At 55.6% G+C, this 57,519-nt stretch carries 53 protein-coding genes (2 of these 53 cut by a window edge); 26 read left to right on the forward strand and 27 right to left on the reverse strand.

The window, feature by feature from the left end; all coding sequences use genetic code 11:
* The 3 genes in view from ACOTX7_RS01060 to ACOTX7_RS01070 are tightly spaced (at most 24 nt apart) and all read left to right on the forward strand, a layout consistent with a single transcriptional unit that may run on beyond the window.
* Window positions 1–293, forward strand: the 3' portion of a protein-coding gene (locus ACOTX7_RS01060; RefSeq protein ID WP_006811475.1) for an ArsC family reductase. It extends 64 nt beyond the left edge of the window; the window shows 293 of its 357 coding nt (coding positions 65–357); its start codon lies beyond the left edge, outside the window; it ends in the stop codon at window positions 291–293.
* A 3-nt stretch (window positions 294–296) separates the two neighbouring features.
* Window positions 297–1,424, forward strand: coding sequence for a succinyl-diaminopimelate desuccinylase (gene dapE / locus ACOTX7_RS01065; RefSeq protein WP_421626039.1), 1,128 nt, complete (start codon window positions 297–299; stop codon window positions 1,422–1,424).
* A 24-nt stretch (window positions 1,425–1,448) separates the two neighbouring features.
* Entirely contained in the window at window positions 1,449–1,646 is a 198-nt protein-coding gene (locus tag ACOTX7_RS01070; RefSeq protein ID WP_000383991.1) for a YpfN family protein, read from the forward strand.
* A gap of 99 nt (window positions 1,647–1,745) precedes the next feature.
* Here ACOTX7_RS01070 and ypfH read toward each other — a convergent pair whose 3' ends face one another.
* From ypfH to dapA, 6 genes are all read right to left on the reverse strand, one after another.
* Complete coding sequence (ypfH, locus tag ACOTX7_RS01075; RefSeq protein WP_047353656.1) at window positions 1,746–2,441, reverse strand: esterase; 696 nt, start codon at window positions 2,439–2,441, stop codon at window positions 1,746–1,748.
* A 73-nt stretch (window positions 2,442–2,514) separates the two neighbouring features.
* Complete coding sequence (locus ACOTX7_RS01080) at window positions 2,515–4,461, reverse strand: tRNA(Met) cytidine acetyltransferase TmcA (protein ID WP_221256309.1); 1,947 nt, start codon at window positions 4,459–4,461, stop codon at window positions 2,515–2,517.
* A complete protein-coding gene (locus tag ACOTX7_RS01085) occupies window positions 4,461–5,330 on the reverse strand; it encodes a neutral zinc metallopeptidase (RefSeq protein WP_221813369.1) in 870 nt (289 codons plus the stop codon). Before ACOTX7_RS01085 ends, ACOTX7_RS01080 begins: the two co-directional genes overlap by 1 nt.
* 120 nt (window positions 5,331–5,450) lie before the next feature.
* Entirely contained in the window at window positions 5,451–6,164 is a 714-nt protein-coding gene (gene purC, locus ACOTX7_RS01090; protein WP_221256311.1) for a phosphoribosylaminoimidazolesuccinocarboxamide synthase, read from the reverse strand.
* Between the two features lie 109 nt (window positions 6,165–6,273).
* Window positions 6,274–7,308, reverse strand: a complete 1,035-nt coding sequence (gene bamC, locus ACOTX7_RS01095) for an outer membrane protein assembly factor BamC (protein WP_006811481.1) — start codon at window positions 7,306–7,308, stop codon at window positions 6,274–6,276.
* A gap of 16 nt (window positions 7,309–7,324) precedes the next feature.
* Window positions 7,325–8,203 carry a 4-hydroxy-tetrahydrodipicolinate synthase gene (gene dapA / locus ACOTX7_RS01100; RefSeq protein ID WP_003860542.1) on the reverse strand — a complete coding sequence of 293 codons (879 nt, stop codon included), beginning with the start codon at window positions 8,201–8,203 and terminating at the stop codon, window positions 7,325–7,327.
* A 145-nt stretch (window positions 8,204–8,348) separates the two neighbouring features.
* Between dapA and ACOTX7_RS01105 the strand changes: the two genes are divergently transcribed.
* Together ACOTX7_RS01105 and bcp are read left to right on the forward strand one after the other, a co-directional pair.
* The gene (locus ACOTX7_RS01105) at window positions 8,349–8,918 is read left to right on the forward strand and encodes a glycine cleavage system transcriptional repressor (RefSeq protein ID WP_000213743.1); all 570 of its coding nucleotides are present in this window, start codon (window positions 8,349–8,351) and stop codon (window positions 8,916–8,918) included.
* Entirely contained in the window at window positions 8,918–9,388 is a 471-nt protein-coding gene (gene bcp / locus ACOTX7_RS01110) for a thioredoxin-dependent thiol peroxidase (protein WP_221256312.1), read from the forward strand. The genes ACOTX7_RS01105 and bcp overlap by 1 nt, the downstream gene beginning before the upstream one ends.
* Window positions 9,389–9,468: 80 nt before the next feature.
* Here the strand turns inward: bcp and ACOTX7_RS01115 are convergent, their stop codons facing one another.
* The gene (locus ACOTX7_RS01115) at window positions 9,469–10,539 is read right to left on the reverse strand and encodes an AI-2E family transporter (protein ID WP_047353659.1); all 1,071 of its coding nucleotides are present in this window, start codon (window positions 10,537–10,539) and stop codon (window positions 9,469–9,471) included.
* A 220-nt stretch (window positions 10,540–10,759) separates the two neighbouring features.
* Here ACOTX7_RS01115 and bepA point away from each other — a divergent pair, with 220 nt between their 5' ends.
* On the forward strand, window positions 10,760–12,223 hold the full coding sequence (bepA, locus tag ACOTX7_RS01120) for a beta-barrel assembly-enhancing protease (RefSeq protein WP_003860547.1): 1,464 nt from the start codon (window positions 10,760–10,762) through the stop codon (window positions 12,221–12,223).
* Window positions 12,224–12,236: 13 nt separating this feature from the next.
* A complete protein-coding gene (gene arsC, locus ACOTX7_RS01125) occupies window positions 12,237–12,593 on the forward strand; it encodes an arsenate reductase (glutaredoxin) (RefSeq protein WP_047353661.1) in 357 nt (118 codons plus the stop codon).
* On the opposite strand, the gene ACOTX7_RS01130 is transcribed toward arsC, so the two are convergent.
* Window positions 12,590–13,414, reverse strand: a complete 825-nt coding sequence (locus ACOTX7_RS01130; protein ID WP_421626040.1) for an XRE family transcriptional regulator — start codon at window positions 13,412–13,414, stop codon at window positions 12,590–12,592. The two genes, arsC and ACOTX7_RS01130, sit on opposite strands and share 4 nt — an antisense overlap.
* A 147-nt stretch (window positions 13,415–13,561) precedes the next feature.
* Here ACOTX7_RS01130 and celB point away from each other — a divergent pair, with 147 nt between their 5' ends.
* From celB to ACOTX7_RS01145, 3 genes are read left to right on the forward strand one after another with little or no spacing between them, the layout of a single operon-like run.
* Window positions 13,562–14,881 (forward strand): PTS cellobiose transporter subunit IIC, encoded by a 1,320-nt coding sequence (gene celB, locus ACOTX7_RS01135; RefSeq protein WP_221256313.1) that lies wholly within the window; start codon window positions 13,562–13,564, stop codon window positions 14,879–14,881.
* Between the two features lie 3 nt (window positions 14,882–14,884).
* Window positions 14,885–15,841, forward strand: coding sequence for a N(4)-(beta-N-acetylglucosaminyl)-L-asparaginase (locus ACOTX7_RS01140; protein WP_221256314.1), 957 nt, complete (start codon window positions 14,885–14,887; stop codon window positions 15,839–15,841).
* Window positions 15,841–17,259: a leucyl aminopeptidase family protein gene (locus ACOTX7_RS01145; protein ID WP_221813379.1), complete on the forward strand. Its 1,419-nt coding sequence runs from the start codon at window positions 15,841–15,843 to the stop codon at window positions 17,257–17,259. The genes ACOTX7_RS01140 and ACOTX7_RS01145 overlap by 1 nt, the downstream gene beginning before the upstream one ends.
* A gap of 86 nt (window positions 17,260–17,345) precedes the next feature.
* On the opposite strand, the gene ACOTX7_RS01150 is transcribed toward ACOTX7_RS01145, so the two are convergent.
* The 4 genes from ACOTX7_RS01150 to ACOTX7_RS01165 form a co-directional block, all read right to left on the reverse strand.
* Window positions 17,346–18,047, reverse strand: coding sequence for a DnaA inactivator Hda (locus ACOTX7_RS01150; RefSeq protein ID WP_211482948.1), 702 nt, complete (start codon window positions 18,045–18,047; stop codon window positions 17,346–17,348).
* Window positions 18,048–18,144: 97 nt separating this feature from the next.
* Window positions 18,145–19,434 (reverse strand): uracil permease, encoded by a 1,290-nt coding sequence (gene uraA / locus ACOTX7_RS01155; RefSeq protein ID WP_017692944.1) that lies wholly within the window; start codon window positions 19,432–19,434, stop codon window positions 18,145–18,147.
* A gap of 82 nt (window positions 19,435–19,516) precedes the next feature.
* Complete coding sequence (upp, locus tag ACOTX7_RS01160; protein WP_022648979.1) at window positions 19,517–20,143, reverse strand: uracil phosphoribosyltransferase; 627 nt, start codon at window positions 20,141–20,143, stop codon at window positions 19,517–19,519.
* A gap of 216 nt (window positions 20,144–20,359) precedes the next feature.
* Complete coding sequence (locus tag ACOTX7_RS01165) at window positions 20,360–21,790, reverse strand: 6-phospho-beta-glucosidase (RefSeq protein WP_047353666.1); 1,431 nt, start codon at window positions 21,788–21,790, stop codon at window positions 20,360–20,362.
* Window positions 21,791–22,056: 266 nt separating this feature from the next.
* Between ACOTX7_RS01165 and purM the strand changes: the two genes are divergently transcribed.
* From purM to ppx, 4 genes are all read left to right on the forward strand, one after another.
* Entirely contained in the window at window positions 22,057–23,094 is a 1,038-nt protein-coding gene (gene purM, locus ACOTX7_RS01170; protein ID WP_006811492.1) for a phosphoribosylformylglycinamidine cyclo-ligase, read from the forward strand.
* Window positions 23,091–23,732 (forward strand): phosphoribosylglycinamide formyltransferase, encoded by a 642-nt coding sequence (purN, locus tag ACOTX7_RS01175; RefSeq protein WP_006811493.1) that lies wholly within the window; start codon window positions 23,091–23,093, stop codon window positions 23,730–23,732. The genes purM and purN overlap by 4 nt, the downstream gene beginning before the upstream one ends.
* A gap of 222 nt (window positions 23,733–23,954) precedes the next feature.
* Entirely contained in the window at window positions 23,955–26,015 is a 2,061-nt protein-coding gene (ppk1, locus tag ACOTX7_RS01180; protein ID WP_006811494.1) for a polyphosphate kinase 1, read from the forward strand.
* A 3-nt stretch (window positions 26,016–26,018) separates the two neighbouring features.
* Window positions 26,019–27,557 (forward strand): exopolyphosphatase, encoded by a 1,539-nt coding sequence (gene ppx, locus ACOTX7_RS01185; protein WP_221256315.1) that lies wholly within the window; start codon window positions 26,019–26,021, stop codon window positions 27,555–27,557.
* A gap of 4 nt (window positions 27,558–27,561) precedes the next feature.
* On the opposite strand, the gene ACOTX7_RS01190 is transcribed toward ppx, so the two are convergent.
* A complete protein-coding gene (locus tag ACOTX7_RS01190; RefSeq protein WP_221256316.1) occupies window positions 27,562–29,802 on the reverse strand; it encodes an EAL domain-containing protein in 2,241 nt (746 codons plus the stop codon).
* A 368-nt stretch (window positions 29,803–30,170) separates the two neighbouring features.
* On the opposite strand from ACOTX7_RS01190, the gene ACOTX7_RS01195 reads away from it, so the two are divergent.
* A complete protein-coding gene (locus tag ACOTX7_RS01195) occupies window positions 30,171–30,341 on the forward strand; it encodes a YfgG family protein (protein WP_032673992.1) in 171 nt (56 codons plus the stop codon).
* Between the two features lie 31 nt (window positions 30,342–30,372).
* On the opposite strand, the gene ACOTX7_RS01200 is transcribed toward ACOTX7_RS01195, so the two are convergent.
* Window positions 30,373–31,098, reverse strand: coding sequence for a 3-oxoacyl-ACP reductase family protein (locus ACOTX7_RS01200; protein ID WP_080010485.1), 726 nt, complete (start codon window positions 31,096–31,098; stop codon window positions 30,373–30,375).
* 212 nt (window positions 31,099–31,310) lie between these two features.
* On the opposite strand from ACOTX7_RS01200, the gene ACOTX7_RS01205 reads away from it, so the two are divergent.
* Window positions 31,311–31,772, forward strand: a complete 462-nt coding sequence (locus tag ACOTX7_RS01205; RefSeq protein WP_221813367.1) for a DUF6130 family protein — start codon at window positions 31,311–31,313, stop codon at window positions 31,770–31,772.
* A 9-nt stretch (window positions 31,773–31,781) separates the two neighbouring features.
* Window positions 31,782–32,528 (forward strand): alpha/beta fold hydrolase, encoded by a 747-nt coding sequence (locus ACOTX7_RS01210; protein WP_221256318.1) that lies wholly within the window; start codon window positions 31,782–31,784, stop codon window positions 32,526–32,528.
* Between the two features lie 129 nt (window positions 32,529–32,657).
* On the opposite strand, the gene ACOTX7_RS01215 is transcribed toward ACOTX7_RS01210, so the two are convergent.
* The gene (locus tag ACOTX7_RS01215) at window positions 32,658–33,494 is read right to left on the reverse strand and encodes a MipA/OmpV family protein (protein WP_221256319.1); all 837 of its coding nucleotides are present in this window, start codon (window positions 33,492–33,494) and stop codon (window positions 32,658–32,660) included.
* Between the two features lie 203 nt (window positions 33,495–33,697).
* Between ACOTX7_RS01215 and ACOTX7_RS01220 the strand changes: the two genes are divergently transcribed.
* From ACOTX7_RS01220 to ACOTX7_RS01230, 3 genes are all read left to right on the forward strand, one after another.
* Window positions 33,698–34,375 carry a response regulator gene (locus tag ACOTX7_RS01220; protein ID WP_221256320.1) on the forward strand — a complete coding sequence of 226 codons (678 nt, stop codon included), beginning with the start codon at window positions 33,698–33,700 and terminating at the stop codon, window positions 34,373–34,375.
* Entirely contained in the window at window positions 34,375–35,763 is a 1,389-nt protein-coding gene (locus ACOTX7_RS01225; RefSeq protein WP_221256321.1) for a sensor histidine kinase, read from the forward strand. Before ACOTX7_RS01220 ends, ACOTX7_RS01225 begins: the two co-directional genes overlap by 1 nt.
* A 167-nt stretch (window positions 35,764–35,930) precedes the next feature.
* Window positions 35,931–36,410: an RrF2 family transcriptional regulator gene (locus tag ACOTX7_RS01230; protein ID WP_006811506.1), complete on the forward strand. Its 480-nt coding sequence runs from the start codon at window positions 35,931–35,933 to the stop codon at window positions 36,408–36,410.
* Window positions 36,411–36,476: 66 nt separating this feature from the next.
* Here ACOTX7_RS01230 and oqxB read toward each other — a convergent pair whose 3' ends face one another.
* Window positions 36,477–39,629, reverse strand: a complete 3,153-nt coding sequence (gene oqxB, locus ACOTX7_RS01235) for a multidrug efflux RND transporter permease subunit OqxB (protein ID WP_047353672.1) — start codon at window positions 39,627–39,629, stop codon at window positions 36,477–36,479.
* 23 nt (window positions 39,630–39,652) lie between these two features.
* Window positions 39,653–40,828, reverse strand: a complete 1,176-nt coding sequence (locus tag ACOTX7_RS01240) for an efflux RND transporter periplasmic adaptor subunit (RefSeq protein ID WP_221256322.1) — start codon at window positions 40,826–40,828, stop codon at window positions 39,653–39,655.
* Window positions 40,829–41,165: 337 nt separating this feature from the next.
* Here ACOTX7_RS01240 and ACOTX7_RS01245 point away from each other — a divergent pair, with 337 nt between their 5' ends.
* Complete coding sequence (locus ACOTX7_RS01245; protein WP_006811509.1) at window positions 41,166–41,519, forward strand: helix-turn-helix domain-containing protein; 354 nt, start codon at window positions 41,166–41,168, stop codon at window positions 41,517–41,519.
* Between the two features lie 124 nt (window positions 41,520–41,643).
* Here ACOTX7_RS01245 and ACOTX7_RS01250 read toward each other — a convergent pair whose 3' ends face one another.
* The gene (locus tag ACOTX7_RS01250; RefSeq protein ID WP_260630834.1) at window positions 41,644–42,420 is read right to left on the reverse strand and encodes a hypothetical protein; all 777 of its coding nucleotides are present in this window, start codon (window positions 42,418–42,420) and stop codon (window positions 41,644–41,646) included.
* A 1-nt stretch (window position 42,421) separates the two neighbouring features.
* Complete coding sequence (locus ACOTX7_RS01255; RefSeq protein WP_241017393.1) at window positions 42,422–42,622, reverse strand: hypothetical protein; 201 nt, start codon at window positions 42,620–42,622, stop codon at window positions 42,422–42,424.
* A gap of 429 nt (window positions 42,623–43,051) precedes the next feature.
* Here ACOTX7_RS01255 and ACOTX7_RS01260 point away from each other — a divergent pair, with 429 nt between their 5' ends.
* Both ACOTX7_RS01260 and ACOTX7_RS01265 read left to right on the forward strand, forming a co-directional pair.
* Complete coding sequence (locus tag ACOTX7_RS01260; RefSeq protein ID WP_006811512.1) at window positions 43,052–43,567, forward strand: DUF2778 domain-containing protein; 516 nt, start codon at window positions 43,052–43,054, stop codon at window positions 43,565–43,567.
* A 251-nt stretch (window positions 43,568–43,818) separates the two neighbouring features.
* Window positions 43,819–44,310: an Hcp family type VI secretion system effector gene (locus ACOTX7_RS01265; protein ID WP_221813365.1), complete on the forward strand. Its 492-nt coding sequence runs from the start codon at window positions 43,819–43,821 to the stop codon at window positions 44,308–44,310.
* Window positions 44,311–44,460: 150 nt separating this feature from the next.
* Here the strand turns inward: ACOTX7_RS01265 and guaA are convergent, their stop codons facing one another.
* The gene (gene guaA / locus ACOTX7_RS01270) at window positions 44,461–46,038 is read right to left on the reverse strand and encodes a glutamine-hydrolyzing GMP synthase (RefSeq protein WP_006811514.1); all 1,578 of its coding nucleotides are present in this window, start codon (window positions 46,036–46,038) and stop codon (window positions 44,461–44,463) included.
* A 66-nt stretch (window positions 46,039–46,104) separates the two neighbouring features.
* Window positions 46,105–47,571 carry an IMP dehydrogenase gene (gene guaB, locus ACOTX7_RS01275; protein ID WP_003860601.1) on the reverse strand — a complete coding sequence of 489 codons (1,467 nt, stop codon included), beginning with the start codon at window positions 47,569–47,571 and terminating at the stop codon, window positions 46,105–46,107.
* A 158-nt stretch (window positions 47,572–47,729) separates the two neighbouring features.
* Here guaB and xseA point away from each other — a divergent pair, with 158 nt between their 5' ends.
* From xseA to ACOTX7_RS01290, 3 genes are read left to right on the forward strand one after another with little or no spacing between them, the layout of a single operon-like run.
* The gene (gene xseA / locus ACOTX7_RS01280) at window positions 47,730–49,103 is read left to right on the forward strand and encodes an exodeoxyribonuclease VII large subunit (RefSeq protein ID WP_047353674.1); all 1,374 of its coding nucleotides are present in this window, start codon (window positions 47,730–47,732) and stop codon (window positions 49,101–49,103) included.
* A 58-nt stretch (window positions 49,104–49,161) separates the two neighbouring features.
* A complete protein-coding gene (locus ACOTX7_RS01285) occupies window positions 49,162–50,181 on the forward strand; it encodes a M4 family metallopeptidase (RefSeq protein WP_421626041.1) in 1,020 nt (339 codons plus the stop codon).
* Window positions 50,181–50,531, forward strand: a complete 351-nt coding sequence (locus ACOTX7_RS01290; protein WP_006811517.1) for a protealysin inhibitor emfourin — start codon at window positions 50,181–50,183, stop codon at window positions 50,529–50,531. Before ACOTX7_RS01285 ends, ACOTX7_RS01290 begins: the two co-directional genes overlap by 1 nt.
* Here the strand turns inward: ACOTX7_RS01290 and ACOTX7_RS01295 are convergent.
* The 6 genes from ACOTX7_RS01295 to ACOTX7_RS01320 form a co-directional block, all read right to left on the reverse strand.
* Complete coding sequence (locus tag ACOTX7_RS01295; RefSeq protein ID WP_221256324.1) at window positions 50,528–50,749, reverse strand: zinc ribbon domain-containing protein; 222 nt, start codon at window positions 50,747–50,749, stop codon at window positions 50,528–50,530. The genes ACOTX7_RS01290 and ACOTX7_RS01295 overlap by 4 nt on opposite strands.
* A gap of 50 nt (window positions 50,750–50,799) precedes the next feature.
* Entirely contained in the window at window positions 50,800–51,834 is a 1,035-nt protein-coding gene (locus ACOTX7_RS01300; protein WP_221813361.1) for a Gfo/Idh/MocA family oxidoreductase, read from the reverse strand.
* 58 nt (window positions 51,835–51,892) lie between these two features.
* Window positions 51,893–53,437 carry a peptide MFS transporter gene (locus ACOTX7_RS01305; protein WP_221256325.1) on the reverse strand — a complete coding sequence of 515 codons (1,545 nt, stop codon included), beginning with the start codon at window positions 53,435–53,437 and terminating at the stop codon, window positions 51,893–51,895.
* Between the two features lie 338 nt (window positions 53,438–53,775).
* On the reverse strand, window positions 53,776–54,237 hold the full coding sequence (locus ACOTX7_RS01310; protein WP_221813359.1) for a hypothetical protein: 462 nt from the start codon (window positions 54,235–54,237) through the stop codon (window positions 53,776–53,778).
* Between the two features lie 56 nt (window positions 54,238–54,293).
* Complete coding sequence (locus ACOTX7_RS01315; RefSeq protein WP_214592497.1) at window positions 54,294–55,292, reverse strand: porin; 999 nt, start codon at window positions 55,290–55,292, stop codon at window positions 54,294–54,296.
* Window positions 55,293–55,519: 227 nt separating this feature from the next.
* Window positions 55,520–57,519: the 3' portion of a YadA-like family protein gene (locus ACOTX7_RS01320; protein WP_221813357.1), read on the reverse strand. 640 nt of this gene lie beyond the right edge of the window; the window shows 2,000 of its 2,640 coding nt (coding positions 641–2,640); its start codon lies beyond the right edge, outside the window; it ends in the stop codon at window positions 55,520–55,522.

Genomic DNA, 57,519 nt, shown 5'->3' on the forward strand with positions numbered 1-57,519 from the left:
CACACAATATCGACTATCGCTTCCACGATTACCGAGCCGACGGGCTTGACCCCGCGTTTCTCCATTCCGCCATCAACGAACTGGGCTGGGAAGCGCTGTTGAATACCCGCGGGACCACCTGGCGAAAACTGGATGAATCTCTCCGGGCCACGATCAACGACGCCGACAGCGCAGCCAGACTGATGCTTGAAATGCCGGCAATCATCAAACGCCCATTGCTCTGCAAGCCAGGTCAGCCTATGCTGCTGGGTTTCAGTGAAACCCTTTATTCAGATTTATTCGTTGAGGTGTAGTCTATGTCATGCCCGGTCATTGAGCTGACTCAGCAGCTTATTCGCCGTCCTTCCCTTAGCCCGGACGACGCAGGTTGTCAGGCATTAATGATTGAGCGCCTGCGTGCCATCGGTTTTACCGTAGAGCACATGGATTTTGGCGATACGCAGAACTTCTGGGCATGGCGCGGTCAGGGGGAGACGCTGGCGTTTGCCGGACATACCGACGTGGTTCCCGCAGGCGATGCAGACCGCTGGATCAACCCGCCTTTTGAGCCGACCATTCGCGACGGCATGCTTTTCGGACGCGGCGCTGCGGACATGAAAGGTTCCCTGGCTGCAATGGTCGTGGCGGCAGAGCGTTTCGTTGCACAGCATCCGAACCATAAAAATCGTCTTGCGTTCTTAATCACCTCCGATGAAGAAGCCAGCGCCCACAACGGCACCGTGAAGGTCGTTGAGGCGCTGATGGCGCGCAACGAACGTCTGGACTACTGTCTGGTGGGCGAACCGTCCAGCACTGAAGTGGTGGGCGATGTGGTGAAAAATGGCCGCCGCGGGTCCCTGACCTGCAATTTGACCATTCATGGCGTGCAGGGTCACGTAGCCTATCCGCACCTGGCGGATAACCCGGTACATCGCGCCGCACCAATGCTGAACGAACTGGTCGGCATTGAATGGGATAAAGGCAACGAATTTTTCCCACCAACCAGCATGCAGATTGCCAACATCAAGGCTGGCACCGGCAGCAACAACGTCATTCCCGGCGATCTCTTCGTCCAGTTTAACTTCCGCTTCAGCACCGAACTGACCGACGAGATGATCAAAGCGCGCGTGATTGCACTGCTGGAGAAATATCAGCTGCGGTATACCATCGACTGGTGGCTGTCTGGCCAGCCGTTCCTGACGCAGCGCGGTAAACTGGTGGATGCGGTGGTGAACGCCATTGCGCACTATAATGAGATTAAGCCACAGCTGCTGACAACGGGCGGCACGTCTGACGGACGCTTTATTGCCCGCATGGGCGCACAGGTTGTCGAACTGGGTCCGGTTAACGCGACGATTCACAAAATCAATGAGTGTGTGAACGCTGCCGATTTACAACTGCTGGCCCGCATGTATCAACGTATTATAGAGCAGCTCGTCGCCTGACGGGTGCTTACAGAGGATTAGCGAATGGACTGGCTTTCAAAGTACTGGTGGATTCTGGTGTTGGTGTTTCTGGTAGGCGTGCTGCTTAACGTGATTAAAGATCTCAAGCGCGTTGACCATAAAAAGTTCCTTGCCAACAAACCGGATCTTCCACCGCACCGTGATTTTAACGACAAGTGGGACGATGAAGACGACTGGCCGAAGAAGGACCAGAAGAAGTAGTTGTGCACACCCCTCATCCTGACCCTCTCCCCAGAGGGGAGAGGGAACAAATCCCCCCTCGCCCCTTTGGGGAGAGGGGCCGGGGGTGAGGGGAAATGTTCACATAAACTCTACAATATCATCATCATTCGGCTTACCGCCGCTGAGCGCTTCATCAAAGTAGTGCTTCGGTACGGTATAGCGCAGATGATCGAGCGCAAACTGCATGCTGCGATCGTCAATGGCATGCCCCAGATCGTCCACGATATCCAGCGTTACATCCCCGCCTTCACGCGTCAGCGCGTCCTGGGCAGCAACCGCATGCGAAAGCTCAATGACCCGATCCTCACCCCCATGAATGAGATGGATGGTGGTCTGGGTCGTCGCGCTTTGCGGTAACGTCGCGAAACGCCCGTTAAAAGCAATCACGCGGGACACCAGCCCGGGCTGCGCTTTTACGCTTTCCAGCGACATGATTGACCCCTGCGAGAAGCCAATCAGCGCCGTCGCGTCGGCCCCTACGCCGCTCTGCTGCTGCCAGTAACGCACGGTATCGATAAACGCAGGCATAACGGCATCAATACGCGCCTGACGGTTCTCCTCCGTCACGCCTTCGACGGAGAACCACTGGCGCCCGTTCGGACCGCACGGCTCCACGCCACCGATGCTGACGATAAGTGCTTGCGGGAAAACGGGTGCAAACCAGCTGCCAATCTGTCCCATATTGACGGCATTGTCGCCCACGCCATGAAACAGAAGCAGTAACTGTTTAGCCGGTGTATCCGGACTTTGCACAACAAAATGGTCATGTTTCATGGCGATCTCCTTAATTGATGAGCAGGATTTTACGCCTCTGCGGGGTAATGACCATGCCACTTTACTGAAGAAGTCATTGAAAAAATTGCCATTGCAAAATGTCGGCTTTCAACTGGCGGGAACGGGGATAATCAAGCCTTTCAAGCGCGTGTGCAGTGTCTTCCCGCAGCTTCGCCAGCAACGCTTTCCGCCCGAAATCGTGCGTATTCCCTTCCATTTTCCCGCGCAGCGCCGGGAGAGGCATATCCACGGCTGACAACAACCGCGTCAGCGCCGCAACCGAGGTTGAAAAGGCCCGGTGTGCGAAGGCAAACCCCGCCAGCTCCAGCCAGTCGTCACTATTAAGGGTAGCTTCCCACGCATCCGTCACCGGGATCTTTTCACCATTCCAGGCCGACAGGATGCGCATATCACGACATAAACGCTGATGCGCCTGTTCGCAAAGCTCATGCCCCGCCTCGCTCAGCGGCAGCAACGCCATCGCCGTATAGCACCCGCTGCTGGCTTCCCGGTGGCTGCCCATTCGCACCAGCACAAAACCGCACTGCTGCCAGAAACGCCACAGTTCGTCGGTGTAGCCAAAGCTGACCGAGAGGTAATCTTCACCGCTGGCGCTGCGGATCAGCCGCTGGCCGATGCCTTCCCGTTGACGATGGGGATGAACCGCAATGCGGCTGACGCGTCGGCCTTTCAGCGTCGCCGCGAGAGGCGATCCGCCGTGCGCCGCCAGCGACTGCGCCACCAGATTTCCACGTGGCCGACGAAAGCCCGCCCACACCGCGCGGCTAAGTTGAGGGGTAAGTCCCCCCTCCTCTACCAGCCAGAGCGCGCCCGCGATATCCACACCCGCGTGTGCAACTGCAAAATGCTGGCCGGGGGCGTCCATCATCCGGCGTAAATCGAGGGGTGAGGTGCGGTAGTGCGCGGCACACAGCAGCTCATACACCCTTGCCACGCGCGCCGGATCGCTCTCCCACATCTCAGGCGCCAGCGACGTTAACCGCACCTCTCCTTCCGGTTTGTGATCGAGCAGCGCATCGTCGAACAGCAGCGCGTTCGCCACTATCCGCTCAAGCGGACATCCGGCAGCCCAGCGAATGGGAGTGGATAAGGTATATCGCCGCAGCCCGCTGAAACGGGCGCAAAACTTCAGCAGAAATCCCCTGCCTGTGCCCTCATAACCCTGAACCGTGGTGGTCAGCAACACGCGGGGAAAGCGCGACGCCAGCTTCTCAAGCAGCGGGCCGGGGATGGCGGCCGCCTCATCGACAATCAGCCAGTCGGCTTCTGGTGTGGAGGCCAGCAGCGCATCAGGGGCCATATAGTGAAACTGTTCCCCGGCAAAACGCGCGATGACATCCGTCGCCCCTTTTGCCGGTGCCGTCACTACTGCACTCCCCTGAATGCCGTTGAGCAACATGCCCGCCAGGGCGGACTTTCCGCGTCCGCGCGGCGCCGTGACGGCGGCCACGCCCGCAGGCATGGTCAGAAGGGCGTCGAGGATCTCAGCCTGCTCGCGCTGCGGCTCGCCACTGGCAGGCTGCCAGGCAGGTAAATTCGGCGTAACGGGAAGGGTAAGAGGACGATGTTGATGCCAGACGATGGCATCCGCATCGGCGGCAAGCGTCCGGCAAAAATGGTGAACAAAGTGGGGGGTGGCGATCGGCTCGGCGCTGTCGCTCCAGCGCACCGAATCGCCGTCGGGCTTCGCGGCCCAGTCAGCGAGCGGCGGCACCAGCAGCACCAGAAGACTTCCGGCACGCAGGGTCCCGCTGAGGGCGGCGAAGGCCGAGACGTCAAACCCGCGACGCGCGTCAAAAACGGCGTGCAGGTATTCACGTCCCAGCAGGCCGCTGATGGCCTTGGAGGGGTTTTCCTCCAGCCACAGCCAGTCTCCGGGTAACGTATTTCGCAGGATAATCGCCTGGCTTAACGTCCACGGTTCATCGCCGCTGAGCACCACCAGCCGACGGTGCCCGGTACGCTGAAGCTGGTTAACCAGCTGTTCAAACCCCTGCATCACATAGCTTTGCCGAAGGTATTACACTGTGACGGATTGCCGCTGTCGAAGCCACGCTTAAACCAGCTATAGCGCTGCTCTGAGGTGCCATGCGTGAAACTGTCCGGCACAACGCGCCCCTGGCTCTGCTGTTGCAGGCGATCGTCACCAATCGCCTGCGCGGCATTCAGGGCCTCTTCCAGATCGCCTGTTTCCAGTACGCCCTGCTGCTGCATGCTGTGTCCCCAGACGCCAGCGAAGCAGTCGGCCTGAAGCTCCATGCGTACGGACAGACGATTCACCTCCGCCTGAGAAGCATTCTGCTGCATCTGGCGCACTTTTGGCTCAATGCCGAGCAGCTTCTGCACGTGGTGGCCGACTTCATGCGCGATCACGTAGCCCTGGGCAAAATCGCCGTCAGCGCCCAGCTTGCTTTTCATGTCGTCATAGAAGGAGAGATCGATATAGACGGTGCTGTCCGCCGGGCAGTAGAACGGCCCCATAACAGACTGCCCGGTGCCGCAGCCGGTGCGGGTTGCGCCACGGTACATCACCAGTTTTGGCGGCTGATAAGTCTGCCCCATTTTCTCGAACTGCTGACCCCAGGTATCTTCGGTCGTCGCGAGAATAACGGACGTAAATTTCGCCGCTTCATCTTCATTCGGGCTGATGGAGCGCTGAGAATACTGCTGCTGTTGCCCGGTTTCACCGCTCATCAAACCGGTCAGGTCGACGCCGTAGTAGCCCGCCACCAGTACGACGACCAGCAGAATAATACCGCCCTTGCCGCTGGGTAGACGAAAACCAGGCCCGCCCATAGACGGACCACCGCCACCACTGCTGCGTCTGTCTTCTACGTTGTCACTTTCACGACGCCCTTGCCAGCGCATAAACACCTCGAACTATTCCATTTATAATAGCTATGATCGTAGGCGGTTAATGAAAGGATTACCATAGTAAACAAGGATAAGACGCCAAAGGATGCCAACATCCTTTGGCAAATGCGCAGTTTAGTCGAGCTTAACGCCTAAACGGTGAGCAACCGCTTCGTACGCTTCGACCACCCCACCCAGGCTCTGGCGGAAACGGTCTTTATCCATTTTATCCAGCGTCTCTTTGTCCCACAGGCGGCTGCCGTCCGGCGAGAACTCGTCGCCCAGCACCACTTCGCCTTTGTACAGGCCGAACTCCAGCTTGAAATCGACCAGGATCAGGCCCGCGTCATCAAACAGCTTTTTCAGCACATCGTTGGCTTTGTAGGTCAGTTCCTGCATGCGCGCCAGGTTCTCTTTGCTTACCCAGCCGAAGGTTTCGCAGTAGGATTCGTTGACCATCGGGTCATGCATGGCGTCGTTTTTCAGGAACAGATCGAACAGCGGTGGATTCAGTTCGATACCCTCTTCAATGCCCAGACGCTTCACCAGGGAGCCTGCGGCACGGTTACGGATCACGCACTCAACCGGCACCATATCCAGTTTTTTTACCAGACATTCCGTATCGGACAACAACGCTTCCATCTGAGTCGGGATACCGGCGTCGGCCAGTTTGGTCATAATGAAGTGGTTGAACTTGTTGTTCACCATGCCCTTACGATCGAACTGCTCAATGCGTGCGCCGTCTCCTGCTGACGTATCATTGCGGAATTCGAGCACCAACAGGTCCGGGTTTTCCGTGCTGTATACGGTTTTCGCTTTGCCACGATACAACTCAGCTTGCTTCTGCATCTTCATTACTCCTGGTGTGATGATTTGTATTCAAAACTGGCCATATTATGCCACGCACACGTTTGCGTGGCACGAAAATAAAAAGGGCGGGATTAACCCGCCCTCGCATTTATTTGCTGAATGCGGCCTGGAAGGCAGCGACCAGCGCATCGTTCTGCGCCTGGGTCAGCGTGTGTCCTTTCGGATCGATAAATTGCAGGCTACTGCGGTTATCGAGGTCGCCAACCTGGATTTTGTAGTCACCGGAAGGCAGCTGTGGATCGCTTGCCCCCAGCTCCTGCCAGGCGCTATCAGACAGCGGCTTATAGGTCGCTGTGATGCTGCCCGTTGAACGGGTGCTGTCGGTCACCTTCATGCCCACTTTTTCAAGCGTAGCTGGCAGACGCTGCCAGGTCTGGTTAAACGGCGCACGCACCACCAGCATTGGCAGGCCGGTATCGTCTGCACCGCTCTGCACGTCAAACGTAGAACCGTTACGGTTCTGCGCGGCGTTTGCGGCATCGGTGGCGTTCTTATCCAGACCCGCTGCAATCACGTTCAGCATTTCGGTGCTGTAGCGCTGCATGGCGGCCGGATCGGCAACAGGTTTACCCGCCTGCTCAAGATTCAACAGCTTAACGGTAACCGCCTGCTGATAACCCTGCGGCTTAACGGAGACTTGATAACGACCACGATACTGCTGGTCTTCATCGAGACGGTTCCACTCAATCCAGTCGGTGGTTAAGGTCTGGCTGGCGTCGTCGCGTTTATCAATCGTATAGTTTTTCGACTGAATGACGCTCACAACCTGCGGCCACAGCGTGGTACCGCGTGCGCTTTCCACCAGCAGAGAGGCGGTATCACCGGTGAACTGGGTACGCGCACCGCTCACCAGCGCCAGAGGCTGAGCTGGCGGACGAATATCGAGCGCTTTACCCACCAGGCCGCTGCCGTTCGTAACCGGAATATTATAATCACCGTTCTGGATCGGCAGGATCATGCCGGCAGGCGCGTGAAGTTCAGCAAGCGGCGGCGCATCCAGATAGGATTCATCACCGCTCACCTGGCGCTTGTAGCGCGAGTCTGAACTACAGGCAGCGAGGAGCATAACAAGCGAAACACCCGCAACCTTCGCCAGGCGCGACTTCTGTACTGAATAAGCCATCAAATCTCCCTAAACTTTACAGCAAACCGGCATGCTTCAGCGCGCCAGCGACAATTTCACGACCGTGGTCGGTAATCGGTGTCATTGGCAGACGCAGCGTGTCGGTTGCTACAAGCCCCAACTCCTTACATGCCCATTTCACTGGGATCGGATTGGGTTCGACAAATAATTTATTGTGCAACGGCATCAGACGCTGATTAATCACGCGAGCTTCATCAAAGTGACCGGCTGCGGCCAGTTTGCACATGTCAGCCATATCGCGCGCCGCCACGTTCGCCGTCACGGAAATCACGCCGTTACCGCCGAGCTGCATAAAGTCCAGCGCGGTCGCATCATCACCGCTCAACAGGATAAAGTCGTCTGAAACCAGCTCTTTGATCTGATGAACGCGGCTTAAGTTCCCTGTCGCCTCTTTAATCCCGATAATATTTTTTACTTTCGAGAGACGGCCAACGGTTTCCGGCAGCATATCGCAACCGGTACGGGACGGCACATTATACAGAATTTGTGGCAAGTCAGTATGTTCAGCGATGGCTTTGAAATGCTGGAACAAACCTTCCTGGGTAGGACGGTTGTAGTAAGGGGTCACCGTCAGACAGCCAACGATGCCGCTGTCGTTAAAACGCTGAGTCAGGCTAATCGCCTCTGCCGTTGCGTTTGCGCCCGTACCCGCGATGACTGGAATACGCCCGTCAGCCAGCTCAAGGGTCAGCATCACAACGTCGCCGTGCTCTTCGTGGCTCAGCGTTGCGGATTCACCGGTAGTCCCTACCGAAACGATCGCCGAGGTTCCGTTGGCGACATGGTAATCAATGAGCTTCTTCATGCTTGACCGGCAGACATTACCTTTTTCATCCATCGGTGTAACAAGCGCGACAATACTTCCCGTGAACATGAGCCATCCTCTGTGCGAACAAGAGCCTCAATGTTACGTTTGGAACTGTAATAAAAGCAAGCGACCTGAGGCTCTCAGGCGGTTGTATGCATGTTTTTTTTATGCTTTCCTTAGGAAGACTTAACCACGCAAAGGAAGAACAGGTTTGACAACCTCATCACAACATTACCTGGTTATCACTGCGCTGGGTGCTGACAGGCCGGGTATCGTGAATACTATCACTCGCCACGTGAGCAGTTGCGGCTGCAACATCGAAGACAGCCGGCTGGCTATGCTTGGCGAAGAGTTCACGTTTATTATGCTGCTTTCCGGAACATGGAATGCCATTACCCTCATCGAATCTACCCTGCCGCTGAAAGGCGCAGAGCTGGATTTACTGATTGTGATGAAGCGCACCACCGCGCGTCCGCGTCCGGCTCTGCCTGCCACGGTCTGGGTACAGGTTGAAGTGCCTGATTCACCTCATCTGATTGAACGTTTTACGGCGCTGTTTGACAGCCATCAGATGAACATTGCCGAACTGGTTTCCCGCACGCAGCCGGGCGATGAGAACGCAATCCCGACGCTGTTTATACAAATTACCGCACACAGCCCTGCCTCGCAGGATGCGTCAAATATCGAGCAAGCGTTCAAAGCCCTCTGTACAGAATTACACGCGCAAGGCAGTATAAGCGTCGTCGATTATTCGCAGCACGAACAGGATGGAGTTGAGTAATGAACCCACTGAAAGCCGGTGATATCGCACCGAAATTTAGCTTACCGGATCAAGACGGCGAGCAAGTAAATTTGACCGACTTCCAGGGACAGCGTGTTCTGGTCTATTTCTACCCGAAAGCCATGACCCCGGGCTGTACCGTACAGGCCTGCGGTTTACGCGACAACATGGATGAGTTGAAAAAGGTCGGCGTGGAAGTGCTGGGCATCAGCACCGATAAGCCAGAGAAGCTGTCACGTTTTGCGGAAAAAGAGCTGCTGAACTTCACGCTGCTTTCCGATGAAGACCACCAGGTTTGCGAGCAGTTTGGCGTCTGGGGTGAGAAGTCCTTTATGGGCAAAACGTACGACGGTATTCACCGCATCAGCTTCCTGATTGGCGCTGACGGTAAAGTTGAGCACGTGTTTGATGAATTCAAAACCAGCAACCACCACGACGTGGTGTTGAACTGGCTGAAAGAGAACGCGTGATAATTTTAGTGCCGGGTGGCGCTGCGCTTACCCGGCCTACATTCCGCGTGTAGGTCGGGTAAGGCGAAGCCGCCACCCGACTACAACGACTTCTCTTCCACCGCCGGCACATCCGGCCACGCATGCACCACGGCTTTAATCAGCGTCGCCAGCGGAATGGCGAAGAACACGCCCCAGAATCCCCACAGCCCGCCGAAAATCACTACCGATAAGATAATCACCAGCGGATGCAGGTTAACTGCTTCGGAGAACAGCACCGGCACCAGCAGGTTTCCGTCCAGTCCCTGAATAATCAGGTATACGGCGAAACAGCTCCAGAATTCCGTACCCAGACCAAACTGGAACAGCGCCACCCCCACCACCGGAATGGTCACCACAAACGCGCCGATGTACGGGATCAGAACCGAGAATCCGACCAGTACCGCCAGCAGCAGCGAATAATTCAGCCCGAAGATCACGAAACCAACCCAGGTCGCCACGCCCACCACAATCATCTCCAGCACTTTACCGCGAATGTAGTTGGTGATCTGCTGGTTCATCTCCTGCCAGACCTGCCCGGCGAGACCGCGATTGCGCGGCAGCACGCGGCGCACCGCGTTCAGCATCTGCTCTTTATCTTTGACCAGGAAGAACACCATTAGCGGCACGAGCACCAGATACACCGCCAGGGTCAGCAACCCCACCAGCGAAGCCAGAGAGTATTTCACCACCGAGTCGCCCATCGTCATGATGCGGGCGCGCATGTTTTCGGCCATCGCATCAATGATCCCCGCGTCCATCAGCGCAGGATAGCGGCGCGGCAGCGTGGCGGCAAAATCAGACAGTTTATTCAGCATGCCGGGCATATCGCGGATCAGGTAGATCCCCTGTTGCCAGGCAACAGGCAGCACCACGAAGGACATCAGCAGCAGAATACCGACAAACAGCACCAGCACAATGCTGGTCGCCCAGCGGCGTGAACAGCCGATATGTTCCAGACGCGCGGTGGGCCACTCCAGCAGATACGCCAGCACAATCGCCACCAGCAGCGGTGCCAGGAGGCCACTAAAGAAGAACAGAATACCGAATCCGGCAACCAGAATGACCAGCAAAGCAATGGCTTCCGGGTCGCTAAACCGACGCCGATACCACTGCATTAACATTTCGAGCATACAACCCTTCCCTGAATCGAATGGCGGGAGTGAGACGGTGAATTGTATCTAACTGTCACAAAAAAGACTTTCCTTTTTGTATCACTGTCAGGTTTCGCAAAACCCTGATGAATGGGATTTTCTTCATCTCTTAACACGGCTACACTCGCAGAGCAGCGGAGATGAACGTTATGCGGGTTCATCGGTCAAATTAGCACATCCAAAATACAGGACAGTGGTTATGTTCAGGCAGTTGAGAAAAACACTGGTTGCGACACTGATTGCCGCCGTGACGGTGGGTCAGGTGTTGCCCGCTTTCGCTGACTCGTCCGATTCATTGCCGGACATGGGCACTACGGCAGGAAGCACGCTCTCCATCGGCCAGGAGATGCAGATGGGGGATTATTACGTACGCCAGCTCCGCGGCAGTGCTCCGCTGATCAACGACCCATTGCTGGTGCAGTACATCAACGGTCTCGGAATGCGACTGGTGGCGCACGCAGACTCGGTAAAAACGCCCTTCCACTTCTATTTAATCAATAACGACGAAATCAACGCCTTCGCCTTCTTTGGCGGGAACGTGGTGCTGCATTCGGCGTTGTTCCGTTATTCCGATAACGAAAGCCAGCTGGCGTCCGTCATGGCGCACGAAATTTCGCACGTCACCCAGCGCCATCTGGCGCGTGCGATGGAAGATCAGAAGCGTAACGCCCCCCTGACCTGGGTGGGCGCGCTCGGCTCTATTCTTTTAGCGATGGCCAGCCCGCAGGCCGGGATGGCGGCACTGACCGGGACGCTGGCAGGAACGCGTCAGGGGATGATCAGCTTCACCCAGCAGAACGAGCAGGAAGCAGACCGCATCGGCATTCAGGTTTTACAGCGCTCCGGCTTTGACCCGCAGGCCATGCCGAGCTTCCTGGAAAAACTGCTCGACCAGGCACGCTACTCGTCGCGCCCGCCTGAAATTCTGTTGACCCACCCGCTGCCGGAAAGCCGTCTCTCGGATGCGCGTAACCGTGCCAACCAGATGCGTCCGGTGGTCGTGCAGTCTTCGCAGGATTTCTACATGGCCAAAGTGAGAACGCTTGGCATGTACAACTCCGGACGTAATCAGCTCACCAGCGATCTACTGGACGCGCTGGCGAAAGGCAACGTGCGCGAGAAGAACGCGGCGCAGTATGGTCAGGCGCTCCAGGCGATGGAGGCCAGCAAGTACGATGAAGCGCGTAAAGCGCTGCAACCGCTGCTGGCGTCGGCGCCTGACAATCCATGGTATCTCGACCTCGCCACCGATATCGATCTGGGACAGAAAAAAGCGACCGATGCGATCAACCGCCTGAAAGGGGCGAAAGACATTCGCAATAATCCGGTATTGCAGCTTAACCTGGCGAACGCCTACTTACAGGGCGGCCAGCCCGGTGAGGCGGTGACCATTCTTAACCGCTACACCTTTAACAATAAAGACGATCAGAACGGCTGGGAGCTGCTCGCCCAGGCCCAGGGGCAACTGGGTAACCGCGATCAGGAGCTGGCCGCGCGTGCGGAAGGTCTGGCGCTGGCGGGTCGCCTCGATCAGGCCATTTCCCTGTTGAGCAGCGCCAGTTCGCAGGTGAAGCTCGGCAGCCTGCAACAGGCCCGCTACGATGCGCGAATTGACCAGTTGCGCGGCCTGCAACAACGCTTTAAGCCGTACGAGAAGATGTAATCAAGGAGAAGTCATGACAGACGCGGTAAAAATTTACCATAACCCTCGCTGCTCCAAGAGCCGCGAGACGCTGAATCTGCTGAAGTCTAACGGCATCGAGCCGGAAGTGGTGCTGTATCTGGAGACGCCGCCGGACGCGCAGACGATCCGCCAGCTGCTGAAGATGCTGAACATGGACAGCGCGCGCGAACTGATGCGTCAGAAAGAAGATCTGTATAAGTCGCTCAATCTGAACGATACCAGTCTTACAGAAGATCGGCTGATTCAGGCGATGGTCGACAATCCAAAGCTGATTGAGCGCCCGATTGTAGTGGCGAACGGCAAGGCGCGTATCGGTCGTCCGCCGGAAGACGTGCTCAAGATCGTCTAATCATTACGCCGCAGCGCTTCCAGAAACGCCTGCGGCGTACTCTCCCCCAGTTTTTTCTGTGCTTTTCCGCTGTTATAAAACTCGCACAGCTGGATCAACAGCTCTCCCGCCGGTTCACTATTGAGCCGGGGAATGATGTCGCGTAACGGCGGGGCAACCTGCACGGCCAGGTTTTGCTGCGGATGCACTTTTACGCTGACGTTGTGCCCCGGCAGCGTCACCGCCAGCCCAAAAGTCTCAACAGATTGAATATCAGCCGGACACGCTTCCAGCACCTCGTTTGTCCAGTGGGTCAATAGCTGCGGCGATACACCGGCATAAAGTCGGGCGTAGCACCAGCCGCTGACGGGTTCACGCGCCCAGAGCAGGTGTTGCTCCCCACCGTCGTCCATATGCAGCGACAGCGGCAGATGATGCAGGAACAGCTTCTGCGGCACGATACCACCCTTCAGCGCCTTTTTGCCCTGCAACGACGCGCCCTTTTGTTTTGCCGCAGCCGGTTTGAGGTAGCGGTTCAGGGTCGCGCGGGAAACGGCGATCCCGAGTCCGTCATTCACTAACAGCAGCAGTTCATCCAGCGGTGCCCCGGTGATATCCCGCAGGGCATTTATCAGTGCCGCCTGCTCCTGTCTCAATGCTTTGTGTATCACTTTTGGCGTAGTGTGGTTATCCGAAACCTGGTCGCGGTTGCGCCAGCGCCTGACGGTAGTCACCGAGATCCCCAGCTCAAGCGCAAGCTCTCTGTCGCTTTTATCTGACTGCTGTAGATAGCGGCGGATACGCGGCGTGGTGGTGGCGTTGGCATGCAGTTTGATTTCCATCGCATAACTCTCCGAAACCAATATTATGAGATTTATTGTGCAACAGCGAACGCTTTGTGACCGATTTCACCTTTCGCTCGCCACGCTTCACTGATAATCCACAGACATAACATAAACAACACCTCTCAATCTTGTACGGAGTTCACAATGAACAATGTTCTGGGATTTCTTGAAGCAAAACTGATGCCGCTGGCGGCGAAAACGGCCCAGCAGCGTCATCTTGGGGCCATTCGTGGGGCCTACGTTTCATTCATGCCGTTTATCATCGTCGGCTCTATACTGCTGGTGATCTCCTCCTTCCCTAACCAGGCCTATCAGCAGTTTATGTCTCATGCCTTTGGTGAGAGCTGGAGCGCGATTATTGAAATTCCGTTCAACGCGGTGTTCTCCACCATGTCGCTGTTTATCAGCTTCCTGGTGGCCTACCGCCTGGCCGAGCATTATGGTGAAGACCGCATCTCCTGCGGCATCCTGGCGCTGGTCGCGTTTCTGATCCTCACGCCCTTTATCAAAGTGGCGGAAAACGGCGGCATTACCGTCATTCCGGTGGAGTGGATTGGCAGCAAAGGACTGTTCGTGGCGATGATCGGCTCGCTGCTGTGGACGGAACTGTTCTGCTGGCTGAAGCGCAAAAAGCTGGTCATCAAAATGCCGGACGGCGTGCCTCCTGCGGTGCAGGAGTCCTTCGCGGCGCTGATCCCGGCCCTGCTGGTGATGATTCTGGTGCTGGGCATCCGCATCATCTTCGAAAACACCCACTACAACACCATCCATCAGTTTATCTATGAGGTGGTCGCCACGCCGGTGCGCCACTACGGCACCTCTTATTTCGGTGCGCTGATGACCGTATTCAGCATCACCATTCTGTGGTCAGTGGGCATTAACTCCGGTTCGATGATCAACGGCATTATTCGTCCGCTGTGGATGGAAAACCAGACCGACAACATTGCCGCGATTCAGGCGGGAACGACACCGCCGCACATCATTACCGAACAGTTTTTTGACATGATCTGGATGGGCGGCGCGGGCGCCACGCTGTCGCTGGTGATAGCGATGCTGATTTTCGCCCGCAGCAAAAACATGCGCGAAGTGGCGCGCCTCGGCGCCGGGGCCTCAGTATTTAACATCAACGAGCCGATTCTGTTTGGCCTGCCGGTGATCATGAACCCGATCATGCTCATCCCGTTCAACCTGGTGCCGCTGGTGCTGGTTACCGTGCAGTACGCGGCGATGAAAATTGGCACGGTTGCCGTCACCACCGGGGTGTTTATCCCCTGGACGCTGCCACCGGTTATCAGCGGCTTTATCGTCACCGGACACCTGAGCGGCAGCGTGATGCAGCTTATCAACCTGCTGATTGGCGCCATGCTGTACCTGCCTTTCATGCGTATCGTGGATAAACAGTACCGCGCCGCGGAACTGACTCCCGCTACGCAACCCGACACCACCCTTGCAAAACAGGAGTAAAGCATGTGGGGAATTATCGCTACCTGGCGAATGGCGCTTGAAGGCGTAACGGAGTCCGCGTCTGCCCTGGCGGCAGGGAAACCGGTCGCGACGGCGGTTGTCGATGCCGTCGCTGCCGTGGAGGACTTTCCGCTGTATAAATCCGTCGGTTACGGCGGCCTGCCGACCGAGAACGGCGAGGTGGAGCTGGACGCGGCCTTTATGGACGGCGACACGCTGGCGTTCGGCGCCGTGGGCAATCTGGTGGATATCGCCAACCCGGTGCGCGTGGCGCACGCGCTTAGCCGTCAGCGCTATAACAGCCTGCTGGTCGGCCAGGGCGCGCGCGAATGGGCGCTGAGCCAGGGCTTTGCCGACAAAACCATGCTCACTGACCGCGCCATGCAGCATTACCGCAAGCGCTGCCGCGAGACGCTGGATAAAGGGTTAAGCCCCTACGACGGACATGACACCGTCGGCATCATCGGCCTCGATAAACAGGGTTCGATGAGTGTCGCCACCTCCACCAGCGGTCTGTTTATGAAAAAACGCGGTCGCCTCGGTGACTCCCCCATCATCGGCTCCGGCTTTTACTGCGACAGCGAAACCGGCGCGGCCACCGCCACGGGCGTCGGCGAAGATTTGATGAAAGGCTGCACTAGCTACGAAATCGTTCGCCGGATGGCGCAGGGTATGTCGCCGCAGCAGGCGGCGGATTCGGTGGTGTTCGAGCTTGAAGACAAGCTGATGTCGCGCTTTGGTCGCGCGGGCGATCTCTCCGTGGTGTGCATGAACAACAAGGGCGAGTTCGGCGCCGCGACCAACATCAAAACCTTCTCGTTTGTGGTAGCGACGGATCGTCAGCCTCTCACGGTTTATCATACCGAACGTCTGCGGGAGAAAACGCACTATCACGCGGTAGATGATGAGTGGATGCAGGCCTATGCCGCGCGGATCCGTGCGCCGATTGAGGAGTCATGATGATCACGTATCAGTTTATCAACGCGCTTTCAGACGCGAAGCCGCAATGCCATTTTATCGCATCCGCCTCCTGTACGCTTTTGCCTGAAACAGCGCTCGTCGCCGAGATGCGCGCGTCTGACGGCATTGCAGACACGCGCTTTGGCTGCGCGCCATTTGGCCGCCTCACTCTGCTGCCGGATGCGCTCTGGCATGACGCCCTGACCGAAGGGTTGCTCACCGCCCTGCGACCGCTGCTTGCCACCCCCACCAGCGCCGAACTCGTGCTGGACGTGACGGATATCGACGATGTGGTGCTGGCGCAGGTACTGCGTTTTCTCTTTAATCAGGCGCACAGGCTCAGTGACCTTAAGCTGAAGAAAACGGACGAAGCGGTGCGTCTTACGGGCATCACCGCCCTCTGCCTGCCGGAACAGCAGGCGAAGCTGGAAACAATCTTCCGCCAGCAGCAGGCTGTCGCCCACGGCATGGTCGCGGCGCGACGTCTGGCGGATACGCCGTCTGACCGCTGCACGCCGCAGTTTGTCGTCGAAGAGGCGCAAAAACTGTGTGCCGCCTTCCCTGCCCTGCGGTGTGACGTACTGGATGAAACGCAAATCATTGAGCAAGGGCTTGGGTTGCTGCACGCCGTCGGCAAAGGGGCGACCTGCCCGCCGCGGCTGCTGGCTATTCATTATGAGGGTGCCCACGACGGCCCGGTACGCTGCTACGTGGGTAAAGGCATTACCTTTGATACCGGCGGCCTGTGGCTGAAAGATGGCGCAGGCATGTACACCATGAAATACGACATGTGCGGTGCGGCCAACGTGCTGGGGCTGATGCTGACCGTGGCAGAGCTGAAATTACCCGTGCGCATTATGGGCGTGCTGGCGCTGGCGGAAAACGCCATCGGCCCGGACGCCATGCAGCCCGGCACGGTGGCGACGGCCTGCAACGGCACCACCGTTGAAATCAACAATACCGATGCCGAAGGTCGGCTGGTGCTGGCGGACGCCATCGCCTGGGCCAGTAAACGGCATCCCCAGGCGCGCTATATCATTGATATGGCGACCTTAACCGGTGCAGTGGTGAAAGCGCTGGGCTATGCGCTAAGCGGATTAATGACCCAGGATGAACCGCTGCGCGCGGCGCTGACGCAGGCGGGAAAACAGAGCGGTGACGAGGTGTGGTCCCTGCCGCTGGACGCCCGGCTGAAAAAGCAGACCGACAGCGCCATCGCCGATCTGTGCAACACGCCGACCAACAACGCGGCAATCAGCGCCTCGGCGGCTTGGCTGCTGCATCACTTTTGCCCGCCGACAATCTCGTGGGCGCATCTGGATATCAGCGGCACGGCGCTGTGGCGAGAAAATGGACGGAGCGTGGCGTCGGGAAGACCGATTCCACTTTTGGTGGAGCACTTGTTGGGGGATCTTTAGCCGGGTGGCGGCTGCGCCTTACCCGGCCTACAAGGTATGACGGGTTTTCGTAGGCCCGGTAAGCGCAGCGCCACCGGGCAAAAAACTCAAAGCTTAAGAATATCTTTCACAAACGGAATGGTCAGCTTGCGCTGGGCGGTGATGGAGGCACGATCGAGCTGATCGAGGGTATCAAAGAGCGTGCGCATTTCGCGGTCCAGCCGTTTCAGCAGGAAACGGCCCACGTCTTCCGGCAGCTCGAAGCCGCGCAGTCTTGCCCGCAGCTGAAGCGCCTGAAGTTTGTCTTCATCCGACAGCGGTTGCAGCTTGTAGATTTGTCCCCAGTCCAGACGAGACGCCAGATCCGGCAGACCAAGATTGAGCTGGCGCGGCGGACGATCGCCGGTGATCAGCAGCCGGGTTTTGCCCGACTCCAGAATGCGGTTGTAGAGGTTAAAGATTGCCATTTCCCACGGCTCATCCCCCGCCACGCATTCAATATTATCGATGCAGACCAGGGAGAGATGTTCCATGCCCTCCAGCACCTCAGGCACAAACCAGGTGCGTTTATCCAGCGGCACATAGCCTACCGCGTCACCGCGGGCCGAAAGCTCCGCACAGGCGGCATGCAGCAGGTGGCTGCGCCCCGCGCCTTCGCGTGACCAGATATAAATGTATCCGCTGTGTTCCTGGCGCAGCACGTTTTGCAGTGCAGCCAGTAAAGAGGGGTTATCACCCGGCCAGAAACTCGCGAAAGTTTCGTCGTCAGGGAGATAAAGTGGCAGAGAGAGCTGTGCCGGTCCGTTCAGAAATACCTCAACCAGAGATCTTACGTAAAATCGGAATGGAGTTTAACACGGAACCTGCCAGGAGAGAACCGGGCGGATCGTCCACCCGGTTAAAGGATCAATGTGGCGCTTTTTCGCTTTCGTCCGCGTCCAGCACCACCTCTTCCGGGCGGATCACCGAGATCAGCTTGAAAATCAGGCTCAGGCCGACACCGACGATGGTCGCCAGCGCCATGCCTTTCAATTCAGCCGCACCGATGTGCACCTTCGCGCCGCTCACGCCGATGATGAGGATAACGGAGGTCAGGATCAGGTTCTGCGCCTTGCTGTAGTCCACTTTGGATTCAATCAGCACGCGAATACCGGACGCGCCGATCACCCCGTACAGCAGAAGAGAAACGCCGCCCATCACCGGCACCGGGATAATCTGGATCGCTGCCGCCAGCTTGCCGACGCAGGAGAGCAGAATGGCGATGATCGCCGCGCCGCCGATAACCCAGGTGCTGTAGACGCGGGTGATCGCCATTACGCCGATGTTCTCACCGTAGGTGGTGTTTGGCGTGGAGCCGAAGAAACCGGAGATGATGGTGGAGAAACCGTTGGCAAACATGGAGCGGTGCAGGCCCGGATCGCGGATCAGGTCGCGCTTCACGATGTTCGCCGTCACCACCAGGTGGCCAACGTGTTCCGCAATCACCACCAGTGCGGCAGGCAGAATGGTGAAAATGGCAAACCATTCGAAGCGCGGGGTGTAGAAAGTTGGCAGCGCGAACCAGTGCGCCTCGGCAATCGGGGTGGTGTCCACAACGCCCATCACGAAGGAGAGCGCGTAGCCCGCCAGCACGCCGATCAGGATCGGGATAATCGCCATGAAACCGCGGAACAGCACGGAGCCAAACACCGTCACACCCAGCGTCACCAGCGAGATGATGATGGTTTTGGAATCCGGTGACTGACCGTCCGCAGGCAGCAGACCAGCCATGTTCGCCGCCACGCCCGCCAGCTCCAGGCCGATGACGGCAACGATGGCACCCATCGCCGCAGGCGGGAACATAACGTCCAGCCAACCGGTACCCGCTTTCTTCACGATGAAGGAAACGAGGCAGAACAGCACGCCACACATGATAAAGCCGCCCAACGCGACCTCATAACCCAGCGGCAGCAGCAATAACACCGGTGAGATAAACGCAAAGCTCGATCCCAGATAGGCCGGGATTTTCCCTTTACAGATGAAAAGGTAAAGCAGCGTACCGATGCCGTTAAACAGCAGCACGGTAGCCGGGTTAATGTGAAACAGGATTGGCACCAGCACGGTTGCGCCAAACATGGCGAACAGGTGCTGCAAACTAAGCGGGATTGTCTGTAAAAGCGGCGGTCTTTCACTCACCCCGATAGCACGGCGCGTCATAGTGTTTTCCTCTGAGTGTTATTGTTGGTTTTTATTCAAAAAAAAGCCGACTATCAAAGTCGGCTTCTTTATCGTTATTCGATTATTTAGTACCAAAAATCTTATCGCCGGCATCGCCCAGCCCCGGGATGATGTACCCGTGCTCGTTCAGCCCCTGGTCGACAGACGCGGTATAGAGTTCAACGTCCGGGTGCGCTTTTTCCAGCGCCGCGATACCTTCCGGCGCCGCGACCAGCACCAGCACTTTAATGCTGCTGCATCCTGCTTGTTTCAGCAGGTCGATGGTGGCGATCATCGAACCACCGGTCGCCAGCATCGGGTCAACCACCAGCGCCATGCGCTCGTCGATATTGGATACCAGCTTCTGGAAGTACGGGACTGGCTCAAGCGTCTCTTCGTTACGGTAGATACCCACCACGCTGATACGCGCGCTTGGAACATGCTCCAGCACGCCTTCCATCATGCCCAGACCCGCACGCAGGATTGGCACAACGGTAATTTTTTTACCTTTGATCTGCTCAACCTGTACCGGGCCGTTCCAGCCTTCGATGGTCACTTTTTCCGTTTCCAGATCGGAGGTCGCTTCGTAGGTCAGCAGGCTGCCCACTTCAGAAGCCAGTTCGCGAAAACGCTTCGTGCTGATGTCATGCTCACGCATCAGGCCCAACTTGTGTTTAACGAGTGGGTGTTTCACTTCCACAATCTTCATTCTCTTTCTCCTCTGAGGTGGCATCCGCAAAAAAATCGCGGGATTATACCGCTTTTTTCGGATTGCGCCATACCCATCTTGCTTGACAGGGATCAAGCAAAGACAAAAAAGCCGGAGGCTGGGCTCCGGCTTGGGTGCGGGATTCTGCCGGGTGGCGCTAACGCTTACCCGGCCTACACATCCCGTAGGCCCGGTAAGCGCAGCGCCACCGGGCAATTATAGCTGCTCGCCGTTGCTCGCAATCACCTGCTTATACCAGTCGAACGATTTCTTCTTACTGCGGTTCAGCGTGCCATTCCCTTCGTTATCTTTATCGACAAAGATAAAGCCGTAGCGTTTTTTCATTTCGCCCGTTCCGGCAGAAACCAAGTCGATACAGCCCCACGGGGTATAACCCATCAGATCCACGCCATCTTCCACTACCGCTTTTTTCATCTCGCGGATGTGCGCTGAAAGGTAGTCGATGCGGTACTGGTCATTCACCGTGCCGTCGCTCTCCTGCACGTCAATCGCGCCAAAGCCGTTTTCAACAATGAACAGCGGCAGCTGATAGTGATCCCAGAACCAGTTCAGGGAGTAGCGCAGCCCGACCGGATCAATCTGCCAGCCCCAGTCGGATTTCTGCACGTACGGGTTAGAGACCAGACTCTTGCTCTCGTCGTAATCCAGCGTCGGGTTATCCGCCGTCGCTTTGGTGGCGAAAGACATGTAGTAGCTGAATCCGATGTAATCCACGCAGCCCTGCGTCAGTGCCGCTTTATCTTCTTCGGTGATATCCAGCGCGAAGCCGCGACGTTCAAAGTAGTTGAGCAGATGCTGCGGATACTTGCCGCGCACGTGGACGTCGGTGAACCAGTAGCGGCGATGCATGGCGTTCATCGCCATCATCATATCGTCCGGGGCACAGGTCAGCGGATAGATCGGACACATAGCAATCATGCAGCCGATTTGTAGCGACGGGTTGATCTCGCGCCCCGCTTTCACCGCCAGGGCACTGGCCACCAGTTCATAGTGCGCCGCCTGGAACATCACCGGCTCGCGGTCTTCTCCCGGCGCATACTTCAGCCCGGAGTTGGTAAATGGCGCAAAGTCTTCGTGGAAGTTAGCCTGGTTGTTGATCTCGTTAAAGGTCATCCAGTACTTCACTTTATGCTGGTAGCGCTCAAAAACGACCTTCGCAAAGCGGACAAAGAAGTCGATCAGCTTACGGTTGCGCCAGCCGCCATATTCCGTGACCAGGTGGAAAGGCATCTCGAAGTGGGAAAGCGTAATAACCGGTTCGATGCCGTGCTTCAGGCACTCGTCGAACAGATCGTCATAGAATTTGAGTCCCGCTTCGTTCGGCTCCAGCTCGTCGCCTTTCGGGAAGATTCGTGTCCAGGCGATGGAGGTGCGGAAGCATTTGAACCCCATCTCGGCAAAGAGTTTGATGTCTTCTTTATAACGGTGATAGAAATCGATGGCTTCGTGGTTTGGGTAATTTTTCCCCTCAAGAACGCCATTGGTGATTTCACGCGGTACACCGTGGGCGCCTGCCGTCATGACATCGGCAACGCTTACGCCCTTGCCGCCCTCTTTCCAGCCGCCTTCAAGCTGGTGCGCCGCCACGGCCCCACCCCACAGAAAACCTGCTTTAAATCCTGACATTCGCTTTCCCTCATTCTGCGTTATTTTCTGCAAAAACAGTTACAGAAACCGGTTTCAGTTTGATGATGTGCAAAGGGGATAGCCGTTGCAAGCAGATCGCCGAAACCGGTTTCATTTTCGTGAACAGAGTCAAGTTTGTTGACCTGGACAACACGCACAGAAAAAAAGATCCCCGCGCCGAGAATAGGCTCGCAAACGTTTGCCTGGACTGTTAGAATTGCGCCGATTTTTCTTACTAGCTATGCAATCGCGTGGGGATTTAAGCCGTGACCAACAAAACTTCTCTCAGCTACAAAGATGCCGGTGTTGATATTGACGCAGGTAATGCGCTGGTTGACCGAATCAAAGGTGTGGTGAAAAAAACCCGCCGCCCGGAAGTGATGGGTGGCCTGGGTGGATTCGGCGCACTGTGCGCACTGCCGCAAAAATATCGTGAACCTGTGCTGGTCTCGGGTACGGATGGTGTCGGTACAAAACTGCGCCTGGCGATGGATCTTAAGCGTCACGATACGATCGGTATCGATCTGGTGGCGATGTGCGTCAACGACCTGGTGGTACAGGGTGCTGAGCCGCTGTTCTTCCTGGATTACTACGCGACCGGCAAGCTGGACGTGGATACCGCAGCCAGCGTCATTAACGGTATCGCCGAAGGCTGTCTGCAATCCGGCTGCGCGCTGGTCGGCGGTGAAACCGCTGAAATGCCAGGCATGTATCACGGTGAAGATTATGACGTCGCAGGCTTCTGCGTCGGCGTGGTAGAAAAATCAGAAATTATCGACGGCAGCAAAGTGGCTGACGGCGATGTGCTGGTTGCACTGGCCTCCAGCGGGCCGCACTCCAACGGCTACTCTCTGGTGCGTAAAATCCTCGAAGTGAGCGGCAGCGATCCGCTGACCACCGAGCTGGACGGCAAACCGCTGGCCGATCACCTGCTGGCCCCGACCCGCATTTACGTGAAAAACGTGCTGGATCTGATTGAGAACGTCGACGTTCACGCCATCGCTCACCTCACCGGCGGCGGCTTCTGGGAAAACATTCCGCGCGTGCTGCCGGACAATACCCAGGCGGTGATCGACGCATCCTCATGGCAGTGGCCGTCCGTCTTCAACTGGCTGCAAACCGCAGGCAACGTGAGCGATCACGAAATGTACCGCACCTTTAACTGCGGCGTTGGCATGGTTATCGCCCTGCCAGCAAGCGAAGCGGATAAAGCGGTTAAGCTGCTGACAGAAAAAGGTGAAAACGCGTGGAAAATCGGTACGATTAAAGCTTCCGATTCCGAACAGCGTGTGGTCATTGAATGAAAAACATCGTGGTGCTTATTTCCGGCAACGGAAGCAATTTGCAGGCAATCATAGACGCCTGCAAACAGAAGAAAATAAATGGCACCATTCGGGCAGTATTCAGCAATAAGGCCGATGCGTTCGGCCTTGAGCGCGCGCGGGAAGCGAACATTCCTGCGCACGCGCTGGAAGCCAGCCAGTTCGCCGGGCGTGAAGCCTTTGACCGTGAGCTGGTGCAGGAGATTGACGCCTACGCGCCTGACGTGGTGGTGCTGGCGGGCTATATGCGTATCCTCAGCCCGGCGTTTGTTGCACACTACGCCGGACGACTGCTCAATATCCACCCTTCCCTGCTGCCAAAATACCCCGGCCTGCACACCCATCGTCAGGTACTGGAGAACGGCGATGAGGAGCACGGCACCTCCGTGCATTTCGTCACCGACGAGCTGGACGGCGGCCCGGTCATTTTGCAGGCAAAAGTACCGGTCTTTGACGGCGACAACGAAGACGACGTGACCGAACGCGTGCAGACGCAAGAGCACGCCATTTATCCGCTGGTGGTAAGCTGGTTTGTCGACGGACGTCTGGAGATGCGCAACGGCGCCGCGTGGCTGGACGGCGTGAAGTTGCCCCCGCAGGGTTATGCGGCCGAAGAGTAGTCTGTTTAAATTGCCCGGCGGCGCTTTGCTTGCACAGGCCTGCGGTCCCGTAGGTCATGGTAAGCGCAGCGCCACCCCCTCCCCCAACCCTCTAAAATCCCCAACAAAAAAAATAACTGTCATACTTTTCTGGCACTGTTGGACATATCGTGGAAATGCTCGCCATAATAAGGACGAGACGGATTTACCACGTCCTGTGATTGAACTGGAGTGTGAGCTGTAATGGGTCAGGAAAAGTTATACATCGAGAAAGAGCTAAGCTGGTTAGCATTCAACGAACGTGTACTTCAGGAAGCGGCCGATAAAAGCAACCCGCTGATTGAGCGTATGCGTTTTTTAGGCATCTATTCCAACAATCTGGATGAGTTCTACAAGGTTCGCTTCGCCGAACTGAAACGCCGAATCATCATCAGCGAAGAACAGGGCTTAAACTCCCACTCGCGGCATCTGCTTGGAAAAATCCAGTCTCGCGTCATGAAAGCCGATCAGGAATTTGATGGCCTCTATAACGAGCTGCTGCTGGAAATGGCACGCAACCAAATCTTCCTGATCAACGAACGTCAGCTCTCCGCGAATCAGCAAAACTGGCTGCGCCATTATTTCAAACATTATCTACGCCAGCATATCACCCCGATTCTGATCAACCGTGAAACCGATCTGGTGCAGTTCCTGAAAGATGATTACACCTATCTGGCGGTAGAGATCATTCGTGGTGAGACCATTAACTATGCGCTGCTGGAAATACCGTCTGATAAAGTCCCGCGCTTTGTTAACCTGCCGCCGGAAACCCCGCGCCGACGCAAGCCGATGATCCTGCTGGACAACATCCTGCGCTACTGTCTGGACGATATCTTCAAAGGCTTCTTCGATTACGACGCGCTGAACGCCTACTCGATGAAGATGACCCGTGACGCCGAGTACGATCTGGTGCATGAGATGGAGGCCAGCCTGATGGAGCTGATGTCTTCCAGCCTGAAACAGCGCCTGACGGCAGAGCCGGTGCGTTTTGTCTATCAGCGCGATATGCCAGACGCGATGGTGGAGATGCTGCGCGATAAGCTGACCATCTCCCGCTACGACTCCATTATTCCCGGCGGGCGTTACCACAACTTCAAAGATTTCATCGGTTTCCCGAACGTTGGCAAAGCCAATCTGGTGAACAAACCGCTGCCGCGCCTGCGCCATATCTGGTTCGACAAGTTCCGCAACGGGTTCGACGCCATCCGCGAACGGGATGTGCTGCTCTACTATCCGTATCACACCTTTGAACACGTGCTGGAACTGCTGCGTCAGGCGTCGTTCGATCCGAACGTGCTGGCGATTAAAATCAACATTTATCGCGTGGCGAAAGATTCCCGCATTATCGATGCGATGATCCACGCGGCGCACAACGGCAAGAAAGTGACCGTGGTGGTTGAACTCCAGGCTCGCTTCGACGAAGAGGCCAACATCCACTGGGCGCGCCGACTGACGGAAGCGGGCGTGCACGTTATTTTCTCCGCGCCGGGGCTGAAAATTCACGCCAAGCTGTTCCTGATCTCCCGTAAAGAGGGGGACGACGTGGTGCGTTATGCCCATATCGGTACGGGTAACTTCAACGAGAAAACCGCGCGCATTTACACCGACTACTCGTTGCTGACGGCCGATGCGCGCATCACCAACGAAGTGCGTCGGGTGTTCAACTTCATTGAGAACCCGTACCGCCCGGTGAGCTTCGATTATCTGCTGGTGTCCCCGCAGAACTCACGACGCCTGCTGTACGATATGATCGACAAAGAGATTGCCAATGCGCAGAACGGATTGTCGTCCGGCATCACGCTGAAGCTTAACAATCTGGTGGACAAAGGTCTGGTGGACCGCCTGTATGCGGCCTCCAGCTCCGGCGTTCCGGTTAATCTGCTCATTCGCGGCATGTGCTCGCTCATTCCTGAACTGGAAGGCATCAGCGACAATATCCGCGTGATCAGCATTGTGGATCGCTATCTTGAACACGATCGCGTCTATATTTTCGATAACGCCGGTGATAAGCGCGTATACCTCTCTTCCGCCGACTGGATGACGCGTAATATTGATTACCGTATTGAAGTGGCGGCGCCGTTGCTGGATCCTCGCCTTAAGCAGCGTATCCTGGACATTATTGAGATCCTGTTCAGCGATACGGTGAAAGCACGTTATATCGACAAAGAACTCAGTAATCGCTATGTGCCGCGCGGCAATCGCCGTAAAGTGCGGTCCCAGCTGGCGATTTACGATTACATCAAATCACTTGAGCAACCCGATTAACCTATGCCAATAAACGATAATACCCCACGCCCGCAGGAGTTCGCTGCGGTCGATCTTGGCTCAAACAGTTTCCATATGGTCATCGCCCGCGAGGTGGATGGCGCGATGCAGATCATCGGTCGTCTGAAGCAGCGCGTGCATCTCGCCGATGGTCTTGATGCGCGTAATATGCTGAGCAAAGAGGCCATGGAGCGCGGGCTGAACTGCCTGTCGCTGTTCGCAGAACGTCTGCAAGGTTTTTCGCCGTCCAGCGTCTGCATCGTCGGGACGCATACGCTACGTCAGGCGCTAAACGCGCCGGAGTTTCTTAAGCGCGCGGAAAAGGTTATCCCCTACCCGATTGAAATCATCTCCGGTAACGAAGAAGCGCGCCTGATTTTTATGGGCGTGGAGCATACGCAGCCGGAAAAAGGCCGCAAGCTGGTGATTGATATCGGCGGTGGATCCACGGAACTGGTGATTGGCGAAGACTTCGAGCCGCGTCTGGTGGAAAGCCGACGTATGGGCTGCGTCAGCTTCGCGCAGATGTATTTCCCGGGCGGGGTGATCACCCGCGAAAACTTCCAGCGCGCGCGCATGGCGGCTGTCCAGAAGCTGGAAAATCTGGCCTGGCAGTACCGTATTCAGGGCTGGAACGTGGCGCTGGGGGCATCGGGTTCCATTAAAGCGGCCCATGAAGTACTGCTGGCGATGGGTGAAAAAGACGGGTTTATCACGCCTGAGCGTCTGGTGAAACTGACCGAAGAGGTGCTTAAGCATAAGAGCTTCGACGCCCTGAGTCTGCCGGGCCTGTCCGACGAACGTAAAGCGGTGTTCGTCCCGGGGCTGGCGATCCTCTGCGGCGTGTTTGACGCGCTGGCAATCAAAGAGCTGCGCCTCTCTGACGGTGCCCTGCGCGAAGGGGTGCTGTATGAGATGGAAGGCCGCTTTCGTCATCAGGATATTCGCAGCCGCACCGCGCAGAGCCTGGCTAACCAGTACAACATCGACCGCGAACAGGCGAAACGGGTGCTGGAAACCACGGTTCAGATGTACGAGCAGTGGGAGGAGCAGAATCCGAAGCTGGCGCATCCGCAGCTGGCCGCGCTGTTAAAATGGGCCGCGATGCTGCACGAAGTGGGGCTGAACATTAACCACAGCGGGATGCATCGCCATTCAGCCTATATTCTGCAAAACAGCGATCTGCCTGGCTTCAACCAGGAGCAGCAAACCATGATGGCGACGCTGGTGCGCTATCACCGCAAAGCCATCAAGCTCGACGATCTGCCGCGCTTTACGCTGTTCAAGAAAAAGCAGTTCCTGCCGCTCATTCAGCTGTTGCGCCTGGGCGTGTTGCTCAATAATCAGCGACAGGCGACCACCACGCCGCCAACGCTGAAGCTAAAAACGGATGACTATCACTGGACGCTGAGCTTCCCGCACGACTGGTTTAGCCAGAACGCGCTGGTTCTGCTGGACCTGGAAAAAGAGCAGCAGTACTGGGAATCCGTCACCGGCTGGCTGCTGAAAATTGAAGAAGAGAGCGAGGAAGCCGCCGCGTGACGGCTCAGGCGCTCTCCTGAGAAGGCTGCGTGTCGAGCAACGTATCAAGCTCCACCGGCAGCCCAATCAAATAGCCCTGCACATAATCGATACCTAGCGCGAGCACCGCGCTACGTATCTCTTCCGTTTCCACATATTCCGCCACCACCAGCATTTTCTTCATCCGGGCCAGATGGCAAATAGAAGCCACAATCTGGTAATCCAGGCTGTTGCTGACAATATTGCGAATAAAGACGCCGTCGATTTTGAGAATGTCGGCGTCCACGCTTTTTAACCGCGCATAGCTGGCGTAGCCGGTGCCAAAATCATCAATGGCGATCCGGATGCCCATTTTTTGTAATTTTCTGAGGGTAGATGCCGCCAGATCCGCATGACCAAAGGCGCTACTTTCGGTCACTTCGAAGATCAGCTGCCACGCTTCAACGGCATATTTGGCTAACAGGCGGCTCACTTCAAGCGGGAACTGCGCCCGGTAGACGGTAGACGATGCGAGGTTGATCGCAAAGCGCTGGCCCGGCAAACGCTGGCGGTGCTGTGCCAGGAAACTCAGGGTGCGCTCCAGTACCCATAAATCGACGCGCGACGATAAACCAAACTCCTGTGCCACGGGCAGGAACTGTTCGGGAAAGATCAGCGCCCCGTTATCATCGCGCATCCGCAGCAGCACCTCGTGGTAACAATCGCCCCGCAGCCCGCGAACGGGTTGAACCAGCAGGGTAAAAGCGTTCTGCTCCAGCGCTGTCTGCAACCGACTCATCATTGCCACCTTATCTTTCAGGCTGCGCTGCAAGTGAACAGCCCCGCGCTGCTGAAGATTTTCCGGGTGGTTGGTTGAGAGGGAGAGATCGGCCACGATACCCAGCTCCCCCAGCACCAGATAGAGGTGATTGACGGGTGAGCGCACATAGCAATAGCTTATGCCAACCTGAGGCTGTACCGGCATGCCATCCCAGAAAAATACGAACTGCTTGATATGCTCGTCCAGCGTCTCAATGCGCTGTTGATGCGACTCCGCCTCCAGACGCACCGCCATGTCATACCCGGTGAGGTGATAGACTCGCTCATTTGGCTGAAGGGTGCCGTTTATCCATTGCGCCAGCTGCTGTTTATACTGGATCCGCAGCATCACGCCGTAATTGCGTCCCAGCACCTCCAGCTCGGGCACGCGCAGTAAACAGAGCGCCGACCACGGGTTACTGGCCAGCTCGCGCGACAGCGCCCGCAGGTTGGGCATATGCACCACCGGATCGAGAAAAGCCTGGCGGCGGGCGCGAATATTGATGGCCCGCTGGCGTGTCGCCAGCATCGACATGTACGTCACGACGAAGGAAAAGACCAGATAGCTGGATGAGGTGATTGCCAGCTGAATGCCATAACCCTCCTGCACCGGGATGTAGTGATAAAAAAAGTGAATCGACACCAGCAGAACCGGCGTCCAGATGAGTGACATCAGCTTGTAGCCAAAACGCATCGCCCCCCAGAGCATCACGGGAATCAGCAGGGACAAGGTGTAGTTGGTACTGAAAATAGAACTGTTTGCATTCATGGGCAGCAGCAGCATGACCAGCAACCCGCCCAGGGCTAAAAACCACACCACAAACTCAACGGCAGTCACCTTTTTGTCTATTTGCGCGCGGAGCTGGGACATCAGTCCCTTGATATAGCGCGGATGACGTATCAGGCGGATCAGCAGATAGCTTAGCGGCACGCCCGTCAGCCCGCTCACCAGCAGACCCTGATAGTTAATCAGGGTTCGAAGATTAAGGGGATTCAATCCTGCGAGGCTCTGGCGGCTCTCATAAATCCCGAGATAAACCGCAAACTGAAACAGCACCAGAAAAAGCGTTGCCGGGCAAAATACCTGCCAGAAAATACGCTGTCCCATCAGGCGTCCGTCGCCGTAAGCGGTCATATTACGCCGGGGCGCAAACACACGATAACCGCCCCAGCTGAGCACCAGGGGGACGATAAAATGCAGAATGCCAGCCAGGGTTTCAAACAGCCCAACGGACGGGTAATAACGTAAAAACAGCGACACCACCACCCCGGGGAGCGCTTCTACGCCAAAGAACAACATCAGCGTCAGCAGAAAGGAGAGCGGGAGATAATAGAGCGCAACGATACCGTCACCCATTTGCGTTAAGGTATTAGCCGCACTTAACACCGGCAGTAACACGACGGGTAAAATAAGAGGAAGTGCCCACCAGCGGTCTTTATTTTGCTTCAGGAAATGATGAATATTCATAGATGCTCGTTTATAACCCTTGCACTCCAGAGGGTAATTGAAGACAGGCATCCAACCTGACGTACACGTTGCCCGGAAAATTCCTGGCAAGCACAGTGGCGGAGGGATTTTAAATAGCAACGACGGGATTCCGTTGACCTAAATCAAATTAATTTATCTGAATAAACCTTTCTTACGCTTTTTTTGAATATTTTTCCTGTAATTATCAATGCGATAAATAAAAGCGTTGTTTTTAATAACATAAATTAATGTAAGCATTGACGCTATTTTACATTTCGTCGAATTGACCCTGACTTGCGGCTGTGCCTTAATAGCCGCATCGCCCAAAAGGGTATACTCAGGAAAAGAAAGTGAGTCAGGCTACGCGTATGCGAAAACGACATCGATTTAACACCCGGATGACCCGCATCATACTGCTCATCAGTTTTCTGTTTTTCTTTGGCCGCTTTGTTTATTCCTCTATTGGCGCCTGGTATCACCATCAGGACAAAATTCAGTCGCAGCAAACGGGACTTGTGGTTGACGCTTCCGAGCGCTAATCAGAATATCAGGCTTCCCTGCCCTTAGTGGTTAAAGCACGAAGCCGCCGTCAATCGTCAGGCTCGCCCCTGTCATATATCCCGATTCTTCTCCAGCAAGCCATGCGGCGAGCGACGCGATTTCGTCCGGCTGCCCGATGCGTTGCAAAGGGATATGCGCCGTGATCTGCTCTGCCATTCCGGCCGTCATATCGGTGGCGACAGGGCCGGGCTGGATATTGTTAATGGTGATCCGCTTAGGCGCCAGATCCAGTGCCAGGTTCTGCACCATCGCTGCCACCGCGGCTTTACTCATCGCATAAACGCTACTCCCCGCATGCCCCGTCCGAACAGCGGTATTGCTGCCAATGGTGATCACTCTCCCTCCTTCCACCATGCTTTTCACTGCCGCCTGAATGGAGAGGAAAACGCCGCGCACGTTTACCGACAGCGTGGCATCCAGATCTTCCAGCCGGTAATCCTCAAGCGTGCCCAGCCGCAGTACGCCTGCGTTCACTACGGCAACATCCAGCCTGCCGTAATGGGCGATCGTGGCATCAACCGCAGCCTGAATTGCAACTGCATCTGCGCTATCAGCATTGATCGCCAGCGCCTGCCCGCCCGCATCAGTAATCGACGAAACCAGCACATCGGCGCGATCCGGTCGTGAGACCCAGGTCACGGCAACGCGATACCCTTCCCTTGCCAGCCGCACCGCAATGGCCGCGCCAATCCCGCGTGCACCGCCGAAAATCAAAGCGACTTTTTCATGCGTCATCGTATTTTCTCCGGTAATGATGCGCACCCGGCGGGTGCGCCTGGTAACACCATGCCAGCATACCGCCCACCGCGCCCTGGAGAAATGTATCACACTGTATCTTCGCCATCTGGCACACGCGTCGATACAAAAATTCCCGCAAAGCAAACAGCCGCGATACATAAAAATGGTCTTCTGTCTCTCGTAACATGACCTCAAGAGGAGATACCAAAATGATTCGCCGCTATTTTTTGCTTCCTTTACTCGCCATGACGTCCACCGTCTGCGCCGCCCCCCTGAGTGGCCTGAGTGCCGCCGATGTCAATGGCCCGGCCGCCGTTGCGCCGCTGGAAAAGCCCCAGCCGCCAGCAAAACTGATTGTCGATCCGCCGCTGGCGGGACCGCTAAGTAAAGGCGCTGTCTTTATTCAGTACCGGGCTGAAAACCTGCGCATTGAGCCTGTATTTGGGCCAGACGCGCTGAAAGTCACTCCGCGTATCGGCCATATTCACGTTGTGGTGGATGACGCCCCCTGGCACTGGGCGGACACCAGCGGCGAGCCGGTGATTCTGGTCGGCTTGCCCGCCGGAAAGCACAAGGTGACGATCATCCTTGCCGACCCTACCCATAAACCCATCGACCACAAAACCGTGGAATTTACCGTGCCGCCGCATGCCGCGGTCCATCACTTTTAGGAGCCTGATATGAAAGCATTGTCTGTATTCACGGCGGCGCTGCTGGCGCTTTCTGCCAGCGCGCAGGCTGAGACGAAAACCAGCGTGGTGCTGGTACACGGGGCATTTGCCGACGGCAGCAGCTGGAATAAGGTGATTACCCGGCTGCAAAAACACCATACCGAGGTCATTGCGGTCCAACTTCCGCTCACGTCTCTGAAAGATGACGTGGCCGCCACGCAGCGCGCAATCGCCCGCGCTCATGGGGATGTGGTGCTGGTCGGTCACTCCTGGGGCGGAACGGTTATCAGCGAGGCGGGCAATAATGCCCGGGTGAAATCTCTGGTTTATGTCGCGGCTTTCGCGCCGGATTCCGGCCAGTCAACGGCAGATCTGGCAGACAGCTACCCTGCTCCGCCAGGGAGCGCCAGCCTCGCTAAAACGGCAGAGGGGTATTTATATCTGCCGTCAAAAGCGGTAAGCGAGAATTTTGCCCCTGACGTGAAGGACGCTGAGCGCAATGTGATTGCCGCCACGCAGGGCCCCATTAAGGCCGATGCGTTTGGAGAGAAAGTCACGCATGCTGCCTGGCATGACAAACCGAGCTGGTATGTGGTCAGCAAAAATGATCGGATGATCAATCCTGAGCTGGAGCGCGCAATGGCGAAGAAAATCAACGCCAATACCACGGAGGTGGCAGCAAGCCATGTATCGATGGTCAGCCAGCCGGACGTCGTTACCCATACGATTGAACAGGCATTATCGGGTCAACAGTGATAAAAAAGCCCGCATAATGAACGGTCCGATAACGGGCCACGCCATCCTGCGGGCTTTATGCCCTCCAGGCTCCTGCAACGGGGTGATGTGCGGTTTTGTCACAAACGCGCCTTCCCCCTCACTGAACCATCAGAAGCTGTACGTCACCTTCAAACTTCCTACAGGAGACGTTTTTCGCTGAACAATGGGGCTATCGCCGGCCTCCCCCGTCAGCTGCGTAACGCCAGCTGCGGCAAGCAGGCTCCAGCGCGAGGTAAGCTTATGGGTCCAGTCCAGGTTCAGCGAATACGCATATATTCCCGATCCGGCATCGTGTCGGGCAAAACCCGATGCGGCCGACTGGGCGGCATTTACCCCATAGTAGGTTTGCACATACTTACTGGATCCCCAGCTACCGGTCAGCGCCAGCGTTAACGCATTTTTCGGAGATGTATAGAGCGGGCTGGCAATGCAGAAATGCACAGCTTCACCATTGTCTCTCTCAGAAACCGGGACCTCTGCCTGCAACTGCACGGTCAGCCAGTCAGTCACCCTGTACCCCAGCCCTGGCACAACGATAGCTGAGCCTTTAATGTCACCCATACCTCGCAGGTCGTCGCTGCCGGAGGCGATCGAATCGCTGCTTACGTCGCGATCCTTACGTCCAGCGCGATAGCTCAGCGCTGCGTTGTAGTCCAGCTTACCAAAGCTGTTGCCGTAGCCGATCCCTCGCGTGGTGCTGACAAAAAAACCATTTGCCATCGCGTAATCAACCACCTGAGCCGCAGAGACCCGGCTCTTGTCCGAACCGGAATAGCGTGGCGCAACATCCACGCCGCCTCCCAGGGTTAACACGTTGCCCTGAGGCTGCTCTGCCGCCAGTGCCGAGGCGGCCAGTAACGCCAGGACGGCCCCCGGCAAGATGCTTTTCATGCTGCGACCGATGCGCGAACGGGGGAAACTATGACGCGGTGTGATGTTTCTCATTAAAGAAGCCCTTTGGATTCAGATAATTGCGATACAAGCGGTGTTAAACGCCAGAGCGCTAATTCTGAATACTCACCCTAAGGTTCTTATGAGCCGTAAATGAAGAAATGCTGAAGCACGTGAAGGTTCTGTAAACCCTGAACAATTCCTGTTACCGTTTTTTCTTCAGTTGTTCTTCATGCACTGTTGATACAGTTACCAATGTGAAAATTCTACTAATTGAAGACGACCTGGATCTCGGCAATGGCGTACGTATCGCCCTTGCAGATCAAGGATTTGATGTTATATGGGTACGCCGCAAAGAGGATGCGCTGCATCAGCTTGAGCTCTGCGTGCCGGAACTTATTTTGCTCGACCTGGGGCTGCCCGATGGCGATGGCATGAGCCTGATGACGCGCCTGCGTCAACAGCTTAAAGGTGTCCCCGTCATCATCCTGACGGCGCGAGGCACGCTACAGGACCGCCTGTGCGGGCTGGATGCAGGTGCAGACGATTATCTGGTCAAACCTTTTGTTCTCGCCGAACTGCTGGCGCGCGTGAGAGCCCTTGCGCGACGCAGTTACGGTTTTGAAAATGAGGCAATAGAAATTCGCGGTTTGTCGCTTCATATTCCGACGCGTCGCGTAACGGTGAGCGCACGCCACATTGAGCTGACGGCAAGCGAATATGCGCTGCTTGAAACGTTAATGCTGCGCGCCGATCGCGTGCTTACGCGACGCTATCTGGAAGAAAGGATATTTGGCACGAAAGAAAACCTCAGCAACGCGCTTGACGTACATATGGGTAACCTGCGGCGAAAAATTGGCGATGGCTTTGTACGAACGGTAAGAGGCGTAGGGTATGTCATTGATACCGTACCCGTTCAGAAGGCGGCAGGTTGATGCGTAATTTTTGGCACCACCTCAGGCTTCCCACGCTGGTCAGGCGAATGCTGGTCGCCCAGATGCTGCTGCTTACGTTGCTCTGGTGTCTCTTTTTAACCTTCATTTTAATGGAAGACCTGCGTAGCCCTCCCATACTGACCGGCAGTGAGACTTACGAAACCCTGTTTTCCCTGGTGGAGAGTATGGACGATCGTCCGCAGGCGCGTAATGCTGTGCTGACAACGTTCAGCAAGGCGTTACGCGAGGGCTATGGTGGGGGGGAAGATCCGGAGCTGTCCATCAACCTCATTGTTCGCAAGAATAACGAGATTATTTTTTCTTCGGATGGTGCGCCAACGGGGGTAAAAAATAGCCGTCTGGGGGTCATGCAGCATGTCCAGAGTGAAGATCATACATGGACGAGCCGTACCCTCAAATCCGCGCACTCTGACGTGGAAGTCACCCTTTTTACCCCTGCCGGTAGCTGGAATTTCTTTATCTATCTGAACTCGCGCGGCTACTACGTCATGCCGCTGATGATATGCATCCCTTTTCTTCTGTTCCCCGCGTGGCTGTCCATCCGCATCGCGATGCGCCCCTGGAACAAGGTGGTAGATGAAATTTCATTGCGCACGCCGGACGATCTCTCGCCTTTAAAAGCCGTCCCCAGACACAGGGAGCTTCGCCAGACGGTGGACGCGATTAATGACTTTCTGGCCAGGGTGCGGGAAAGCGCCGAAAGGGAAAGAATGTTTATTGCCGATGCCGCTCACGAGCTGCGTACGCCTCTGGCCGCGATGCGGATCAACGTCGAGGCATTGCAGTCCTGGGTCATCAGCGAAAGCCAGCAGGAACTGCTTGCGGGCATTGTTCGCAGCAATAGCCGTGCTGCGCGTCTCGTCAATCAGCTTCTGCTGATGATGCACAGCGAAGCGCACATCAGCACGGTGATGTCGCCTGTGCCGCTGACAACGCTTATTCAGGAGCGAATGGCTGCCCTTGAACCGCTGGCGTCCGGGCGCAGAATTGAGTTTGAATTCATCGCCGACGATGAAATCCATATCGCAGGCATTCGGGAACGTCTGGTATCGCTGATCGACAATTTAATTGAGAATGCCGTGAAGTACAGCCCTGAAGGTGGACGCATTGAGGTACAACTGCAATCGCGTGACAAGTCCGCTCAGCTGCGCGTCTCAGACGCGGGTCCCGGCATTCCGGTTGAACTGCGGGAGCGCGTATTCGACAGATTTTTCCGCGATCCTAATCAGACTCAAAGCGGGAGTGGACTGGGACTTGCCATCGTTAAAGCCGTTACGCAGCAACACAACGGCAGGGTCAATCTGAGTACGTCAGCCGAAGGCGGTCTTATGGTGACCGTTGATTTCCAGAATCCGGCGTTCGTATGAACGTAAACGCGGCGCTACACGTCCTGACATCTGTCAGCGCAGCGTTACTTCACGTATGCCGCAGATTGCTTCAATAAAATTACCGTATTTGTTATATTGTTACTTACTGATTATTCACCTCTGCGGTGCCAAAAAGAACAAGATTCACCGCAACCCAGGACAGAAAAATGTTAGATTACCGCTTCCCGACAGCTTTGCAGATGGTTCTCAGCGTAGCGATGGCGGAGCAATCGGGTGAACGTTCGACGAGTGCAATCCTGGCCTACGGCCTGGAAGCGAATCCGAGCTTTATCCGCAAATTAATGGTTCCTCTCGCCCGCGACGGCATTATCGTCTCCACGCTTGGCCGCAACGGCTCGATTCACCTTGGCCGCCCGGCGGAAGAGATCACCCTGCGCGATATCTACCTTTCCGTCACAGAAGATAAAAAGCTGTGGGCGTCCCGTCCTGACGTCCCGGCCCGCTGCGTGGTCAGCGCCAACGCCTGCTGGTACTTTAAATCGATCGCTGATGAGGCGGAGCAGGCTTCGTTAGCGGTTTTAGCGCGCCATACCGTCGCCAGCGCGCTGGAAGAGGTAAAAAAAGCCGACACCAGCGGGTGCGATCCGGTGCCGGAAATCTGTTCACAGCATAAAAAAACCTCTTAATCCTTTACGCATTGCGAAAAAAAGCCGCCTTCACTATCAAGGCGGCTTTTTTACATCTGCTACGTCCTACGCAGGCAACACCTCTTTTTCCGCTTTGCCACGCGTCACGAACTTACGCAGCGTCACGTAAAAGACCGGCGTCAGGAACAGACCAAACAGCGTCACGCCCAGCATACCGGAGAAGACGGTGATCCCGGTGACGCCGCGCACTTCGGCACCCGCGCCGTGGCCGAGGATGAGGGGGATCGTCCCGGCAATAAAGGCGATAGAGGTCATCACAATCGGGCGTAGACGCAGGCGGCACGCTTCCAGCGCAGCGTCCATAATGCCTTTGCCCTGAATTTCCAGTTCGCGGGCAAACTCTACGATAAGAATCGCGTTTTTACAGGCCAGCCCCATCAGCACGACCAGCCCCACCTGCACGAACACGTTGTTATCGCCCCCGGTCAGCCAGACGCCGAACAGCGCGGAGAGCATCGTCATCGGTACGATAAGGATCACCGCCAGCGGCAGCGTCCAGCTTTCATACAGCGCCGCCAGCACCAGGAACGCCAGCAGAACCGCGACCGGGAAAACGATCAGCGCCGTGTTGCCCTGGGTGGCCTGCTGGAAGCTCAGGTCCGTCCATTCGATGTTCATCCCGTTCGGCAGGATCTGTTTAGACATGGCGTCCAGCTGCGTCATCGCCTGTGCGGAAGAGAGTAGGCGCGGGTCGGCATCGCCAATGAGATCCGCCGCCGGATAACCATTGTAGCGGATCACCGGGTCCGGCCCGTAGGTGGTGCTGATGGTGACCATACTGCCAATCGGCACCATTTCACCCTGGTTATTGCGCGTACGTAAGTTCGCGATATCTTCCACGCTGTCGCGGAACTGCCCGTCGGCCTGTGCCATGACGCGCCAGGTCCGTCCAAACTGGTTAAAGTCGTTTACATATGACGAACCCAGATAGGTTTGCAGCGTGCCGAAGAGATCGGTGAGGGACACGCCCTGCGCTTTCGCCTTATCACGGTCGACCTGCACATCCAGCTGCGGAACGTTAGCCTGGTAGGTTGAGATAGGGAAATGCATCCCCGGCGTCTGCATAATCGCCCCGGACATAGTATTTACCGCGTTTTGCAGCGCGCCATAGCCCAGACCAGCGCGATCCTGAATGTACAGCGAATAGCCCGACCCCTGACCCAGCCCTAAAATCGGCGGCGGCAGAATCGAGAAGCCAAAGCCCTGCTGGATTTGCGCGATTTTCGCGTTGATCTCCGCGTTTATTTCCGCCGCCGTATGTTTACGCTGATCGAACGGTTTCAGGCCAAAAAATACCGTCCCGGTGTTCGGCGTGTTGGTGAACTGGAGCGCATTCAGGCCAGGAAACGCGACCGCATAATCCACACCTTCAGTATTCATCCCGATTTCGCTCATTTTGCGGATCACCGCATCGGTGCGCGCCAGCGACGAGCCTTCCGGCATTTTCACGCCGCCGATCAGGTACAGCTTATCCTGGGTCGGAATAAACCCGCCGGGAACGGCTTTAAACATCACGCCCGCGGCACAAAGCAGCAGCAAATAAACCGCAAACACGGCCCCGCGTCGGCCAAGCGTTTTGCCCACCAGCCCCTGATAGCCAGTCGAGCTGCGGTGGAAAAAGCGGTTGAACGGACGGAAAATCCAGCCGAACAGACGATCGATAAGCCGGGTCGGGAGATCTTTCGGGGCGCCGTGTGGCTTCAACAGCAGAGCAGCCAGCGCCGGAGAGAGCGTCAGCGAATTGATGGCGGAGATCACCGTGGAAATCGCTATCGTCACCGCAAACTGCTTGTAGAACTGACCGGTCACACCGGAGAGGAACGCCATCGGCACGAACACCGCGCACAGCACCAGCGCAATGGCGATAATCGGCCCGGACACTTCACGCATCGCCTGATGCGCTGCCGCAAGCGGGGCAAGCCCCTCTTCGATATTTCGTTCGACGTTTTCCACCACCACGATGGCATCGTCCACCACGATACCAATCGCCAGCACCAGCCCAAACAAGCTCAGCGTATTCAGCGAAAAGCCGAGCAGATAGAGAATACTGAACGTGCCCACCACCGATACCGGCACCGCGATCAGCGGAATGATCGACGCGCGCCAGGTTTGCAGGAACAGGATCACAACCAGCACAACCAGCACCACCGCTTCCAGCAGCGTTTGCACCACCGCGCGGATAGAATCACGCACAAACACCGTCGGGTCGTAAGGCGCCGCCCATTTCATATCGTCCGGGAATCGTGTGGACAGTTCGTCCATTTTGGCGCGCACCGCGTTAGACAGATCGATGGCGTTTGCCCCCGGCGACTGGAAGATACCAATCCCGACCGCGTCCTTGTTGTTGAGCTGCGAACGCAGCGCATAGCTGCCGGAACCCATCTCAATACGCGCCACGTCGCGCAGGCGGACGACCGTACCATCCTGCGTTGTTTTCAGGACAATATTGCCGAACTCATCTTCGGTATGCAGACGGCCCTGGGCGTTTATGGAGATCAGGAAATCGCTCTCTTTCGGCAGCGGCTCGGCGCCAAGCTGCCCGGCGGACACCTGCACGTTCTGCTCCTGCATCGCTGTCACCACGTCGGAGGCCGTCAGCCCGCGCGCCGCCACCTTGTTCGGGTCCAGCCAGACGCGCATCGCGTATTCGCCCGAGCCAAAAATCTGTATTTGCCCCACGCCGGGCAGACGCGCCAGCTCGTCCTTCACCTTCAGCGTGGCGTAGTTACGCATGTACAGTGAATCGTACTTACCGTTGGGCGAGAACAGATGCACCACCAGCGTCAGCGTTGGCGACTGCTTCTGGGTCGTGATGCCCAGGCGCCGCACGTCTTCCGGCAGACGCGCCTCGGCCTGCGCGACGCGGTTTTGCACCTGAACCTGCGCCTGATCCGGATCGGTTCCCGGACGGAAGGTGACGGTAGTGACCAGCACGCCGTCAGAGCCCGCGACGGATTTCATGTACATCATGTTCTCAACGCCGTTGATCGCCTCTTCCAGGGGCGTCGCCACGGTCTCGGCAATCACTTTCGGGTTGGCGCCCGGGTACTCCGCGCGTACCTGCACGCTTGGCGGCACGACGTCAGGATATTCGCTCACCGGCAGCAGCGGGATGGCGATTAACCCTGTGATAAAAATCAGAATCGACAGCACCGCGGCAAAAATCGGCCTGTCGATGAAAAAACGGGAAAAGTCCATGGATTGGATTCTCAGGTAAGGGATCAGTTGAGGGCGGCGCTGGCGGTCATGGCAACGGTTTTCGCGTTAACCGGCATACCCGGCATAAACACTTTTTGTAAACCATCGACGATGACTTTATCCCCGGGATTCAGCCCCTGCTGTACGATACGTAAACCGTCCGCCAGACGCCCGGGCGTGATGTCACGGCGCTGCGCTTTCCCGTCTTTATCAACGACATAGACGTATTTACGATCCTGATCGGTCAGCACTGCCTTATCGTCAACAAGCGTGGCTTTAAATTCCGCACTGCCCGGCAGGCGCACGCGGGCAAAGAGCCCTGGCGTGAACTGACGTTGTGCGTTATCTAACAGCGCGCGCATACGGATCGTTCCGGTACTCGGCGTAAGCTGATTATCCAGAAAATCCACTTTACCCTGATGGGGGTAACCTTCTTCGCCCGTCAGGCCAATCTCCACCGGAAGCGCCGTGTGATTGCTGGATGCCCCCTGCCCGCTGCGGGCCAGATTTTGATAGTGAAGGTAGGTTGACTCGTCCACGTCGAAGTAGACGTAAACCGTCTTCTGCGAGACCAGGGTGGTGAGCACGCTGGCGCTGTCGCCCGCCGTCACCAGATTACCGCTGGTGATTAACGCCCGGCTGGCGCGACCGTCGATAGGCGCGGTTACTTTGGTGAAGTCCAGGTTGAGCTGAGCGGCATCAACCGCCGCCTGCGCCGCGCGAATATCGGCCTGCGCCTGGGTAGCGGCGGAACGGCGCTGCTCCCACTCCTCACGGGATACCACGTTGGTATTGACTAATTTATCGGTACGGCTGGCCTCGCTTCGCGCCAGGCTGGCCTGCGTTTTGGCTCTCGCCAGGTTCGCCTGCGCCTGTTCCAGCGCCGCGCGATAGGTTCGGTCATCTATCGTGAACAGCACCTCGCCCTTCTTCACCTCCTGGCCGTCGGTGTAATTCACTTTCTCAATATAGCCGGAGACGCGCGGACGCAGCTGAACGCTTTCCACCGCTTCAATGCGACCGTTGAAGCTATCCCACTGGCTAATGGACTTCACCACCACATCGGCGGCGCTGACGACGGGCGCTTGCGGTGCGGCATTTTGCGCGACGCTGTCATCGCACCCGACGAGAAGCACGGAGAGTAAAACCACCCCCATCGTGCTCAGATGAAAGTAACCCCAGGTTTTTTGCAGGCTCATTATTTTTATTCCGGTAATTGTAGCTGCCGGGCAAGACGCTGCGGGAGACGCCGCGCCACTTCCTTTGTCCGGTAGCTGGCTTAAGGCCATTTGTGTCGTTCATCGCCACAAAACTGTAACAGTTGCGAATACACTATCGCGGCGATTGTAGGAAGGCGCTTAACTAAGTGCAAGAATAATTGTTGCACTTTATGTGCTATTTGCGGCAAAGGTAAATCACGTGTTTTGAGAAGGGATTTAAATGTAACAATAAAACTTGCAATTAATGTAAAAACGAGCCACCTTTAAATGCAACTAACAAAGATGCTTTTTGGTGCGTGGCGTAGGGGGAAGCAAAATGAACACGGGTGCATTCATTCACGATTTACTCGACTGGATCGACAACAACCTCGATAGCCGTCTGGACATTGAAACCGTCTCCAGGCGAGCCGGCTATTCGAAATGGCACCTCCAGCGGATCTTCAAAGAACATACCGGCTCCCCTCTCGCCGAATATATTCGCGCGCAAAAGCTGCAAAAATCGGTCGAGCGCTTAGCCCAAAGCGATGAACCGATTCTGAACGTGGCAATCGCGCTGGGCTTTGACTCTCAGCAGTCCTTCAACCGCAGCTTTAAGCGTCAGTACGGTCAGGCGCCAGGCGCATGGCGGCGCAGTATCGGCTGCCGTGGATCGCGGCAGATGAGCCAGTGACTTACCAGATATGGGCCAGAAAAGAAAAACCCTCTGTAAACAGAGGGTTTTATCAGTCTTACCTGCTTATGACGTCGCAGGAAGGGTTATGGGCTTTCCCACTCGACTATCAATTAAATTAAAATTAATATAAATAACAGTTACTTAGAAGATTGGCCATTTTCGCCGCGTCTTCATAAATGTGTGCATTTTCTACTGTGTGCTCCGTCGGCGTGTAAGTTTTGAAAGACCGCGCCTGGACATAAGTACCATCGACACTAACCTCAGCCACAACGCCAATGACGTTAGTAGCCCTGGCCTCAACGAGTAACAACACATCATCGAGCAGGATTAGGGTATCGTTTTCGGACCACTGCTTGCTGTCAGGATCCTTGTAGTAAATTTCCTGGAGAACTGTGGCTCCCGGAAGCTGGGCATAGGGAATGTCGGCAAAGGCTGCTTCGCTCATCCTTTTCAGCCGATCTTTAAAGGCCTTATTGTAATCTGGCTTTCGCTGAAGGAGATTAAAGAGGAGTGCACGATACCTCGCATCGCGAGCAAAACAGGGATCGACCGCGTAGTAGTCCGACCCAAGCTGAATTAGAGGTTTCTTACGTGCTGGCAGTGACCGAAAGGGTGTCCCCTTAAACTCGCCCTCCAAAACTTGATAACGATTCCCGCGTATTATGACCCAAGTGGATTTCGCACGGAATTCAGTGTCGGCCGTGTTAGGACCGAAAATGCCATCTTTGATATCAGCAGAGGTGAACATAGCAAAGAGCATGGCCTGTGCTCTTAGTTTTCGGCTAAGTTCAAACAGCTCAGCGCACAGTGCTTCGTTGAATTCCATATCCGCAGGTGCGGCATCTGATGCCAGAACCGCGTTAACATACTCCAGTAAGAACTGGTTTTCATTAACCACGTCATCTGGGCCATCCTCCTGGCCTTGCTTTTCGCCCCCAATTTGGTTTCCCCATTGTTTTCATCATATGTTGAGCGTAGATGTACCCGAGCAAATCATGTGGAGGCATTTTGACAATCAACTCACGCATTCGGTCAGCAATGGATTCCATATCCTTCAATAAAGAAGCTGTAGCCTTCTTTCGATCTTCTTCCATATTCATTCATACCATCTCGTTTGAAGTACTGATTTTTCAAGCACTATTGTTCTTGCTCATCAATCATATCAACTCAGTCCTGCATCTTGGTTTAACACTGTTCACAATAATCGACTTTCCTATATATTGTACTTAGTCTGGTTACATCGAGATTTCGAGCGCTACCTGTAGTGGATGATTTTGGCAGGATTTGCTGTGGTAAATCATTTTATATTTTAATTGTAATTATTCCGAGCATGCAATTATGACCACTTTCCTTAAATGCATCTACTATCTGGTATAGTTATAAGTTGATATAGATCTACCTTCCAAAGGTAGGCCAGCCTTTTTCAGATTAAAATATTTAAATACGCATTTTTTGTATAGTTTATTTTCTTAATAAACGCATTATATGCAGATAATATTCATAAGTATCTATAAAGGAAAGGGAGATACATGACTTTGCATGGAAAGTTTATAATAAATGATGCTGATTACTCACCACTTGCATTTGATGGTATTGGTGTATTTATGGCGTTTTCTGGTAACGGTGCATACAGAAACAAAGGAGCATGTGGTATCATACCAAACGTTGGACCGCTACCAAAAGGTAAATATTATATAGTAGACAGGCCTAAAGGAAGTATAGCTAACAGGTTTAGAGCCTGGGGAGTCGATACTTATAAAAGCATTTTTAGTTATCATGTTGATCATTCTGAATGGTTTGCATTATTTCGCGATGATGGGAATGTAGATGATACTACATTTTACGAAAGCATAGCCAGAGGTGGATTTAGGCTACATCCCGGTCAGGTTTCAGAAGGGTGTATAACTTTACCAAGCCAATCGGATTACAATAGATTAAGAGATGCACTATTAAGAACAAAGAAAGAAAAGATTAAAGGTATTGATTTAGAAACCTATGGAACAATTGAGGTCATTATTGGTGGCTATCAAAAAACTTGCCCTTAGTTCCCTTAGAATTATTCTATTCATAGGGATATTCGCTAGTGTGTCATGGTTAGATGTTTGTTACTTAACTGAACATCCATTAATAAGTAATGAAACAGCTATTAGAATTTCCTCTTTTTTTAGCAACAACCCAACACCCGAAGATATTTACTATAGTTATGATTATACATTAATTGTATTTAACGTTCTTATCTCTCTCTTTTTATACATTGTAACAATGAAGTTAGTTAAATTAACAAGGAGTAAATAAAATGCCTATCCCTCCCTATCTGTGGCTTAAAGATGATGGTGGTGCCGATATCAAAGGTTCTGTAGATGTTCAGGATCGTGAAGGCTCTATCGAAGTAATCAGTATGGGTCATGGTGTTAATCTTCCCGTCGATACGGCCAATGGAAAGATCACCGGAACACGTCAGCATTCTTCGTTTAATTTTGAAAAAGAAGTTGATAGCTCCAGCCCCTATCTCTACAAAGCAGCAGCCACAGGACAAACATTAAAAAGTGCAGAAATAAAATTTTATCATATCAATGATGCTGGCCAGGAAGTGTGTTATTACACCATCTTAATGGAAAATGTAAAAATAACGGGTGTTAATTGTGGTGTACCAAATGTTAAATTGTCAGGCAATGACAAGTTAAATCATATGGAATCCGTATCTATGCAATATGAAAAAATCACATGGCGAATTGTAGATGGCAATATCCAATTCTCTGATTCATGGTACGAGAGGAAAACAGCATAAATTTAAGTCACATTCTGTGCCACATTGCATTGTAGAAATTGTCCTTTTCGTTGCTAACAGCTGCCAGAAAGTGCCAAAAAAAAGCCCGCAGATACGCGGGCTTAGAGCTACTTTGCAGGTTTCACGTACAGGCTGATGCCAGACGCGAAATCATTCCCACTCAATTGTCGCCGGTGGCTTGCCGCTGATGTCATACACCACGCGGGAAATACCGTTTACTTCGTTGATAATGCGGTTAGACACGCGGCCTAAGAAGTCATACGGCAGATGCGCCCAGTGCGCGGTCATGAAGTCGATAGTTTCCACGGCACGCAGGGAGACAACCCAGTCGTACTTACGGCCATCACCCATCACGCCGACGGAACGAACCGGCAGGAACACGGTGAATGCCTGGCTTACCTTGTTGTACAGGTCAGCTTTGTGCAGCTCTTCGATGAAGATCGCGTCCGCACGACGCAGCAGGTCGCAGTACTCTTTCTTCACTTCGCCCAGCACGCGCACACCGAGGCCCGGGCCAGGGAATGGGTGACGGTAGAGCATGTCGTACGGCAGACCCAGCTCCAGGCCAATCTTACGCACTTCGTCTTTGAACAGCTCACGCAGCGGTTCAACCAGGCCCATCTTCATCTCTTTCGGCAGGCCGCCCACGTTGTGGTGAGATTTGATGACGTGTGCTTTACCGGTTGCGGAGGCCGCAGACTCGATCACGTCAGGGTAGATGGTGCCCTGCGCCAGCCATTTCACGTCTTCCAGCTTCAGCGCTTCTTCGTCGAACACTTCAACGAACACGCGACCGATGATTTTACGTTTCGCTTCCGGATCGTTCTCACCCTTCAGCGCGTCCAGGAAGCGCTGCTCGCCTTCCACGTGAACGATGTTCAGGCCGAAGTGGTCGCCAAACATGTCCATCACCTGCTGGGCTTCGTTCAGACGCAGCAGTCCGTTGTCTACGAAGACGCAGGTCAGGTTTTTGCCGATGGCGCGGTGCAGCAGCATGGCGGTCACGGAGGAGTCCACGCCGCCGGAGAGGCCGAGGATCACTTTGTCATCGCCAACCTGCTGGCGGATACGCTCCACAGCGTCGTCGATGATTTTTGCCGGGGTCCACAGGGCTTCACACTGGCAGATGTCACGCACGAAGCGCTCCAGCATGCGCATACCCTGACGGGTGTGGGTCACTTCCGGGTGGAACTGTACGCCGTAGAAGCGTTTTTCTTCGTTCGCCATGATCGCGAACGGGCAGCTTTCGGTGCTGGCAACGGTCACGAAGTCGGACGGGATAGCGGTAACTTTGTCGCCGTGGCTCATCCACACGTCCAGCAGCGGTTTGCCGTCTGCGGTCAGGGAGTCTTCGATACCGCGCACCAGTGCGCTGTCGGTGACGACTTCAACCTGTGCGTAGCCGAACTCACGCTCGTTAGAGCCTTCTACATGACCACCCAGCTGCATCGCCATGGTCTGCATGCCGTAGCAAACGCCGAACACCGGGACACCCGCTTCGAACACATACTGCGGTGCACGCGGGCTGTTCTCTTCGGTGGTGCTTTCCGGGCCGCCGGACAGAATGATGCCGCTTGGATTGAACTCGCGAATCTGTGCTTCCGTGACATCCCACGCCCACAGCTCACAGTAAACGCCCAGTTCACGCACGCGGCGCGCCACCAGCTGAGTGTACTGAGAACCGAAATCCAGGATGAGAATGCGATGTTTATGAATGTTTTCCGTCATTGACGCTAATTCCGAGGCAAGTGAAACAAAACAAAGCGCCCGGCAGAAGCCGGGCGCGGAAATTTATCAGGAGCCCAGACGGTAGTTCGGGGACTCTTTGGTGATCGTCACGTCGTGAACGTGGCTCTCCTGGATACCCGCACCGCTGATGCGTACGAATTCCGCTTTGGTACGCAGCAGGTCAATGGTACCACAGCCGGTCAGACCCATACAGGAGCGCAGGCCGCCCATCTGCTGGTGAATGATCTCTTTCAGACGGCCTTTATAAGCAACGCGACCTTCGATACCTTCCGGCACCAGTTTGTCAGCGGCGTTATCGGTCTGGAAGTAACGGTCGGAGGAACCTTTGGACATTGCGCCCAGGGAGCCCATACCGCGGTAAGATTTGTAAGAACGGCCCTGGTAGAGTTCGATTTCACCCGGGGATTCTTCAGTACCGGCCAGCATAGAGCCCACCATCACGGCTGCGGCACCTGCGGCGATCGCTTTGGCGATGTCGCCAGAGAAGCGGATACCGCCGTCCGCGATTACCGGAATACCGGTGCCTTCCAGCGCTTCAACCGCGTCAGAAACCGCAGTGATCTGTGGAACACCCACGCCGGTGACGATACGGGTAGTACAGATGGAGCCAGGGCCGATACCCACTTTCACCGCGCTGCAACCCGCTTCCGCCAGCGCACGAGCGCCTGCGCCTGTTGCCACGTTACCGCCGATGATCTGGAGATCAGGGTATTTAGCACGGGTTTCACGAATACGTTGCAGAACGCCTTCGGAGTGGCCATGAGAGGAGTCAATCAGCAGTACGTCAACGCCCGCAGCAACCAGCGCGTCAACGCGCTCTTCGTTACCCGCACCTGCGCCAACCGCAGCGCCGACGCGCAGACGGCCATGCTCGTCTTTACAGGCGTTCGGTTTACGTTCTGCTTTCTGGAAATCTTTAACGGTGATCATGCCGCGCAGGTGGAAGTTCGCGTCCACAACCAGCGCTTTCTCAACGCGTTTTTCGTGCATTTTCGCCAGCACCACGTCGCGGGTTTCACCTTCACGCACGGTCACCAGACGCTCTTTAGGCGTCATGTACACGCTGACAGGCTGGTTCAGGTCAGTCACGAAACGCACGTCACGACCGGTAATGATACCCACCAGTTCGTTGTCTTCAGTCACTACCGGGTAACCAGCGAAGCCGTTACGCTCGGTCAGGGCTTTCACTTCGTGCAGCGTGGTGGTTGGCAGAACGGTCTGAGGATCGGACACAATACCGGATTCATGTTTCTTTACGCGGCGAACTTCTTCCGCCTGACGCTCAATAGACATGTTTTTGTGGATAAAGCCAATGCCGCCTTCCTGTGCCAGGGCGATAGCCAGACGCGCTTCAGTCACGGTATCCATTGCTGCGGAGAGCATAGGAATGTTCAGACGAATGGTTTTCGTCAACTGCGTGCTGAGGTCGGCAGTATTCGGCAGAACGGTGGAGTGAGCGGGAACGAGGAGGACGTCGTCAAACGTCAGTGCTTCTTTAGCGATACGTAGCATGGGCAATATCTCTGACCTGGGTGGTTAAATATTGCCGTGGCATTATACAGAGCGTAACCGATTGCATCTACACTTTTTTATAAAAAAGCTTGCGATTGCCTCACAGCAGGTTACTATCGACTGAATAACTTGCTGATTTAGAATTTGATCCCGCTCACATGTTATCCTCTCAATCCCCCTCAATTTATACTGTCAGCCGCCTTAATCAGACGGTGCGTTTGCTGCTTGAGCAGGAAATGGGGCAGGTCTGGATCAGCGGTGAAATCTCTAACTTCACGCAGCCCGCCTCCGGTCACTGGTACTTTACGCTGAAAGACGACACCGCTCAGGTGCGTTGCGCGATGTTCCGCAACAGCAACCGTCGCGTCACGTTCCGCCCTCAGCACGGCCAGCAGGTTCTGGTTCGCGCCAACATTACGTTGTATGAGCCGCGCGGCGATTATCAGATTATCGTCGAGAGCATGCAACCCGCGGGCGAAGGCTTGCTGCAACAGAAGTACGAACAGCTAAAAGCCATGCTTTCGGCAGAGGGGTTGTTCGACCAGCAGTTCAAAAAGCCACTGCCCTCACCTGCCCACTGCGTTGGGGTTATCACCTCGAAAACCGGTGCGGCCCTGCACGATATTTTGCACGTCCTGAAGCGTCGTGACCCTTCCCTGCCCGTCATTATCTACCCGACTGCCGTTCAGGGTGACGATGCGCCAGGGCAGATCGTGCGCGCCATTGAACTGGCGAACGCGCGACAGGAGTGTGACGTATTGATCGTCGGGCGCGGCGGCGGTTCGCTGGAAGACCTGTGGAGCTTTAACGATGAGCGCGTGGCGCGGGCAATCTTTGCAAGCGTTGTCCCTGTGGTGAGCGCCGTCGGCCACGAAACGGATGTGACGATAGCGGATTTTGTCGCGGATTTACGCGCGCCCACGCCGTCCGCGGCGGCAGAGGTGGTCAGCCGTAACCAGCAGGAACTGCTGCGGCAGATCCAGAACGGGCAGCAGCGCCTGGAGATGGCGATGGACTACTTCCTCGCCAACCGTACCCGTCGCTTTACCCAGCTTCACCATCGTCTGCAACAGCAGCATCCGCAGTTACGTCTGGCGCGTCAGCAAACCGTGCTGGAACGTCTGCGTCAGCGCATGAATTTCGCGATGGATACGCAGCTTAAGCGCGCGGTATCTCGCCAGCAGCGCGTCACGCAGCGTCTGAATCAGCAAAACCCGCAGCCGACAATCTATCGCGCACAAACGCGGATCCAGCAGCTCGAGTATCGCCTCGCGGAGAATATCCGTTCACGCCTGAGCACCACCCGCGAACGTTTTGGCAATGCAGTGACCCATCTTGAAGCAGTCAGCCCCCTCTCCACGCTGGCGCGCGGCTACAGCGTGACGACGGCGACGGATGGTAAAGTGTTGAAGCAAACGAAACAGGTTAAAGCCGGAGATGTGCTTACCACCCGGCTTTCAGACGGCTGGGTCGAGAGTGAAGTGAAAGAGATTAAACCGGTGAAAAAAACGCGCCAGCGCAAAAGCGGATAAATCTTCGCCGGTTACAAACTATACTGCTGCTATTGCCTTTTTTAATAAGGAGAGCAGCATGCCCCATCTTCATAGCGTTATCCCTCCGTATATTCTTCGTCGTATTATCGAAAGCGGTTCTGAGCCGCAGCAGCGCTGCGCCCGTCAGACCTTAACCCACGTCCAGACGCTGATGGCCCATATGCCGGGCAAACCCGCAGCGCCGCATGTGAATAAAGCTGGTCAGCTTGAGCGTGACATCTACGATGCGAAACAGACCCAGGATCTGCCGGGTACCCAGGTGCGTTATGAAGGCCAGCCCTCCAACGGCGATGTGGCGGTGGATGAAGCGTACGATTATCTGGGTATCACCCATGATTTCTTCTGGAAGGAGTATCAGCGCGATTCGCTGGATAACAAAGGGCTGATCATCACCGGCACCGTGCATTATGGCCGCGAGTATCAAAACGCCTTCTGGAACGGTCAGCAGATGGTGTTTGGCGATGGCGACGGGGAAATCTTCAACCGCTTCACCATTGCCATCGACGTGGTGGCGCATGAGCTAAGCCACGGCGTGACGGAGACCGAAGCCGGGCTGATCTACTTTGAACAGTCGGGCGCGCTGAACGAGTCCTTATCAGACGTATTCGGCTCGCTGGTTAAACAGTACCATCTGAAGCAAACAGCCGATCGGGCAGACTGGCTGATTGGTGAAGGGCTGCTGGCGAAAGGCATCAACGGGAAAGGGCTGCGCTCGATGTCTGAACCCGGCACCGCCTATGACGATCCTCTGCTCGGAAAAGACCCCCAGCCCGCGCACATGAAAGATTTTATTAAAACGCGCGAGGATAATGGCGGCGTCCATCTCAACTCTGGCATCCCCAACCGGGCATTTTATCTGGCTGCGACGGCGATCGGCGGCTACGCCTGGGAAAAAGCGGGTTATGCCTGGTACGACACGGTTTGCGATCGCAACCTGGCGCAGGATGCGGATTTTGATGCCTTCGCAAAACTCACCATCGCCCACGGCGAGAAGCGCTCGGGGGGTGACGTTGGAGCGGCCATTAAACAAGCCTGGGAACAGGTGGGAGTATTGTAATGCAGGTTCCGGAACTGACGGATGACGCCGTGGTTGAGCTGGCCCGGGAAGGCGGCGTCGCCTTTATTCCTAAGCTGAGCGGTCAGCGCACCATCGCGCTTTCCTCGCTCAATGAGGCCCAGCGCCAGCGCCTGGTGAGCATCCTGGAGCAGGCTTTCCCGCGCGGTCAGCCGCCCGGGCAAGCCTCTTCCCCCGGCAGCGGTGACCAGCGCTATTTTCGCATCCAGATTATCTGGACCGGCCAAAATCAGGCGCACTACGCCGATATCATCGTGCTGGTGCCTGAGCAGGAAGCGCCCGAGTCGCTGGTCGAGCTGTGGCAGAAAGGCGAAGGCTGCGTGTGCGATTAACCTTCGGCCTGAACAAACTCCACGCGTTTTTTAGAGATAAGACCGTGGCCGTTCTGGCAGAAATAGTCCACCGCACCACAGGCTTTTAATACCTGGAGTGGCTGATGACACTCCGGGCAGAGGGCGTCGAGCGTGATATCTTTATTACAGTTTTCGCAGTGCGCGACCCCGTTCAGCGGCTCCAGCGGTGCCTGGCAATCCGGGCAGGTAATCGTCATGGTGACTCCTTTAAAGCGTTCAGGTCTGCATTAATTTTACCACGTCGCATTCAGTGCGGGCCACGCAACTGTTGCTGCAAGGTCAGCAGCAACGTCACCTCTTCGATCCTGCGGCGCGTCGTGCGGCTCACCTCATGCGGATCCCGTTCAAAGAGACTTTTTGCCCCCAGAATATGCTCTGCAAGACAGTGCTCGTAGATCGTACCGGGAATATGCCAGCGCTGAATATCTTTGCCCTCAATAAGCTCCAGCACATCTTCTGCGCCGCGTCGGTCGTGGCTGATGATGCGCCCGTCGCGCAAATAGAGGCGTAAGCCCTTTTGTCCAACCGCAGGTCCCGCGTATTTGTTAAGCCGGATGTCCACCGGCACGCCGCTGATGCGTCCCTGCAAATGCGCCTCACCTTCCGCCGTGGTCAGATCGCCCCTGGCGATATCGCGACCCAGACGGTCTTTTGCCGTCACCACCTGCAATGCCATATCGTCATGACCGCACAGATAGCGTACCGTTTCACGCAGCATCGCCAGCACGTGCGTACCGATATCCAGGATCACGCCGTCCGGGTGGCGAAGCGTTCTCGTATCCGGCTCTCCGGTCGCGAAATTGAGCGCGATGGGTTCCCCTGCGGCGTTATATCCGCTTGGCTCCTGCAAAAAACCCTCGATTCTGGCAATGTCTGAATAATGGCCGACCAGCGACTGCTTTACCGTTTCGATGCGCGCCATCCAGTGGTCGAGTGCCAGCACACGGGACGCCACCCCGGGCGTTGCCAGCAGCGCGTTGAGTTTTTCGATTTGAGGAAGCGTGGCGACAATCGGTTTTTCAATCACAATCCGCGGAACCGGCGAGGCAATCGCCTGCTCAAGCACCTCAAGGTGTTGCAGCGATGCGGTGGTGATAAACAGGGTATCCAGCGGGGTGGCTAAAAGCGCTGCAAGCGAGGCGCAGCGTGTAACGCCTTCAGGTTGCTTTGTGGGAAGAACATCAAACCCGAAACAACGAACAGCGCCATCGAACAGGTTACGTAGTGCGGGCAGATAGGCTGTTTCCACTACCGCGCCAAGACCAACAAATCCTAACTGCATATTTTCACCTCAGGAAATACAGTGCCGGGGCGTAACGCCTGCCCCTGCACACTGAGGTTTATGAGGCGTTAGCTGCCGGTTTAGTCTGCGCATTTTCCAGCATGCGACGCACCGGAACAATGAGGACGATCAGTACCGCAGCACAAATCAGCAGCGCAATCGAGCAACGGGCAAAGAGGTCCGGCAGCATATCCAGCTGGTCGGCCTTCACGTGACCGCCAATCAGACCTGCGGCCAGGTTGCCCAGCGCACTGGCGCAGAACCACAGGCCCATCATCTGACCGCGCATTCTTTCCGGTGCCAGCAGGGTCATGGTCGCCAGACCGATCGGGCTCAGGCACAGCTCACCCAGCGTCAGCATCAGGATACTGCCCACCAGCCAGAACGGAGAAACCCCTGCCCCACCGTTGCTCAGCACGTTCTGTGCCGCCAGCATCATCAGGCCAAAGCCCGCCGCCGCGCACAGAATGCCGATCACGAACTTGGTGATGCTGCTCGGACGAATGTTTTTGCTCGCCAGCTTCGGCCATGCCCAGCTAAATACCGGTGCCAGCAGAATGATGAACAGGGCATTAATCGACTGGAACCATACCGCCGGGATCTCGAAATCACCGATCATGCGGTTAGTGTAGTCGTTGGCGAACAGGTTGAAGGAGGTTGGCTTTTGCTCAAACGCGGACCAGAAGAACGCGGCGGAGACCAGCAGAATAAAGCAAACCAGCAGTCTGGCGCGCTCTTTGCGATTCAGGCCGGCGAAGATGAACAGGTAGATGAAGTAGAGCGCGACGGAGGCGGCAATCACATACACCAGCACGCTGGCAACCGCAACCGGATTGATCACAATCACGCCTAGGGCAATCAACGTAACGATAATTGCAACACCCACGGCCAGTGCCAGCAGCCAGGCCCCCACGCCGTTACGTTTCACGACCGGACTGTTCCAGGTGGAGTCCAGACCGACTTCGCTGTCGTAGCGCTTCATGGCCGGAACGGCAAACACGCGGAAGATGATCAGAGCGACCAGCATCCCGATACCGCCGATCCCAAAGCCCCAGTGCCAGCCGTGGGTTTTAATCAGCCAGCCGGAAATCAGGGGGGCAATGAACGAGCCCATGTTGATGCCCATATAGAACAGCGAGAAACCACCGTCACGACGCGCATCGCCCTTCTTATACAGGGTCCCGACCATTACCGAGATACAGGTTTTGAACAGGCCGGAGCCGAGCACGATGAACATCAGGCCGATGAAGAACAGGTTGTCGCCCATGATGGCCGACAGCGCGATCGACAGGTGCCCGAGCGCAATCAAAATCGAACCGTACCAGACGGCCCGCTGCTGGCCGAGCCAGTTATCCGCCAGCCAGCCGCCCGGCAGCGCGGCCAGGTACATGGTACCGGCAAAGATACCGACAATCGCCGAGGCGTTTTCGCGCGCCAGACCCATCCCGCCGTCGTACACGGTGGCGGCCATAAACAGGATCAGTAACGGGCGGATGCCGTAAAATGAGAAACGCTCCCACATCTCGGTGAAGAACAGCGAGCCGAGCGGATAAGGATGGCCGAAGAAGGTTCGGCTCTCTTTTTGATTAACATAGGATTGCATAATTCTCCCGAAAGGTATGTGTCGTGCCTGTAAACACCAGTATGTACGCCGAACGGTTACGTATCCGATCGATTTTTTACATACGGCGAAATATTGGTTAACCATTTGATAACCAGGCGCTAGTTTTGTCTAGTACCGAACCCTGGACTTTAAGATGAAAATTCGACGATTGTCTACTTTCTTAGATATAAAAATGGATGAAGGCGAATAGTGATTGACATCTCACTAATGCGCCAACAAAAAAGGCGTGAAGCAACAGGATGCTTTTCCCTTGCCCGCTTTCGTTGACCTGAAAGGCAAAAGCTCCCCTAAGGAAGCTTTCTGAATGACTGGCTCTGTCAGAAATAGACTCGTTCAATCGGACCGCGGTTACCCGAGTCGGTATCTTCCCAGAAACTTCCTTTGCTCGGGTAGATCACGTAGGTAAGCGTTTTGCTGCCGTTGATGATGAGCATATCGCCGGACACGGTAGCTTTTACGCTTTTCCCGGCGATTCTCACTGTCCCGGCACCAATATGAATGTTTGCAACGCGCTGGCCGTTTGGATGGCGTGCGACGTAATCGCCATCGTACTTTTTTATGTCAGCACGGGTGGTCGGCGTAACGCCGCGATCGGAGAAACCGGCGGCCTCATTCTCGGCCCTGGTTTTGTGGATGTCGCACCCTTTGGACTCATTGGTCATGTTGCATCCTGAACGTTCCAGCTGCGTGCGGTATGTGGCGCTGATGGCGTAAGCCGGACCCGCGGTGAAGGCAATCAGCGTGCTCGCCGTTAACGCCGCGATGATGTAATGCTTCATAGTTTTGGCCTGAAAAAAAGGGCCGCGTAAGCCGCCCTTGAGGGTGTAAAGGAAACTCAGAACTGGTAAGTCAGACCGGCCACCAGCGTATTGTCACCGCCATCAGCCAGGTCGATTTTGTAGCCGACATCGGCAACCAGATTTTTGTTGAAGTAGTAATCGGAACCCAGCGCAACATATTCAACAATGTCGCGGTTAGCGTTATCACGCGCGTGGACATAGGCCACGTTCGGGCGCAGACCAACGTCAAACACGTATGCGGCTATCGCTTCGAAGTGCTTAGCTTCATCAGCATCCTGCAACAGGTTGTGTGACTCACCATAAATGGTGGCGACGTACACGCGGTTAGCGTCATATTTCAGACCTGTACCCCAAAACTCGGCATTCTTGCCATCCCAGCCAGAGCGTTTTTGGTCAGCGGTGATCGCACTGGTGGAGTAAGCCGCTATAGCTGACACGCCGGTGTTAGCAAGATCATAACCGAGGGAAAAGCCGTAGCCGGTACCGTGCTGTTTGGCCGGATTGCTGTTGGTGTCATCCTGCCCCTGGTACTGGGCAGCAAACTGAACGCCGTCAGCTAGACCGAAGGCATTACCGGTGCGGAGTGTAGCAACGCCACTAGCGCGACCAGTAAGGAATGAATCAGTGCCTTCATAAGAGTCACCGCCGAATTCTGATAAAACGTCAGTGTAAGCACCAACATCGTAAGCCACACCATAGTTGCGACCGTAATCGAAAGATAGGTTGTGATCAAAGTCCAGACCAGCAAATGCCAGACGCGTCGAAACCCCATCTTGCGCACCTTCAGCCTGTGCAGCATCAAACTGGCCTTCAAACTGGCCGTAGCCGGTCAGTTTATCGTTTATCTGCGTTTCGCCACGAAAGCCCAGACGCGCATAAGTACCGTCGCCATCTTCACCGTCAGACCAACTGTGCGCGGCTTTCACTTTGCCGTACAGATCCAGTTTATTACCGTCTTTGTTGTAAATTTCCGCTGCGTATGCGGATGTGATCCCTAAGGCCAAAACGGCCAAAGCCACTACTGTTTTTTTCATACATCACTCTCTTATGATTGTAGTGTGTTACGTGCTATCAGCTTTGTTATGACTACCCGAAGGCGTTCATAAAAAAGCCCCCCTGAAATCGCGTGGGGGGAGCCTCCAAAGTGGCAAAAGGCTTAAATAATGATGAAGAGTGGAGCAATGACTCCCCGGTAACGACGCTGCCCAATGTCTTTAAGCAGCGCCGAAACGTTGGCAGACCTCCGAAGAGGCCGAAATGATTACCAGCCTACGGACACGCCAGCACCCGCCCCTACGTTGCCCTGAGTGTCCCAGGACAGGCCAGATTTGACGGTTACAGCGCCGGAAAGACGGGAGCTAACACCAGCGGCGATAGCGTTTTCCCCGTTGAACGTCCCTACGGCCATACCAAAGCTACCGGACTGGTCAGCCTGTACCTGAGGGATCTGAGTCAGGGCAACAGCACCGGCTACACCCGCGCGGAACTCTTTACGATCTTTATTCTGCTGGCTTTGCAGCTTGTTGAAGTTGGTCTGGTTGTTGGATTCCAGGTCCTGGATACGCGCTTCGTGGTTAGCCAGCTTTTTGCTGTTGTCTGCTACACGTTTGTTGGTATCAGCCAGTGCCTGACGGTTCGCCGCGATGTGCTTGTTAGCGTCATCAATGCGTGCGTGAGCGTAAGTGCCGGTATCCTGAGCCTGAGTCACAGCAGTTTGCAGAGCAGTGAAGTTCTGTGTCTGTCTGGTCAGGGCGTGCTGGTTGGTGGCAATCTGCTGGTGGTTCTGAACAGCCAGTTTGCCAATAGTCAGTTCACCTTTAGCCAGTGTCTGAGCGTGGGCATCATTGGTGTCGATAGCTGTGGTGTTGGTAGCAACTTGCTTAGCGACAGCCGGATCCACGTCCTTACCGTCTTTACCATTGGTTCCATTGAGGCCGTCTTTGCCATCTCTACCCGCTGGGCCAGTTGCGCCGTCTTTACCATTGGTACCATTCAGGCCGTCTTTACCATCTTTACCCGCTGGGCCAGTTGCGCCGTCTTTACCGTTAATTCCATCTTTACCGTTGGTACCGTCTTTGCCGTCCTGAGGCTTAGGTGCGTTTTCCAACGTGGTGATGCGGGTTTCGTGACCTGCTTCTACGCCAGTAGCGCGAGTCATTTCTTTAGTCAGATCAGTCTGGTTAGCCTTATCAATAGCCAGCCTGGTCAGCGCCTTCGTGTGAATATCCACTTCATTGTGAAGGACGGTTGTTTCGCCCAGTGCTTTCTTGCCGGTTTGAAGGGCAAGAGTTGAATCACGGTTAGCATCGGCAATTTCAAAGTCCTGTTGTCTCTGCTCACCTTCGTAACGGGTAACATCCAGCTTATCGCCCAGCGCTGATTTATCGGCTTTGTTAGCCATTTCTGCGGTGTAGGTGCTGGTGGCTACTTTGTCAGCCAGCGCAGCATCATGATCATTCAGGCGCTGATCCTGCTTGAGGTCATAGATGCTTTGTCCTGGTGCTGTTACTGCTGGCAGTGAAGGCGTGCTGGCAGAGGACGTTACATCAGCAGCTTTATAAACCACGGCAGTTTTAGTAGCCGCAATAACCGGAGCAGATGCGTGCAACTGGATGCCTTGCGCGTCTGTGTCGTTAGGTACGGTTACAGACGAGGTAAAGGCTGGTTCCATCGCGCCTTTTTCACGGTTGTGGGTGCTCACCAGACGCAACGTAGGTGCTGCTGGGGTTGCCTGCGGGTGCAGTTCCGGCACTTTCTGGATCTCAGGGGTCGCCTGCGGCAGCGCAGGCGTAGCCTGTGCCTGTTTAACAGGTGCTTTCTGAATTGACGGGGTTTTGCCAGCCAGTACAGGAGTCGCTTTTGTCGGCTGCGGGTGCAGCTCTGGAGCCCTGGTAACAGGTGGAACTTTTGCCAGCTGCTCAGGGGAAGCCAGACCTAACATTTCCTGACGTGCCTGGTTGCGCTGCGCACTCAGATCCTTAACGATAGCCTTGAAGGTTGGATCGTTACGGTCAGCACCCGTGGCGATCAGCTGGTTCAGCGAGTGGTTGATGGTTTTCCACTTGTCGCTTGCATGGTCAAAGGTTTTCGCTGGTGCGGTGGCCGCTGGCACATGGATAGCAGGTGTTTGCTGCGGCTGCGCTGGGTTTGCCTGTGGATGCAGGGTAGGTGTTTTCTGCACTGCTGGGATCAGAATCAATTTCGGCGCTGCCTGTGGGTGCAGGGTCGGAACCTTCTGGAACTCAGGAGTAGCCTGCGGCA

The organism is Enterobacter cloacae complex sp. IR5418 (assembly GCF_049238105.1).
GTDB lineage: Bacteria > Pseudomonadota > Gammaproteobacteria > Enterobacterales > Enterobacteriaceae > Enterobacter > Enterobacter hormaechei.

Coding starts and splice junctions, on each gene's coding strand:
- purC (WP_221256311.1), bottom strand. CDS start 6,164: ATGCAGAAGCAAGCTGAGTTGTATCGTGGCAAAGCGAAAACCGTATAC.
- ACOTX7_RS01305 (WP_221256325.1), bottom strand. CDS start 53,437: ATGCAATCCTATGTTAATCAAAAAGAGAGCCGAACCTTCTTCGGCCAT.
- ACOTX7_RS01240 (WP_221256322.1), bottom strand. CDS start 40,828: ATGAGCCTGCAAAAAACCTGGGGTTACTTTCATCTGAGCACGATGGGG.
- ACOTX7_RS01310 (WP_221813359.1), bottom strand. CDS start 54,237: ATGAAGCATTACATCATCGCGGCGTTAACGGCGAGCACGCTGATTGCC.
- ACOTX7_RS01070 (WP_000383991.1), top strand. CDS start 1,449: ATGGACTGGCTTTCAAAGTACTGGTGGATTCTGGTGTTGGTGTTTCTG.
- ACOTX7_RS01205 (WP_221813367.1), top strand. CDS start 31,311: ATGATTCGCCGCTATTTTTTGCTTCCTTTACTCGCCATGACGTCCACC.
- ACOTX7_RS01165 (WP_047353666.1), bottom strand. CDS start 21,790: ATGTCAGGATTTAAAGCAGGTTTTCTGTGGGGTGGGGCCGTGGCGGCG.
- ACOTX7_RS01145 (WP_221813379.1), top strand. CDS start 15,841: ATGATCACGTATCAGTTTATCAACGCGCTTTCAGACGCGAAGCCGCAA.
- ppk1 (WP_006811494.1), top strand. CDS start 23,955: ATGGGTCAGGAAAAGTTATACATCGAGAAAGAGCTAAGCTGGTTAGCA.
- ACOTX7_RS01230 (WP_006811506.1), top strand. CDS start 35,931: ATGTTAGATTACCGCTTCCCGACAGCTTTGCAGATGGTTCTCAGCGTA.
- ACOTX7_RS01200 (WP_080010485.1), bottom strand. CDS start 31,098: ATGACGCATGAAAAAGTCGCTTTGATTTTCGGCGGTGCACGCGGGATT.
- ACOTX7_RS01295 (WP_221256324.1), bottom strand. CDS start 50,749: ATGACGATTACCTGCCCGGATTGCCAGGCACCGCTGGAGCCGCTGAAC.
- upp (WP_022648979.1), bottom strand. CDS start 20,143: ATGAAGATTGTGGAAGTGAAACACCCACTCGTTAAACACAAGTTGGGC.
- ACOTX7_RS01225 (WP_221256321.1), top strand. CDS start 34,375: ATGCGTAATTTTTGGCACCACCTCAGGCTTCCCACGCTGGTCAGGCGA.
- oqxB (WP_047353672.1), bottom strand. CDS start 39,629: ATGGACTTTTCCCGTTTTTTCATCGACAGGCCGATTTTTGCCGCGGTG.
- ACOTX7_RS01285 (WP_421626041.1), top strand. CDS start 49,162: ATGCCCCATCTTCATAGCGTTATCCCTCCGTATATTCTTCGTCGTATT.
- ACOTX7_RS01290 (WP_006811517.1), top strand. CDS start 50,181: ATGCAGGTTCCGGAACTGACGGATGACGCCGTGGTTGAGCTGGCCCGG.
- guaA (WP_006811514.1), bottom strand. CDS start 46,038: ATGACGGAAAACATTCATAAACATCGCATTCTCATCCTGGATTTCGGT.
- ACOTX7_RS01210 (WP_221256318.1), top strand. CDS start 31,782: ATGAAAGCATTGTCTGTATTCACGGCGGCGCTGCTGGCGCTTTCTGCC.
- bepA (WP_003860547.1), top strand. CDS start 10,760: ATGTTCAGGCAGTTGAGAAAAACACTGGTTGCGACACTGATTGCCGCC.
- ACOTX7_RS01140 (WP_221256314.1), top strand. CDS start 14,885: ATGTGGGGAATTATCGCTACCTGGCGAATGGCGCTTGAAGGCGTAACG.
- ACOTX7_RS01245 (WP_006811509.1), top strand. CDS start 41,166: ATGAACACGGGTGCATTCATTCACGATTTACTCGACTGGATCGACAAC.
- ACOTX7_RS01265 (WP_221813365.1), top strand. CDS start 43,819: ATGCCTATCCCTCCCTATCTGTGGCTTAAAGATGATGGTGGTGCCGAT.
- ACOTX7_RS01300 (WP_221813361.1), bottom strand. CDS start 51,834: ATGCAGTTAGGATTTGTTGGTCTTGGCGCGGTAGTGGAAACAGCCTAT.
- ACOTX7_RS01315 (WP_214592497.1), bottom strand. CDS start 55,292: ATGAAAAAAACAGTAGTGGCTTTGGCCGTTTTGGCCTTAGGGATCACA.
- ACOTX7_RS01260 (WP_006811512.1), top strand. CDS start 43,052: ATGACTTTGCATGGAAAGTTTATAATAAATGATGCTGATTACTCACCA.
- ACOTX7_RS01115 (WP_047353659.1), bottom strand. CDS start 10,539: ATGCTCGAAATGTTAATGCAGTGGTATCGGCGTCGGTTTAGCGACCCG.
- ACOTX7_RS01195 (WP_032673992.1), top strand. CDS start 30,171: ATGCGAAAACGACATCGATTTAACACCCGGATGACCCGCATCATACTG.
- uraA (WP_017692944.1), bottom strand. CDS start 19,434: ATGACGCGCCGTGCTATCGGGGTGAGTGAAAGACCGCCGCTTTTACAG.
- guaB (WP_003860601.1), bottom strand. CDS start 47,571: ATGCTACGTATCGCTAAAGAAGCACTGACGTTTGACGACGTCCTCCTC.
- ppx (WP_221256315.1), top strand. CDS start 26,019: ATGCCAATAAACGATAATACCCCACGCCCGCAGGAGTTCGCTGCGGTC.
- dapA (WP_003860542.1), bottom strand. CDS start 8,203: ATGTTCACGGGAAGTATTGTCGCGCTTGTTACACCGATGGATGAAAAA.
- xseA (WP_047353674.1), top strand. CDS start 47,730: ATGTTATCCTCTCAATCCCCCTCAATTTATACTGTCAGCCGCCTTAAT.
- arsC (WP_047353661.1), top strand. CDS start 12,237: ATGACAGACGCGGTAAAAATTTACCATAACCCTCGCTGCTCCAAGAGC.
- bcp (WP_221256312.1), top strand. CDS start 8,918: ATGAACCCACTGAAAGCCGGTGATATCGCACCGAAATTTAGCTTACCG.
- ACOTX7_RS01255 (WP_241017393.1), bottom strand. CDS start 42,622: ATGAATATGGAAGAAGATCGAAAGAAGGCTACAGCTTCTTTATTGAAG.
- purN (WP_006811493.1), top strand. CDS start 23,091: ATGAAAAACATCGTGGTGCTTATTTCCGGCAACGGAAGCAATTTGCAG.
- ACOTX7_RS01080 (WP_221256309.1), bottom strand. CDS start 4,461: ATGCAGGGGTTTGAACAGCTGGTTAACCAGCTTCAGCGTACCGGGCAC.
- bamC (WP_006811481.1), bottom strand. CDS start 7,308: ATGGCTTATTCAGTACAGAAGTCGCGCCTGGCGAAGGTTGCGGGTGTT.
- ACOTX7_RS01085 (WP_221813369.1), bottom strand. CDS start 5,330: ATGCGCTGGCAAGGGCGTCGTGAAAGTGACAACGTAGAAGACAGACGC.
- celB (WP_221256313.1), top strand. CDS start 13,562: ATGAACAATGTTCTGGGATTTCTTGAAGCAAAACTGATGCCGCTGGCG.
- ypfH (WP_047353656.1), bottom strand. CDS start 2,441: ATGAAACATGACCATTTTGTTGTGCAAAGTCCGGATACACCGGCTAAA.
- ACOTX7_RS01190 (WP_221256316.1), bottom strand. CDS start 29,802: ATGAATATTCATCATTTCCTGAAGCAAAATAAAGACCGCTGGTGGGCA.
- ACOTX7_RS01215 (WP_221256319.1), bottom strand. CDS start 33,494: ATGAGAAACATCACACCGCGTCATAGTTTCCCCCGTTCGCGCATCGGT.
- dapE (WP_421626039.1), top strand. CDS start 297: ATGTCATGCCCGGTCATTGAGCTGACTCAGCAGCTTATTCGCCGTCCT.
- ACOTX7_RS01130 (WP_421626040.1), bottom strand. CDS start 13,414: ATGGAAATCAAACTGCATGCCAACGCCACCACCACGCCGCGTATCCGC.